32 protein-coding genes and 7 pseudogenes are annotated in these 41,799 nt (G+C 68.1%); 24 read left to right on the forward strand and 15 right to left on the reverse strand.

The features are described from left to right. Nucleotides 1–575: 575 nt before the first annotated feature. The gene (locus ACF1CT_RS36690) at nt 576–1,562 is read right to left on the reverse strand and encodes a phosphotransferase family protein (protein WP_391788378.1); all 987 of its coding nucleotides are present in this window, start codon (nt 1,560–1,562) and stop codon (nt 576–578) included. Nucleotides 1,563–1,628: 66 nt separating this feature from the next. On the opposite strand from ACF1CT_RS36690, the gene ACF1CT_RS36695 reads away from it, so the two are divergent. Beyond that, nucleotides 1,629–2,321 carry a Tn3 family transposase gene (locus tag ACF1CT_RS36695; protein ID WP_391788379.1) on the forward strand — a complete coding sequence of 231 codons (693 nt, stop codon included), beginning with the start codon at nt 1,629–1,631 and terminating at the stop codon, nt 2,319–2,321. 10 nt (nt 2,322–2,331) lie between these two features. On the opposite strand, the gene ACF1CT_RS36700 is transcribed toward ACF1CT_RS36695, so the two are convergent. The 5 genes and pseudogenes from ACF1CT_RS36700 to ACF1CT_RS36720 all read right to left on the reverse strand — a co-directional run bounded on the left by ACF1CT_RS36700 (nt 2,332) and on the right by ACF1CT_RS36720 (nt 7,686). Next, on the reverse strand, nt 2,332–2,880 hold the full coding sequence (locus tag ACF1CT_RS36700) for an SMI1/KNR4 family protein (protein WP_391788380.1): 549 nt from the start codon (nt 2,878–2,880) through the stop codon (nt 2,332–2,334). A 90-nt stretch (nt 2,881–2,970) separates the two neighbouring features. After that, nucleotides 2,971–5,454: a tyrosine-type recombinase/integrase gene (locus ACF1CT_RS36705; RefSeq protein WP_391788381.1), complete on the reverse strand. Its 2,484-nt coding sequence runs from the start codon at nt 5,452–5,454 to the stop codon at nt 2,971–2,973. After that, a complete protein-coding gene (locus ACF1CT_RS36710) occupies nt 5,451–6,611 on the reverse strand; it encodes a tyrosine-type recombinase/integrase (RefSeq protein WP_391788382.1) in 1,161 nt (386 codons plus the stop codon). Before ACF1CT_RS36710 ends, ACF1CT_RS36705 begins: the two co-directional genes overlap by 4 nt. Beyond that, nucleotides 6,586–7,333: pseudogene (locus ACF1CT_RS36715) on the reverse strand (Tn3 family transposase). Before ACF1CT_RS36715 ends, ACF1CT_RS36710 begins: the two are co-directional and overlap by 26 nt. 29 nt (nt 7,334–7,362) lie before the next feature. Next, nucleotides 7,363–7,686 (reverse strand): Tn3 family transposase, encoded by a 324-nt coding sequence (locus tag ACF1CT_RS36720; protein WP_391788408.1) that lies wholly within the window; start codon nt 7,684–7,686, stop codon nt 7,363–7,365. A gap of 2 nt (nt 7,687–7,688) precedes the next feature. Here ACF1CT_RS36720 and ACF1CT_RS36725 point away from each other — a divergent pair, with 2 nt between their 5' ends. From ACF1CT_RS36725 to ACF1CT_RS36750, 6 genes and pseudogenes are all read left to right on the forward strand, one after another. After that, nucleotides 7,689–7,883, forward strand: coding sequence for a hypothetical protein (locus ACF1CT_RS36725; RefSeq protein WP_391788383.1), 195 nt, complete (start codon nt 7,689–7,691; stop codon nt 7,881–7,883). Between the two features lie 138 nt (nt 7,884–8,021). After that, nucleotides 8,022–10,254 (forward strand): annotated as a pseudogene (tap, locus tag ACF1CT_RS36730) (telomere-associated protein Tap). Nucleotides 10,255–10,399: 145 nt separating this feature from the next. Next, nucleotides 10,400–11,182, forward strand: coding sequence for a TnsA-like heteromeric transposase endonuclease subunit (locus ACF1CT_RS36735; protein WP_391788384.1), 783 nt, complete (start codon nt 10,400–10,402; stop codon nt 11,180–11,182). After that, nucleotides 11,179–13,308 carry a Mu transposase C-terminal domain-containing protein gene (locus ACF1CT_RS36740; protein ID WP_391788385.1) on the forward strand — a complete coding sequence of 710 codons (2,130 nt, stop codon included), beginning with the start codon at nt 11,179–11,181 and terminating at the stop codon, nt 13,306–13,308. Before ACF1CT_RS36735 ends, ACF1CT_RS36740 begins: the two co-directional genes overlap by 4 nt. After that, nucleotides 13,305–14,435 (forward strand): AAA family ATPase, encoded by a 1,131-nt coding sequence (locus ACF1CT_RS36745; RefSeq protein WP_391788386.1) that lies wholly within the window; start codon nt 13,305–13,307, stop codon nt 14,433–14,435. The genes ACF1CT_RS36740 and ACF1CT_RS36745 overlap by 4 nt, the downstream gene beginning before the upstream one ends. Further along, complete coding sequence (locus tag ACF1CT_RS36750; RefSeq protein ID WP_391788387.1) at nt 14,432–16,759, forward strand: TniQ family protein; 2,328 nt, start codon at nt 14,432–14,434, stop codon at nt 16,757–16,759. The genes ACF1CT_RS36745 and ACF1CT_RS36750 overlap by 4 nt, the downstream gene beginning before the upstream one ends. Nucleotides 16,760–17,088: 329 nt before the next feature. On the opposite strand, the gene ACF1CT_RS36755 is transcribed toward ACF1CT_RS36750, so the two are convergent. From ACF1CT_RS36755 to ACF1CT_RS36770, 4 genes are read right to left on the reverse strand one after another with little or no spacing between them, the layout of a single operon-like run. Then, entirely contained in the window at nt 17,089–18,291 is a 1,203-nt protein-coding gene (locus tag ACF1CT_RS36755) for a hypothetical protein (RefSeq protein WP_391788388.1), read from the reverse strand. A gap of 4 nt (nt 18,292–18,295) precedes the next feature. Then, the gene (locus tag ACF1CT_RS36760) at nt 18,296–19,459 is read right to left on the reverse strand and encodes a serine/threonine-protein kinase (RefSeq protein ID WP_391788389.1); all 1,164 of its coding nucleotides are present in this window, start codon (nt 19,457–19,459) and stop codon (nt 18,296–18,298) included. 17 nt (nt 19,460–19,476) lie between these two features. Beyond that, nucleotides 19,477–20,418, reverse strand: a complete 942-nt coding sequence (locus ACF1CT_RS36765) for a trypsin-like peptidase domain-containing protein (RefSeq protein ID WP_391788390.1) — start codon at nt 20,416–20,418, stop codon at nt 19,477–19,479. 9 nt (nt 20,419–20,427) lie between these two features. Continuing rightward, on the reverse strand, nt 20,428–20,898 hold the full coding sequence (locus tag ACF1CT_RS36770) for a hypothetical protein (protein WP_391788391.1): 471 nt from the start codon (nt 20,896–20,898) through the stop codon (nt 20,428–20,430). Between the two features lie 427 nt (nt 20,899–21,325). Between ACF1CT_RS36770 and ACF1CT_RS36775 the strand changes: the two genes are divergently transcribed. From ACF1CT_RS36775 to ACF1CT_RS36785, 3 genes and pseudogenes are all read left to right on the forward strand, one after another. Continuing rightward, a complete protein-coding gene (locus tag ACF1CT_RS36775) occupies nt 21,326–21,862 on the forward strand; it encodes a hypothetical protein (RefSeq protein WP_391788392.1) in 537 nt (178 codons plus the stop codon). Between the two features lie 157 nt (nt 21,863–22,019). Next, nucleotides 22,020–22,576, forward strand: a pseudogene (tpg, locus tag ACF1CT_RS36780) (telomere-protecting terminal protein Tpg). Nucleotides 22,577–22,674: 98 nt separating this feature from the next. Then, nucleotides 22,675–22,944, forward strand: a complete 270-nt coding sequence (locus ACF1CT_RS36785) for a hypothetical protein (RefSeq protein WP_391788393.1) — start codon at nt 22,675–22,677, stop codon at nt 22,942–22,944. 305 nt (nt 22,945–23,249) lie between these two features. Here the strand turns inward: ACF1CT_RS36785 and ACF1CT_RS36790 are convergent, their stop codons facing one another. Then, entirely contained in the window at nt 23,250–23,753 is a 504-nt protein-coding gene (locus tag ACF1CT_RS36790) for a hypothetical protein (RefSeq protein ID WP_391788394.1), read from the reverse strand. Nucleotides 23,754–24,303: 550 nt separating this feature from the next. Between ACF1CT_RS36790 and ACF1CT_RS36795 the strand changes: the two genes are divergently transcribed. Both ACF1CT_RS36795 and ACF1CT_RS36800 read left to right on the forward strand, forming a co-directional pair. Beyond that, a complete protein-coding gene (locus ACF1CT_RS36795; RefSeq protein ID WP_391788395.1) occupies nt 24,304–24,531 on the forward strand; it encodes a hypothetical protein in 228 nt (75 codons plus the stop codon). Nucleotides 24,532–24,538: 7 nt separating this feature from the next. Continuing rightward, entirely contained in the window at nt 24,539–25,636 is a 1,098-nt protein-coding gene (locus ACF1CT_RS36800) for a helix-turn-helix domain-containing protein (RefSeq protein ID WP_391788396.1), read from the forward strand. Nucleotides 25,637–26,121: 485 nt separating this feature from the next. Here the strand turns inward: ACF1CT_RS36800 and ACF1CT_RS36805 are convergent. Beyond that, nucleotides 26,122–26,316, reverse strand: a pseudogene (locus tag ACF1CT_RS36805) (transposase); the annotation flags it as partial. A gap of 146 nt (nt 26,317–26,462) precedes the next feature. Between ACF1CT_RS36805 and ACF1CT_RS36810 the strand changes: the two are divergent. The 6 genes from ACF1CT_RS36810 (at nt 26,463) to ACF1CT_RS36835 (ending at nt 34,547) form a co-directional block, all read left to right on the forward strand. Next, nucleotides 26,463–26,996, forward strand: a complete 534-nt coding sequence (locus ACF1CT_RS36810) for a pyridoxamine 5'-phosphate oxidase family protein (RefSeq protein ID WP_391788397.1) — start codon at nt 26,463–26,465, stop codon at nt 26,994–26,996. Nucleotides 26,997–27,019: 23 nt separating this feature from the next. Beyond that, nucleotides 27,020–29,542 (forward strand): excinuclease ABC subunit UvrA, encoded by a 2,523-nt coding sequence (locus ACF1CT_RS36815; protein WP_391788398.1) that lies wholly within the window; start codon nt 27,020–27,022, stop codon nt 29,540–29,542. A 256-nt stretch (nt 29,543–29,798) separates the two neighbouring features. Next, nucleotides 29,799–30,317, forward strand: a complete 519-nt coding sequence (gene tpg / locus ACF1CT_RS36820) for a telomere-protecting terminal protein Tpg (protein WP_391788399.1) — start codon at nt 29,799–29,801, stop codon at nt 30,315–30,317. 740 nt (nt 30,318–31,057) lie between these two features. After that, on the forward strand, nt 31,058–32,308 hold the full coding sequence (locus ACF1CT_RS36825; RefSeq protein ID WP_391788400.1) for a serine/threonine-protein kinase: 1,251 nt from the start codon (nt 31,058–31,060) through the stop codon (nt 32,306–32,308). Between the two features lie 10 nt (nt 32,309–32,318). Then, nucleotides 32,319–33,127 (forward strand): IS5 family transposase gene (locus ACF1CT_RS36830; RefSeq protein WP_391788401.1). Its coding sequence is split into 2 segments (ribosomal slippage): nt 32,319–32,667 and nt 32,667–33,127, totalling 810 coding nucleotides; the frame shifts between segments, so codons are not numbered across the junction. Nucleotides 33,128–33,737: 610 nt separating this feature from the next. Further along, nucleotides 33,738–34,547: a phosphotransferase gene (locus ACF1CT_RS36835; protein ID WP_391788402.1), complete on the forward strand. Its 810-nt coding sequence runs from the start codon at nt 33,738–33,740 to the stop codon at nt 34,545–34,547. A 186-nt stretch (nt 34,548–34,733) separates the two neighbouring features. Here the strand turns inward: ACF1CT_RS36835 and ACF1CT_RS36840 are convergent, their stop codons facing one another. Further along, nucleotides 34,734–35,477: an AraC family transcriptional regulator gene (locus tag ACF1CT_RS36840; protein WP_391788409.1), complete on the reverse strand. Its 744-nt coding sequence runs from the start codon at nt 35,475–35,477 to the stop codon at nt 34,734–34,736. A gap of 55 nt (nt 35,478–35,532) precedes the next feature. Here ACF1CT_RS36840 and ACF1CT_RS36845 point away from each other — a divergent pair, with 55 nt between their 5' ends. The 5 genes and pseudogenes from ACF1CT_RS36845 to ACF1CT_RS36865 form a co-directional block, all read left to right on the forward strand. Next, the gene (locus ACF1CT_RS36845; protein WP_391788403.1) at nt 35,533–36,720 is read left to right on the forward strand and encodes an MFS transporter; all 1,188 of its coding nucleotides are present in this window, start codon (nt 35,533–35,535) and stop codon (nt 36,718–36,720) included. A 133-nt stretch (nt 36,721–36,853) separates the two neighbouring features. Next, nucleotides 36,854–37,201: pseudogene (locus tag ACF1CT_RS36850) on the forward strand (ATP-binding protein); the annotation flags it as partial. Between the two features lie 607 nt (nt 37,202–37,808). After that, nucleotides 37,809–38,129 carry a hypothetical protein gene (locus tag ACF1CT_RS36855; RefSeq protein WP_391788404.1) on the forward strand — a complete coding sequence of 107 codons (321 nt, stop codon included), beginning with the start codon at nt 37,809–37,811 and terminating at the stop codon, nt 38,127–38,129. 3 nt (nt 38,130–38,132) lie between these two features. Further along, on the forward strand, nt 38,133–39,332 hold the full coding sequence (gene ltrA, locus ACF1CT_RS36860; RefSeq protein WP_391788405.1) for a group II intron reverse transcriptase/maturase: 1,200 nt from the start codon (nt 38,133–38,135) through the stop codon (nt 39,330–39,332). 115 nt (nt 39,333–39,447) lie between these two features. Beyond that, nucleotides 39,448–39,699, forward strand: a pseudogene (locus tag ACF1CT_RS36865) (ATP-binding protein); the annotation flags it as partial. 66 nt (nt 39,700–39,765) lie between these two features. On the opposite strand, the gene ACF1CT_RS36870 reads toward ACF1CT_RS36865, so the two are convergent. After that, nucleotides 39,766–40,311, reverse strand: a complete 546-nt coding sequence (locus tag ACF1CT_RS36870) for a GNAT family N-acetyltransferase (protein ID WP_391788406.1) — start codon at nt 40,309–40,311, stop codon at nt 39,766–39,768. A 226-nt stretch (nt 40,312–40,537) separates the two neighbouring features. Here ACF1CT_RS36870 and ACF1CT_RS36875 point away from each other — a divergent pair, with 226 nt between their 5' ends. Next, a complete protein-coding gene (locus ACF1CT_RS36875; RefSeq protein ID WP_391788407.1) occupies nt 40,538–41,701 on the forward strand; it encodes a CHAT domain-containing protein in 1,164 nt (387 codons plus the stop codon). 8 nt (nt 41,702–41,709) lie between these two features. Here the strand turns inward: ACF1CT_RS36875 and ACF1CT_RS36880 are convergent. Next, nucleotides 41,710–41,799: pseudogene (locus ACF1CT_RS36880) on the reverse strand (IS5/IS1182 family transposase); the annotation flags it as partial.

Consider the following 41,799-nt stretch of genomic DNA (forward strand, 5'->3'; position numbering starts at 1 on the left):
GTGGGGCGTGTGGGCGCGGGGGGGCCCCCCCCCCGGGGGGGGGGGGGGGGGGGGCCGGGGGGTGGTTGGGGGGGGGGGGGGGGGGGGGGCCCCCCCCCCCCCCCCCCCCCCGACCAGTGCCGCCCGCCGGGCGGCAGCCGAAATGGCCGCCCGTATCTCGGCGAGGGGCGGTGATGTTTCCCGCATCGCCACCAGCGGACACCTGATCTGCCTCTCCAGCGCGCCCGAGGCAGCCCGCCGGGCAATCTTCCAACAGTCCATGATCCTGCTCGCTCTGGAGCATGCCACCCCAGCCGACGCACTGACCGCCTGGAGCCTGGCGGCATACCTCCTCTGTCAGGCCCCTCGCAAGAAACGAGGCGCCGACGCGACGATCCGCACCTTCCTCGTCGCAGTAGGCACTCATCTGCTGCCCAGACCGCCCGTGCTCCTGCACGACATCGACCTGCGCGCCTACACCCAGACCTACGATTCGTTCGTCACCGAGCTACCGGCCGCCCAGAACATCGCCGAAACCACTGCCGGACGGCATGCCTGGTCCACCCGCTCGATTGACTCAGGCAGCAGACAGCCAGTCAGGCCAGGCCGGAGAGCACCTCGGCCAGCGCGCCGTAGCTCTCACGGACCGCGTCGGCCTTCCCCAGCCGGTGTCGCTCAAGCCGGATCGCGCCCAGGTGCCGGGCCTCATAGACCCTCGCTCGCCACATTCCGGCGGGCGAGCGGTCCAGAGCGCCGTAGGACTGCCAGAACGCGGTCCGCTCGTCCTCCTTGGCCGTCGCCATACGGATGGTCCAGTCAGCGGCCGGGTCACCGAACCACGTGCGGTCGAAGTCCAGCACCCCGGTGATCAACGGCTCAGGGGCCTTCGGAGCCAGCAGCGCGTTGACCGTCCACAGGTCTCCAGCCAGCAGCCTCGGCACGGTGACCTCGTCGAGCACCGCCCGGCCACGCGCGGCGACCTCGGCGGCCTTGCACACATCGCCCGCGTCCAGACCGACACCTTCCAGATCTGCGGCGATCTCCTCCAGCGACACGATCACCGCCTCACTCCACGACCCGTACCCCGGACCGCCGACGGGCCCGAAGTGCGGACCGCGCACATCGTGCACGGAGCGGGCAATGGCACCCATCTGCCGGAAGAACACCGGCCACGCCGTACGCGGATACGCGCCCAGGTGCTCCGGGGCCGGGACGCCGTCCAGGTGGGTCTGGATCATCCAGTCCCGGCCGATCACCTCGTGCGACCAGTCCGCGGCGAGCACCTGCGGCATCAGCGGCGCGATGACCGCCAGCCACGGCAGGCTCGCGAACTCGTTCCGCATCATGTGCCGTTCGCTGCGGAACTGCCGTTCCTCCTCCGGCGCGATCCGCAAGACCACCGGCTGTTCCCGACCGGCCAGATCCACGCGGTAGACGTTGCTGTACATACCCGTGCCCAACTCGACCGCGGACACCGGCGTGGCGGCGCCTCCGAAGGCCCGCTGGCAGATCTCCCCGATCTCCTTCTCGGTCAGTGACTGCTGGAACGCCTCCGAAGCGCGCTCAACCGGCTGGAAGCCCATGCGGATCAGGATGCCCCCTCGGCCAGCGACACACCTAACGAATGTGCCACAACCCCCTCCTCACGCTTGGCCAGACCCTCCCCGAGCCCGGCGCCTCACCCCGGTCAACGATCCACCGCCGCGGCACCCGCAGATGTCCGGTGGCAGCCCCGTTCGGGCGACCTGCTGCCCCGCATCAAGCAGATCAACAAGGTCAAGCTGTACCGCCCCGGCCGCGAGGACGAGGACACCTACGAGCGCCTGGCCGACGCGATGACCCGCCCGATCCGCTGGGACGTCAGCAAGAACAACTACGACCAGCTCATCAAGTACGCCACCGCGATCCGGGTCGGCACCGCCTCCACCGAGGCCATCCTGCGCCGGTTCACCCGCACCGCCTCCCACCCCGTCTACCAGGCCATGCTTGAAGTCGGCAAAGCCCCAAAGACCATCTTCGTCGCCCGCTACCTGCGCGACCGCGACCTCCAGCGCGAGATCCAGGAGGGCCTCAACGTCGTCGAAGGCTGGAACGGCGCCAACGACATCATCTTCTCCGGCAAGAGCGGCGAGCTCAGCAGCAACCGCTGTGACCAGCAGGAACTGTCCGCTCTCGCGCTCCATCTCCTGCAAACGGCGCTCGTCTTCGTATTCTCTGAACTTCCCCGGACTGGCATGCCTCCGCCCTGCGGAACCTGTTCAACCGGATGCTCGGCCAGCTTCACCACTGCCTGCGACACCGCGTCTCACTTCGACGAGGAACAGGCCTTCGCGCGCCTGTGAAGAGGACCGGCTACAACCGCGAGGAAGCGTCGGTCCACAGGGCCATGTCGAAGTCTCCGTCCACGGCGTTCTCTTCGTACCAGCCCTGGCCCGCCAGCCAGGTCTCGAGCCACTCGGCGAGGCTGCCCGCATCCACGAACCATGCGCGGGAGAGGTCCTGGCCGCTGATCGCGTTCGGGTCGAAGAGGAGGACTGTTCCGTCCTCGCTGCGGCAGTCGACGCACGCGAACATGGCGCAGCCCCAGTCCAGGATCGGTAGGACCCCCTTGGGCCACGACCACCAGGTGTCTGTTCCCTCGGGCGGGATCCTCCCCAGATAGCTCTGAACCACGGAGTCCTCATCGTCCGGGTGCGGGTCGAGGAGAGAAAGCAAGGAGTCCATGGGGCCGAAGCCGCCGTTGCCCACGTTCCGGTAGAGCGCGGCCAGAAGAGGGTGCAGGTGAAAACCGAGCAGCTGCTCGGCCTTCTCCAGTTCCTCCTCGGAGATCGGGGGCTGGATTCGATCACTCTGGGCCGCCTCGGCGACGACCCGTCCGAGCAGCTGGTCGAAGTTCTTCACGCTCGCATCTTCACCGACAGGTCCGACAGACTCTCAGCCGGGTGGGCGGACCGCCGCTCAGAGCCGGTTGGGGCCGGTCGGCGGAGGGTGTCATGAAATATCCCTGGCTGCGGTGACGGTTCGGCCCGCGATGTCGCAGAAGGTGGGCATGCCGAGGTTGACGGTGGTGCCCCGGCGGTCCCGCTCGTCGAGCTGGGCGAGTTTCTGCACGGCTCCGGCAAGGCTGACCTTGAGCCCTTCGACCTCACCGGGCCAGCCCTCCTTCTCGGCCTCTGCGATCCGGTCGACCAGGTTGTCGCGGATGGCCACGATGCGCTGGCGTTGGTCGGGATCGGGCCGCAGCAGGCTGCATCTGAGGCAGCTGTGCTCATGGACGCAACCGGTCCCGTAGGCTCGGCCGTAGTCGCCCAAGGCTACCCGGCGGCGTTCGAAGTGGCCGAGGAACTCCTCCCACTCCTCGTCGGTCGGGGTTCGGTATTCCTCGCTGGGGCGGGTGGTGCGGCGGCGGGCGATGAAGGCCCGGTGGCCGTTGATGACCTCCTCGGGATAGACCGCCTTGTAGCCCATGGTGGTGTTGATGTCGCCGTGGCCTACCACGAGTTGGGCGATTTGGGGCGGCATTCCGTTCATGATCGTGTCCGTGATGAACAGCCTCCGGAAGTCATGGGGGCTGAAGGTCAGCGGTCGGCTGGTGGCGTCGGTAAGACCGGTGCGGGCGAGCGCGTCGTTGAGCATGTCCCTGATCCCGGCAGCCGGGATCGGCCGGTTCTCCACGCCGATGTGGCGCTGGAACAACAGCGGCATCGGCGGGTTCCAGACGCGTTCGTGGTTGTCGTAGGAGACAACGAGCGGGACGGCGCTGTTCGCGTCGCGGACGCGGCTGATGATCGTGCTGAGAACGTCCGCGAGCTCCGGGGAGATGACGAGCAGGCGCTCGGTATCGGTCTTGGACGGGGCGATGTGCAGGAGCGGGATGAGCTCGCCCGTGCTGGGCAGCCGGTATTGGACAAGGCTGTGGTGGGAGAGCTCGGTCAGCTCCTCGACGCGGATCCCGGTGTGCCGCAGGACTTCGACGATCGCCCAGGACCAGAACGCCCGATGCTCCTCCAGCGTGAGGTCGATGCGTTTCCCGGTCTCGGGGTCCTTGGCCCAGACCTTGGCCGTGGGGTTCTTGGTGACCGGCCGGTGCCAGCGCTGACCGGCTGCGGTGAAGTCAGCTCCCGGAGTGGTGGTCTGTGCGGCTTCCAGCCGTTCAGCGGCCCGGCGGCGTTCAGTGTCGACTGTCTGCGTCAGGAGCGGGAGGACGGGTAGCCGCTCGCGTGTCCGCTGATCCATGCGCGATTTGCGGCCGGACCGTTCTTTCTTGCGCGACATCTCCTCCTCGCGGATGGGGCAGGGGGCCGCCCAGATGCCCCAGCGCGCGGGATCGTCCATGGCCCACTGGGCGAGGTCGAGGTAGAAGGCTCGTACCATGGCGAGGTAGTTGATGCCGCGGTCGGCGCGTGGAACCTGCGTCTCGACGACGTCGCCGGCGGCGGTCTTGCTGCGGATCGTCTTCATCGCGACCCGCTGTTTCCATCCCGCGGCGGCATCCGGCGCCAGGCGCAGGGAGTCGATCCCCGGGTGGTGGTCCTCCAGGTCTCTCCAGAACAGCTTGCCCAGGCCGAAGGCCACCGCCCGCAGCGAGGTGTAGTCGAGCGAGAGAGAGCGTTCTCGCAGGTAGTCCACCAACAGGTCCCGAATCGGTCGACAGGCGATGCCGTAACGGTCGATCATCTGCTCGATGCTGATCTGCCCCTGGTTCTTGGGGTTGAAGACCCGCACCGTCGCCGGGGCCGCGGCCGGGAAGGCGCCCGTGGCGTGCAGCATCTGGTAGAAGTACACGCTCGTGTCGACGTTGCGGCTGCCCATGCTGAGCAGGAGGTCCGCCAGCTCCAGGCAGTCCCCGACCGTGATGTCTCGGACTTGGCCGCCCTTCGCGGCCATGACGGTGGCGATCCGCCGCAGTGCACCGTCCTTGGTGTGGGTGTTGGCGGGGTCACTCCGGCAGACGGCCGTCAGGGCGGCGAACCCTTCCGGGTCGCGGCTGCGTGCCATCTCAGCGGTCAGAATCTGCACCGTCCCCGGAGTCAGCAGCCACGACAGGCTGGGCCGGATGACATCGCCGCTGATCAGCGTCAGGATGCCGCTGCCCAAGGCGTCGAAGTCCTTCTTCGGGTTCTGGTAGGACCAGCCGGTGGACTGGAGCCAGGAGACGGCCATGCGCCGCCAGGCGATGTTGCCGGCCGCGTCCGCGCCGCTGGCGTTCCAGCGGCCCTGCCAGGTCTTCCCGGGAAACCGCTCCAACCACGCCAACGTCTTGGTCAGACCGGTCCTGCGGCGGGACTGGGAGGCCGAGGACGCCAGCACGAACGGCGGCGCGAGCAGTCGTTCCACCACCTGTTCACGTGACTGCTCGGTGGCCTCCCAGCGCTGTTCGGGACCGCGGGGCGGGAAGCTCTTCAGCATCGCTGCCATCTCAGGGCTGAGCTGCCGCGATGCGGAGCGTGCCCTGGTCGGCACCTGCGTGGTCACGCGGTTCCCTCCCCGAACAGGATGTTCAGCGCTTCCGGCCGATACGACAGCGCCGACGGCCCGTCGTTCTGTACGGTTGTCGCTGTGGAAACGGCTGCTGACCTGCGGGCGTGGTGCGCGAGCACTTCCGCAATCACGTCCTCGGTGAGTGGCGTCAGGTATAGCTGAGTGGTACTCAGATGAGCGTGGCCAAGGACCCACTGCACATCGGTGAGCGACATGTCGGGGTCACGAGCCATTCGGTAGGCCGCGGTGTGCCGCAGATCATGCAACGACCAGTTGGCCCCGAGGGCTGCGTTCGCTCGGCTGAGCATCCGGTAGGCGGCGTGATAGCCGAGTTCACGGAAGGGCCTCCGTAGGGTCCACCACAGCGGATCGTCGATACCCGCGGGCGCCAGGCCGTGCATCTGTGCCTGGTAGAGCCGGAGCCAGACGAAGGCGTCCGGCGAGGCCGGCAGCTGTTGGATGGCCCGCGTGCCCTTGCGGACCACGGTGATCAGCTGCTGGCCGGGGTCGGCATCGCCGTAGCGGGCGCCCAGCAGCTCCGAAGCCCGCGCACCGGTGGACACCCAGAAGGCCACCAGGGCGCGGTCCCTGTGCGAGCCGAGCTGAGCGAACAGTTCGTTGAACTTCTCGTCCGGGATACTGCGCGGCACCCGCTGAACATGACGAGGGCGATACAGACCTGACCGCTCGTTGCGGTAGAGGTCCATCGGGTTGTGGTGGGCATGGGCCCTGCCTCCGCGTCGGGCCAGCGGGAACGGATTGACCATCGGCCCCGACCCGGCATCGCTGTGGAAGTCGTAGAAGCCACGCAGCACGCTCTCGCTGTGGCCACGGGTGGTCGGCGCGTACTTGCGGCCCGGTCCCGCCTTCCCCGTCACCGGATTCGGAATCGCCGACGCGGCGGTGGCGCCGGGCCGTCTCGGCTTGTCGCTGAGCTGGATCCAGCGGGAGAAGTCCCGTGCCTCCTCCCGGGTCGCCTGATCCCAGCGCATCCGGATCGCCCACAGAAACCGGAACCAGCGCAGCAGATCCATCCCGTACGAACGCTGCGTCGTCGCGGGCCGTCCGATGCCCTGCAGGTCCTTCAGGTACACCGCGACCGGCTCGACGACCGTCCCGGCGGGATCAAGCAGCCGGTACGGCTCCCACACATCGCCGGTCTCCAGGAGCGACCCGACCCGCGGTACCACCAACGAGCGCAGATCTCGGCCCTGCCCATCTCTCTCGACCATGGGGCGGGACCATAGTCACCCGCTTCACGGGCTGTCCGCTGAACTGGGCAAACTCTCCCGGTAGTTCAGTCAACACGTACACCAGGGCGGACTGGAGGATGCGCAGGCACAACACGAACATCTCCTGCTCGTCGCGCCGGTTGGAGGCGATCTCTCCGCCCTTGCCGTAGGCGATCACGGAGTTGGCGCCGTTGGAGGACTCCATGACGTTCAAGCCTTCCTCGATCTCCCGTTGGAGGTCCCGCAGCCGCAGATAGCGGGCCACGAAGATGGTCTTCTGGGCGCGGCCGACCTCCAGCATCGCCGCGTAGGTGGGGGTGGGAGGCGTTGCGGGTGAATCGCCGCAGGATCGCCTCGGTGGACGCGCTGCGGGTCCGGATCGCCGTGGCGTACTTGATCACCTGGTCGTACTGCTGGGCGATGAGTTCCCAGCGGATCGGGCGGGTCAGCTGCGGGTAGGCGTCCGGCTCGCCGACCACCGGCCGGTACAGCTTGACCTTGTTGATCCGCTTGATCCTGGGCAGTAGGTCGAAGTTCAGCGGTCTCGTGATACCGAACCCGATTTCCGACTGGCCATGCGAGTTCGTGTAGTTCGCTTCCACGTCCATGGTGGTGCCGTGTCGCATCGCGCCCTCGATCATCGCGGCGACCTCGGAGGCCGTGCAGTTGATCAACTGGGGTGGATGGTCAGGGACTTCTTCTCCACGTGCCAGTAGATAAGCACCCCGCGCCCGCCGTAGCGCGAGTGCCACTCAGTGAATAGGTTCTGGTCGTAGGCGCGCACGTGCGTGGAGTCGGAGGCGACGGCGGTTGAGCCCTGGCCCCACAACCCGGTGCTGCGGGCGGCGAAGGTGGCCTTCGCAATCTCGATGGCGATCTGCCGGGCCGTCTCCGGGGTCAGATACCGGCGTATGTGGCGCAGTTCGTCCTCAGCGTGACCGTGGCCACCGGAGGCGACGGCCTTGACCCCGGTGTTCGTGCCGTAGGCGTAGATCGATGAACCTGGTCCTGGAGCTCGCCGCCGACGAGAACGCGGCCCACCCGCGGACCAAGGGCGAAGCCGTCGGCTGCCTGCTGACCCAGCACTGCCCGCCCCACACCGACCCGGTGTACGAAGACGCCCTGGAGCCGCTGCTCCGGCTGGCGGAGGAGGTGCCCTTCGACATCACCCGGATCATCTCGAAGGCCTGAGGCCCTGCGGCTCACGCCGAGATCCCCATCGTCTTGTGCCCCGTCCTGCCTCCCCCGAACACGTTCGTACGGTGTTTGTACGGTAGAAGTGCGCGAACTTTACGGTTCACGAGGTAGGTGTGGGTCAGGAAGTGTTCCATGCCCGAGATGTTCGACGCGGTCGACGCGCTGGTCGCGTCCCGCGCCCCGCTGCCGTCGGCGGAGGAGCGCAAGCGGCTGCGCACCGCGTACGGCCTGACGCTGGACGACGTCGCCGGTGCACTGAAGGTGCGCCGGGCCACGGTGTCCGCCTGGGAGTCGACGAAGAAGCTGACCGAGCCGCGCGGCCCCGAGCGCGAGGCGTACGCGCGGCTGCTCAAGCAGCTCGCGGAGCTCTACCCGGCCCCGGTGCCCGGCACATTCACCGGCGCCCCCGCCCCGGCCGAAGTGCCGACTCTGTCCACAGGCCCAGCCCCCGAGGCTGCGGTCAAGACTGCAACCGAGAACACCCAGACCCCCGCCCCGGCCCCCGTCGCCCCGGCCGCCGCTCGCCGTCCGGTGAGCACCACCAGGAGCACGTCGACATCACGCCGTCCGGGCGCGAAGAAGGCGGCCCCCGGCGAACACCGCGGCAGGCGGCACCGGCCCGAGGTTCGAGAACGGGCCGCTGGCGGTGCTGGACGTCAAGGACGGGAAGGTGCTGGCGTACTGTACCGGCGGCCTGGTCCTGGACGTGCCCGCCAAGAGCATCCCGGCCCTGGCGGACTGGACACTGCGCGAGGCCAAGCTCGGTCAGCCGAAGCTGTCCGGGCCGGGCAAGGACGCCGACCCGCTGATCGTCCTCACTCCGTCCGCGCTGGAGCGCTACGGCCTGCCCGTCACGCTCACGGAGGAGGAGCGCCTCGCCGGGCGCCTGCCCGAGGGCCACAAGGTCATCAAGCAGCTGGCCAGGGCGGAGTGGAAGCTGACCAAGCGCGGCTTCGGCCCGTGGACGAGGATCTACCGGCCCGCGACCGGCTCGGAGCGGGCCTGCGTGCAGCTGTGCATCCCGTCGTGGAACGCGCTGGACACCCGGCACCGGGGCGAGGCCGGGCAGCTCCCGCCAGCCGAACTCGCCCGCGTCCTGGGCGTGTACGCCTCCCGCGTGATGACGCCGCGCGGCTCCACCGCCGTGACCGGCCTGGAGCTGATGACCGCCCTGCACCCGCCGACCCGCGCTTCCGAGCCGGACGCCGACGGCAAGCGGCACTCCGAGCACAGCCCCGGCTCGCTCGGCAAGGACGCCATCGACCCGATGAACTGGCCGCCGTGCGAAGTCCCCGACGGCCACCCCGTCCTCAAGGACCTGCCCCGCTTCCACGTCCGCGGACCGGCGGAGAAGCTGTTCGAGGAGGCGTACGACTGGGCGCGGCCGATGACCGACGCCGAGTGCACCCTGCGCCACCTCGTCGGCATCGACGTCAACATGGCTTTCGCGGCCGGCGTCAACGGCTTGAACGTCGGCCTCGGTGAGGCGACGCACATGAAGTCCCCGGTGCTCGACCCGAAGCTGCCCGGCTCCTGGCTGGTCGACCTCAGCCACGTCGACCTGTCGAAGGTGAAGGTCGGCAAGGACAAGTGGGTGGAGCTGGACAGCTCGCTGCCCTCCCCGTTCACGCCGAAGGGTGAGCGGCCCGAGGGCCCGGCCTGGTACGCGACACCGACCGTGGCGTACGCGGTGGAGCTGGGCTACGAGGTGCGCCCGGTGGAGGCGTGGGTGCGCTACGAGAACGGCCGCTACCTGGACGGCTGGTAGAACCGGCTGCGCGACGCCTACCTCGCCGCGATGGCCGACCTCGCCACGATGGCCGACCTCGCCCCGGCCGACTTCCTCGCGGCGATGGACGGCTACAAGGGCTGCGACCCGGAGCTGGGACTCGTCGTCTCCGTGGTCAAGGCCACGGTGAAGGGCGGCCTGGGCAAGCTCCGCGAACGCCCGCGCGGCGAGGGCTGGCGGCCCGGCGAGCCGTGGCGCGCCCTGTCGCGGCCGACGTGGCGGCCGGACATCCGGGCGGCGGTCATCTCCCGGGCCCGGATCAACCTGCACCGCAAGATCGTGCGCCACGCCGCCTTCACCGGGCAGTACCCCATCGCGATCCTGTCCGACTGCGTCGTCTACGCGGCCGACGGGCCCTCGCCGCTGGACTTCCTGCCCTACCGCGAGGGCAAGCCGCTCCCGGGCGGCTTCAAGCTCGGGGTCAACCCGGGCCTCGTGAAGTGGGAAGGCACCCAGTCGGTGCTGTGGGGCGAGGAAGTCCGGGAGCGGTTCAAGGCGCCGGAACTCAACTTGGCCCGGTACATCAATGTAGGTACTCAGAATCTGCGTCACGTTCTCGCGAGTGATGACCTCTGAATAGCACTTATGACGCGGCGCTGAGATTCCCGGTCCGGAATGATCACCCTTTCGAGTGATCGAAAGGGTGTGTGTCCGTTCGTACTCCAGTGCCCGTGTAACTGTCCTGCGGATCAAGGTCAGTTACACGGGCACTGGGGGGCGGATGGTGGATGTAGAGGTGTGCGTTCGGCTCGCCGAGGACGAGGTGCGCGAGGGCCTCGCCTGGGAGTCGGCGCCGTTGGAGATGCTGTACGCGGCCGAGCCGTGGCGGACGTTCCGCTGGTACATGGGGCAGAGGCACTACTCGGGTTCGTACTGGTCGAGTACGCAGTCGGACCACGTGATCTACGAGTCGCGGCTGGAGCTCGCGCGACTGCTCTACGCCGACTTCGACCAGGACGTGACGGCGATCGTGGCCCAGCCCTTCTTGCTGCGAGCCGAGGTGGACGGTGTGCTGCGCCGGCACGTCCCGGACTACCTGCTGGCCACCGCGGCAGGTCCGCTCGTGGTGGACGTCAAGCCGCAGCACCGGGTGGCCCGGCCGGAGCACGCGTTCACCTTCGGTTGGACGCGGGAGGCGGTTGAGTCCCGAGGCTGGCGCTACGAGGTGTGGAGCGAGCCGCCCGAGGCGGAGCTGGCCAACATCCGGTTCCTCGCGGGCTACCGCCGCGACTGGCTGTTCGAGCCGGACCTGCTCGATGAGGAACGCGACGAGGCGGTGGACGAGGAGCCGCCGCCGGACCGGTTGTTTGATCCGGTCATCCTCGACGAGGTACGTGACCTGGTGGGGGACGGGGACACGCTGGGTGAGGCGTTCGCCTGCCTGCCGGAGCGTCCGGCACCGCTGGTGCGGGCGGCGGTCCTACATCTGTTGTGGAAGCAGCAGTGGTTGACCGATCTGAGCGTTCCGCTGAGCGCTCGCAGCGTGCTGAGGGCGGCGTCGTGAGCCGGGCTGCGGTGCGCGTGGGAGTGGGGAGTCGCTTCTCCTATGACGGCGAGGTCGTCAAGGTGGTGGAGCTTGCCAGCACGCAGGCGGGCGGCGAAGTGGTCCTCAAGGACGGCCGGGGTCGGCTGCTGCGCCTGGCCGTCAAGGAACTGCTGCTGTCCGACCGCGCCCGCATCATCCCGGACGGGCCAGGTCCTGCTGCCGACGACCCGCAGGAGACGGCAGCGGTGGTACTGGCCCGCCTGGACGCCGGCGAGCGGGAACAGGTGCTGCAGCGGGCGGCGCACGTGAGGGAGGTACTGACCGGGTTCCGCAGCGGCAGCGAGGAGTTGGCGGGCGAGGGGGAGCCCCGTGCCGCCTACACGGTGGGCGAGCCGTTGGAGAGCCGGTATGCGGCGAAGGCGGCCGAGCTGGGGGTGGCCGTGCGTACGGTCAAGCGGTGGGTGTCGGCCTTCCGCCGGGACGGTGAGGCGGGACTGGTGGCGGCCCGCAGCGGGCCGCGTTCGGGGCACCGGAACGCGGAGGTGTGGTCGGAGTCGGCGCTGGAGGTGATGGTCGAGCACACGGGCCAGTCCAAGCCGTCGCGCAAGATGGTCATCGAGCGGACCCGGGCCCGCATGCTGGCCCGGGGGTTCGTGGAGGAGGACCTGCCCAGCCGGGCGACGGCCTACCGTCTCCTGGAGGACTTGGAGCGGCGTCATCCGACGTTCCGGTTGTCCACGAAGCGGAACCGGGACATCGCCGCGAGGCCCGGCGGGGTCTACGGGAAGCTGCGGCCGACCCGGCCGGGCGAGTACCTACTGATGGACACCAACCGTCTGGACGTGTTCGCGCTGGACCGGGTCACGCTGCAGTGGCTGCAGGCGGAGCTGACGGTCGCGATGGACTGGTATACCCGCTGCGTGTGCGGGATCAGGATCACGCCGGTGTCGACGAAGGCGGTGGACGCCAGCGTCGCCCTCTACCAGGCGTTCAGGCCCCGGCCCGCGGGGGAGGACTGGCCGACGCACGCGGTCTGGCCCGAGCACGGCATCCCGCGGTCGGTGCTGGTGGAGGCCACGGCGCTGGAGGGGCCGATGCGCTCGGCGGCGTCGCCCGCGCTGGTGCCGGAGACGGTGCTGGTCGACCACGGCAAGGTGTTCGTCTCGGAGCATCTGACCAGCTTCTGCCGCCGGTTGGGGATCTCGGTGCAGCCGGCCCGGCTGCGGACGGGCCGGGACAAGGGCCCGCTGGAGAGATTTTTTCTGACCCTGCGCGAGGACCTGCTGCAGGGCCTGCCCGGCTACAAGGGGCCCGATCTGCACTCGCGCGGCGAGTGCCCGGAAGGGGAGGCGTTCTTCTTCCTCCACGAACTTGAGGCGATCATTCGCGAGTGGGTGGCCTGCGTGTATCACGTGAGGCCACACACCTCTCTGGTCGACCCGGGGGTGCCGGGGCTGCGGATGTCGCCGGCGGCGATGTTCGAGCACGGCCTGAACAGGGCTGGATACATCGAGGTCCCGAGGGATCCGGACCTGGCGTTCGAGTTCTTGCGGGTGGAACGCAGGAAGATCCAGCACTATGGCATCGATCTCGACGCGCGCCGCTACAACGGCCCGGCCCTGGACCCCTACCGCGGGCTGCTCAGCGATGAGCGGGACGGCAAGTGGCCGATCGCGGTGAACCCGGACGACATCAACACGGTCTACTTCCGCGATCCCACCGATCGCCGGTGGCACGCGCTGGGCTGGGAACACGCGCCGGGCCGGGACATGCCGGTGAGCGAGGAAGCGCTGCAGTTCGCGCGCCGCCTGGCCGCGGCCCGGGACCGCTTCCCGGACGACAAGGCCGCGGTCCGGGACCTGTTCCAGCGGTGGAACCTCGGCCTGGGCACCTCGCTGGTCGAACGCAGGATGGCGCTGCGGCTCGCCCGGGAACAGGCCGCCCTGGACCTGCCAGAAGCCGAGGAGAGCGTCGCCACGCTGCCGAGCGTGCGGCGCCTGATGGAACTGACCGACGCGGCAGAGCCACAGTCCGTGACCGAGGCCGCACCCGAGGCGGGCGACGACGACGTGGACGACGACGCCGAGCCGGTCGAGCTGAAAGACGACAGCGACTTCTACACCGATGCCCTGGAGGACGCGTGAACAGCGAGAGCACCTGGACGCCGGGCGATACCCACCGCCTGGATGCGCTGACGCTGTCCCGCAAGGAGGGCTGGGCGGCGTTCGCGAACGCCGCCCAGCGCATCCAGCCGGAACTGCTGCCGCGCGGCGACTACGTGGCGCTGGGCGAGCGGGCGCGGGCCGAGTACGACAAGGCCCGGCGGCTGTGGCACGCGAACCTCGGTCCGTTGCGCACCCCGCAGCTGGCCGAACTGCACGAGGACTTGTGGGACATCGTCGACAGCAACCAGCAGGACGGCGACATGGCCAAGGGCGCCGTCGCGGTGGACGCCTTCCCCGGGCTCGGCAAGACCACCGCGGTGCTGGCCTTCGCCCGGGACTTCCACCGCCGGGAGATCGCCGAGGGCGGCGCGTTCACCGAGGGCGGGCACGAACGGCTCCCCGTCTGCCGGGTGGGCCTGACCGGCAACACCGGGATGAAGGACTTCAACCGGGCGATGCTGGAGTTCTTCGGCCACCCCGGCCGCACCACCGGCACCACCGCGGAGTTCGCCCAGCGCGCCCTGGACTGCGTGCTCTCCTGTGATGTGAAGCTCTTGATCGTCGACGATCTGCACTTCCTTCGCTGGCGGGCGGCCGGCGGTGTCGAGGTGAGCAACCACTTCAAGTACATCGCGAACGAGTTCCCGGTCACCTTGCTGTTCGTCGGCGTCGGCCTGGCCGCGCGTGGCCTGTTCTCCGAGGGCGAGACCTACGACAACGCGGTCCTGGCCCAGACGGGCCGGCGCACGACCCGCCTGGACATGCGCTCCTTCGAGCTCAAGACCGACCAGGGCGGCGCCGAGTGGCGGCGGTTGCTGCTGGCCCTGGAGAAGCGCCTGGTGCTCAGGGAGAAGTACCGGGGAATGCTCGCCGACGACCTGTTCGACTACCTCTTCATCCGCTCCAGCGGCCACATCGGCTCGCTGATGACCCTCATCAACCGCGGCTGCCAGCGCGCCGTCCGCACCGGCGCCGAGCGTCTCGACGAGGAACTGCTCAGTCGCGTCAAGATCGACCAGGCGGCTCACCTGGCCCAGGACGACGTACGCAACCTCCTGAAGGGCCAGCGCTCCCGACGGCCTCGTCGCAAGGCGGTTCACCGGTGACGCACGCGCGGACCCTGCCGATCCGCCTGGCCCCGCACCCGGGCGAGGCCCTCGACTCCTGGTGGGAGGCGATCGCCCACCGGCTGGGCACCAACACCGGCGACGTTCTGTCGGCGATGGGCCTGCTGCCGCGCAGCCCGTCCAGGCCGGTGAGCTCGGGCATCCTGGGCCACCTCGTCACCCTCCTCGATCAGGACCAGGCGGCGAGAGCCGCCTGGTCGGCCGGCGTCACCCCGGCGCAGATGCACGCGATGACCCTGGCCCACTACGACCGGCGGGTCCACGTGATCGATCCTGGGCGGCGCCGGGTAGCGGCACGGCATGTCTGGGGACGGGCACGAGGTTCCCGCTACTGCCCGGCCTGCCTGGCCGAGAACGGCGGCAGATGGCTGCTGAGCTGGAGACTCGGCTGGTCCTTCGCCTGCCTCGACCACTACCTGCTGCTGGTCGACACCTGCCCGCTCTGCAGCCGTACGCCACGGCACTTCCCCACGACCACCCGGCACCCGCTTGTTCCGGGGCAGTGCCACAGCCCGGTGCAGGGCGACTCCTCGCGGGCAGCGCGTTGCGGTCAGCCGCTCGAGGAGGCCAACGCCATCGAGCTCACCGCGCGGGGACCGGTGATCGCGGCCCAGCAGCTCATCGAGAACGCGATCGCCTCCGGGCAGGCCGACTTCGGCGTCTACCAGGACAAGCCCCAGCCCAGTCTTGCGCTGTTCGGTGACCTCCGGGCCCTGGCCTGCATCCTCCTTCGCCGCGTCCCCGAGCGGCTGGTGGACTTCGTCCCGCCTGAGGTCCTGTCGGCGCATCAGCACCCCGGGCCCGAGACACCGCGGGCCTTCGACCTCGCCGAGGAGACCCGTCCGGCACGTCTGGCCCCACGGCCGGCCGCGACCGCCGCCCTCGCGGTCAGCGCGGCCCTGCACATCCTCGGGCACGACAATGCCCATGCGGCCGGAGCCGCCCTGCGCCACCTGATCCGCGACGCCGACGGCACCATGCCCCTCAAGGTCGTACACCGGTGGAACCACACCAGCGAGGTCTTCGACGCGGTCCACATCGCGACGCTGGTGCCCCGGCTCAAACACAGTGACCAGCTGCGCTACCGCACCGCGGACCGGCTGCCTCGCAGGCCCGGCGCTGCGGCGGCCGCCCGGACCGCTCAGCGGGCCCGCTGGATCCCGACGCAGCTCTGGCCGGCGTGGTCTGTGCGGCTGAGCCCTGTGAGCGGGTCCCTGTCGCGCACCCTCCGTCTGGCCCTGTCGTGCTACCTGCTGCTCGTCGGCGGCGCGCGAGGGGACTTCACCACGGCGACCCGGATCCTCCGGTCCCCGGCGGAGGACAGGCTCGGTCCCCACATGGCGCAACGGCTCACGAAGCGGGGGCACTTCAAGGCGATCAGCCTCGGTCTGTATGCGCTGGCGGACTACCTCGACCAGGAGGGATCACCGATCGACTACGACCGCCGCCGCGCGTTGGACTACCGCGATCTGCTGCCTCTGGACATCTGGACACGGCTCTGCCGCGATGTCGAATTCGAGGCCGGCGGTGTGCGGCGGCACCTCTTCGCCCGAGCGCTGCTGTTCGAGCGGATCAGCGGACTTCCGGCAACCGCTGCTCCGGCCGCCTACGCGCCCACCACCACGGAACTGCGGACCATGCTGCGAACCTTCGAAACGGATCTCTCCCTCGCGCTGGTGAGCCAACTCGAAGAACACGCACGCGAGTTCCTCGCCGGGCAGGGCATCCACGACGAGCCGCTGACCTGGCAGCCGCCGACGGACGTCATCGACGGTCTCGACCTGCCCGGGTGCGACCTCGGGGACATCGATCTGGGCCTCCTGCACCGCCTCATCCGGGAGGAATCCCTGACGACAGCAGGGGCGGCCCGCCGCTTGGGCGTCAGCCATGACGCGGTCCGCTTCGTCCTGCAGGAACAGCCGGCACCCCCCAAGAGATCCGCGATGTGGGTGAGAGGAGCGACCATTCGCCGTGCTCGGGCCGCGCTCCCCAGGGACAGGTTCGCCCGCCTCTACCTTGAGGAGTACCGCCCGCTCAAGTGGATCGCGAAGCACGTCGACGTGAACGAGGAGGCCATCAAGGTCCTGGTCCGCGAGTACGGCATGAGCCGAGAGGGCAAAGCGACCCGTTGGCGCCAGATCGATCTCGACTGGCTCCGCGATCAACGGGCCGCCGGACGCACCTGCCGTGAGCTTGCCGAGGAGACCGGCTTCTCGCTCGGAATGGTCAGCTACCTGGGGCGACGACATGACCTGCCCGGCCGCCGGACGAGGGCCGATCTGGCCGACAACAGTCGGCCCTGAACCCTGATGGACGACAGGCCAGGGCAGCTATGCGCCCGGTCGCGCTCACCGACGTTGAGACAACGCAAGCGACCAATACGAGGGGACCTGGTGACCATCGCTTGGGGCTCGGGCGGAGCGTGACCACTCCGCCCGAGCCCCAAGCCTTTGTAGACCGTACGAAAGAGGCCAGCTCGTTCGAGCGTCGCATGTATACACCTCCGGGATCCTCCGGATCTGCGAGTGCCGCCCGGATGAGCATCGGCTCCGAACCCGCAGTGGCCAACTCGAGCACAGCTAGGTTGTGTTGTTGAGACCCCGGGAAGAGCTGGTGAACCCTCCCGTATGACTCATTCTGCCCCCTCGGAGTACGGCGAAAGGGATGCGCTGCCTTCCGTGACGATGCCGTACACGTCGTCCGTGGTGAGCCTCTGCTCCTGCGTGCAGTCGCCCTCGAAGAACATGACGCGACGCGACTGCCCCATGCGTTCGAAGCGCTTGATGATTTCCTGTGCGATGCCGGGGAGCGATTCGGCCGTCGCCGAGAGGGCGCCGAAAGTGCCCTCGTGGAAGTCTCCGGTGCGCGGGTCGCGCAGCGTGGCCCAGCTCCCCCGAAGGGGCAGGATCTGCAGGAGGTAGGTGTACGTGCCCGGGCCGGACGCGGCGTGCGGAGCGGCCGGTGACAGGCGCCGGAGACTCCTCTGGACCGGCACGATCAGGTAGTCGCCGTCCCCCTCGGGACCGGCCAGGATGTGCATGCGCCTGGAGCGCCCCCAGGAGTCGGGGGCCAGCACGCCTTCGCGTTCCAGGTCGAGCAGCAGGGACCGGGCGAGCGCGTCGCGGGCCGCGTTGTCGCTCATGGCGCCGGGGCGGGCCTCGCGGATGTGGAGGAGGGGCGCGTCTTCGGGGAGGAGGGGGAGGAACCGGGTGACCACGGCGAGGGCGTCGTCCGTCGTCGGACGGATGGGGCCGTCCCGTACGACGAGTACGCCCTCGATCGCGTCCGGATCCATGGGTGTTGCGCCGGGACGGCCGGTGGGGAGGACCGGCACGGTCAGCCGCCGGCCGTCGCAGGCGGTGTTCGCACAGGAGCCCGCGACGATCTCAGGCGCATCGACGTCAGCTGTGTACGAGGTCGGTCTTCTTGCATTCAAACAGTCCCTGCACAGCGTGTACCGGCACTTCTGGCATTGGATGCCAACGGGGTTCATCGGCAGGGAGTACTTGTCGTTGTTGGCGAACAGGATCGCGTGCGTCGAGTACCAGCGGGTGTCGCAGGCCGAGCACGCCGTCGTGACCGGCGCCAGCAACGCACTCCACTGCTGCATCTCGGTCAGGGGCTCGGGGGACGTCAGCCGCGCCGTACGGCTTGTGGTCAGCACCGAGAGCGCCACGTACAGCCCGTCGAGGTTCTCCGGATCACGGCGCAGACCGCGCAGGACTTCGTCCAACGCCGTACGGTGTCGTCCCTCCATCAGCAGATCTCCCACCGTGCGCCGCAGGTCCGTCAGGCGCGGGCTCCGTTTCCATTCCGCCAGTTCGAATCGCTGCACGGGGTCACCGCCAATCTGCTAGTTCGGTTGCTTCGGCATGCCGCCCGGCCCTGGTCAGCGCCTGCACCGCCGTCTGCCGTGCGGTCTCGAAGAGAGCCGGGGGCAAGGGCGCCGCCAGCAACCGGTTGAGCCGGCTGATGGCCTCGTCGAGCCGGTCGAGCCGGATCAGCACCTGGGCCAGTGAGAGTGACCGGCGCTGCTGGTCGATCTGGGGCAGCGGAGTCTCCGGGGCTTCGATCGGCGGTCTTTGGACCGCTCGGGCCAGCATCTCGGCGACCATGGTGAACGACTGCGGGCGCTCCGACAGGTGTTGCTGCAGGCAGCTCGACAGAAGGATGCTGACGCCCTCGCCGGGCGGGGTGACGGGCACCTGGGTCAGCTCGGACTGCCCCCAGTAGTAGAGCTCGCTCTGCCGTTCACCCGGGCCCGGGGACGCGTAGTAGTCCAGCAGTTGCGCCCGCTGGGCGACCGGGTCGGGTGCCAGGGCGAAGGGGTAGGGGAGCCTGCCCGTGCACGCCTCGTACAGGAGCACGCCGAAGGAGAAGATGTCGGCGCGGGTGTCGCAGGGCTCCCGCCGCAGCACCTCGGGCGCGGCGTACGCCCAGGTGCCGCCCCGCGCGCCCGCGAAGCGTCCGTCCTGGATACGCACCCGCTGGGCCAGGCCGAAGTCGGCGACCTTGGCGTGACCGTTCTCGTCGATGAGTACGTTCGATGGTTTGAGGTCGAGGTGGGCTACCTCGACGATGTCGGACAGATGCGCCATTCCGGCGCACACCTGCTGCAGGATTCCGGCGAGCGAAAGGCCGGGGCCCAGCCGGATCAGGTCGGTCAGGGTCGAGGGCGCGTAGTCGAAGACGATGGCCGGCTGCCCGCGTACATCGATGACGCCGAGCGTGGTGACGGTGTGCCGGTGCGGTTCGAGCCTGAGTAGCATCTCGAGTTCGTCGTCGCCGACGAGCACGCCGGACAGCGGGATCTTGATCGCGCGGCGGCCGCCGCGCTCGAGGTCATCGACGATGAGGACCCATGCCTGTCCGCCGCGGCGGATCTCCGCCACCGACCAGCGGTCGGACAGCACCTCGCCAATGGCAGCCGGCGCGCCTGAGGGTGGTGGAGGCGGCTCGTACGGTCCGGCGGCCGTCAGGTCGGTGTTGGTATTGGCGTCCAACTGATTTGATCTCCCTTTCACTCAGGCGCCTCCGGCGTCACGTTCGCATTCGGGTCGAACAGATCCGGCGCGGAGAACTCCACCAGCATCGTTCCGCTCGCGACGCTCAGCCGGTCCTTGTCCCCGACCGGGCAGGAGTCCCCCTTGGCGAGCTTCAACTGGCGTGTGGCGCCTGCCAGGAATGCAGGGTGGGAGCCCAGATGCCGGTAGGTCAAGGTGGTACCGATCAGGGTGAGATGACCGTGGAAGCGACTATCACGGTGGTCCGGCAGGTACACACGGTTGTGTGCGTTACGGCCGAGTGAGACGGTGAAGTCATCGGATTCCAGGATGAGTTCCATCGAATCACCGCGCAACCAAGACAACCGAAGTATGCCGTCGGTGAAACGGTGGGCGGGTGCGGCCAGATGCAGGCGCTCGGGGGCGAGCGCGACGAGTTGGTCGGCCGGGGCGAGCAGCACGGTGTCGCGGTTCCAGCGACCTGAGTTGAGACGGGCCGACACAATGCCGATGAGGCTGCCCGTACCGGTGAGCAGCACCGGTGCGCCGCTCATGCCCGGCTGGGCGTGCTGGCAGCTCACCTTCACCCAGGCCTGGCCGTTTTGCGCTGTGGTGCCGACGTAGTGGCCGACGCCGGAGTCGTAGTCGCGGGACGCGGCGAATCCGCGTAGGTGGACCGGGTCACCGGGGGTGGCGCTCGTATGCGAGGTGAGCGTCATCGGGTTCCAGTCATCGGCTTCGCGTACGTGGATAAGTGCCACATCGGTTGCACTGTTCGAGGACAGCGAGCAGTCGACGGGGAACGAGAATCCGGGCGCGGCGATCGGCTCGAAGGTCCATTGCGCGGCTTGGTGAGACGCAAGGACATGAGCAGCGGTCGCGGCGAGTCCGTCGGTGGTGAGAACGACCGCTGTCGCAACGGGCTCACCGTCGCGCACCAGCCTTCCGATGGTGTCCACAGCGACGCCTCAGTCCGGGAACAGCCGGTTGGCCAGTTCGAGTAGGGGATCCTGGCCGGATCGGCGCTCAGCCGACAGCTGTTCCGTGTCTGACCCGCTGCTGGGGGCGCGGGATGCCTGGACCGCCGCCGCTAGTCTGTGACCATTGAGGGCCGCTGTCTCGTTGGCATTCGCACGGGACTCGGCGGCCTCGGTCCGGGCTGCCAGATCTGCCACCCGCTGCCTCTGCACCGTAGTACCGAACAAGGCGCCAATAGCCGCGAACGCGACGGCTTCCACAGAGCCGAGGACAACGAGCAGACGTGACCAGGCGACTTCGCTCGCGTCGGTATTGAACGCCAACCAGGCGAGAAGCCCGAGCCACAGCGTAATAACCGTGACCGCGACGACGAGCGCGGTCCCGACAAGCGGCGTGCCCGCCGCTGCTGCATCCGTCGTCCCGGCGCCCGCCTCGACAGCTGCATTCTCCGTTTCAGACACATGTCCCCCTACATGCCGCAGCCGCCCGAACCGCTTCCCAGTCGGCTGTACGACCCCTGGCTACTCTCTGTTGTCCTTTGTATCCCCCGGACCTTCCTTGGTCCCTGGGGCGCCCACTGATGCCTGATCGTCACTATGGTGCGCGAAATAGAGCTGGGGCGCCGGGCATTCCAGTGACTTGCTGAACAGTGGTGCGTAGCAGACCGCCACCGCACTCGAGCTGGCGGCCCGCACCACAGGCTTCAAGGTGTCCAAGCGCAAAGGTCGTCGACGAGGCTGTCAATGCCCTGGCTGCCCGAGGCATCTCAGCACAGCACTGACGTGGAAGGATGGTTAGACCCCGGTTCAAGGGAGATTGATGGTCTAGGCTCCTCTCCGCTACCATAGACTTATGGACCCCGTTAAAGGGGGGTTTCAGGGAGGCGCGTTGATCCAGATCACGCTGGGCAGGCGCAGGCCGATCGACCCGAGCGAGGACGCCTTCGCGCGGTCACAGATCGGTTGGACCGAAGGGCTCTCCGACCAGCAGCTTCACGACATCGCCCGGGGAACCTGGGTGATGCCCGGCGAACGTGTCGAACGGGAGCGGTTCGCCGTCGTCAGCGGGGACGTCATCATCAGGCAGGCCATGGAGATCGGCCGGATCGTCGACACCCCCGACGGCCGACGGGCCTTCGAAGGGCGCATCCTCGGCCCCGGGCATCCGGTGTACGACCGCTACGTCGGCAAACCCGCACCGAACGGCGCCCAACAGAACCTCATCACCTACTTCAAGTCCCCACTGGACAACCGGAAGTGCAGCTGCGGCTGCGGCAAACCGATCGAGCGCGGCGATTTCCTCCCCGGACACGACCAGCGGGCCATCCACGAGCGCATCGCCCGCGTCGGCACCGTGATGGACTTCATCACCTGGTTCGACGAGACCTGGAAGACCAACGAAGGCCAGCAGGATGATGTGGCATGAAGAAATGCCACCGAGCTGAGACGGAAGCCGCGGGACATCTGATGAGACAGCTGTACAAGCAGCAGGTCACGGCGGTCCGTAATGACACTGGGGGAGCGAACCTACAATCAAGGACGGCAGCGTCACCGACGTCGACAACGGAGAGTAGGAGTAGGCGATGAGCCTGTTCGGGGACGGCCTGGACGCCGCCGTACAGAAGGCGTTCACGCGCCCGGCGCCCAAGAGCGCGGGCCCGCAGATGCGGTACCTGGTCAAGCAGCTCGGCGGCACGAAGGCGGTCGCACAGATGCTGCGGTCTCCCAGCGCACCGTCGAGCGGTACGTGAAGGACCAGATCAAAAAGCCCCGCACCGACCTCGCCGCGCGCCTGGAGCGCGAGGTGAAGAGACGGTGGCAGCCGCAGATCAGGGCCAAGGCCAGGGCGAAGGCCGCATCCACGGGCGGCATCGTCATCGATGCCCGTGCCCGCATGGGCTACACCGCCCCGATCGGGTCGACCGACCAGGACCGCATCCGGCACCTCACCGTCGCCCTGCCCCCGCTCTACGCCGCCCGCCTCTTCAATGCCCAGGAGGCCGGCGCCAACGACACTCAACTCCACGAGATCGCGGCCGAAGCCCTCAAGGAGGTCTACTTCCAGGACGGCGGCCGCCGCGCCGGCTCCCTGGAGGAGGTCCGGTTCACCGACGTCGAACACCTGGAGTTCGAGCTGTAGCAGCTGCGCCCCGAACAGCTCGTGGGCCCCGGTGTGACTGAGCACTTCACTTGGCCAGTTGAGCGATACGGCTGTTGGCCATGTTGGAGACTGTCACCATGACTGAGGTGCCCCGTGAGGAATGCTGCCCGTACTCCAAGTGCACCATTTGCGGATTGATCGGGGAACCGGACTCCGCCGACTACCGACTCACGTTTGATCGTCAGCACGTCGACTGGGCCGTGCCCATGGTCGTGAGGTGCGGCTCCTGCCGCACCACCTCCCAGCTCGGCCTCGCCGACGTTCTCCAGCGCGAAGCCGAACACACCTGTTCCCGCTGCAACCACCGCACCGCGTGTCCTGCCGACGCCGACCGGGTCATCTGCTAGGGGTGTGGCCTCAACTCGCCCGGCCCCGCGTCGCTCGGTGCCCGAGCGACCTATCGGCGCGATGTCGAGAGCAGCGCCAACCAGTGGGCCGCTGCCCAGGTCCGCATCGCCAAAGACGACGCTCGCGAACGCGGCCAACTGCCCGGTTGGGCATCCTGACCACCTCGAACGCTCAACCGGCCAACCCGATTTCTCACCGGCCAAGTGAAGCGCTCAGTCACACCCGGACCGCATCGGTCCGGGACCCACGAGCCTTATCCGTACGCGGCCCGGCCCAAGGGGCGGCCGCCGTGCTCTTCCGCGTCTCAGGCGGCCTGGCCGACACGGCCGAGCCGTTCCTGCGTGTAGGTGAAGAGGAGGCCGACATACTGGCGAAACAGCTCGGGGTCCGCGCAGCACACCTTGGCCAGCGAGAGAGCACCGCCCTTGGTGGTCGCGTAGCGCCCCTCGTCGCCGCCCGGGTCGCGGGCGTACAGGTCCCGGACGAACTCGACGACCAGGTGCTGCTCCTCACCCGCGGTGAAGAGATCGTCGCCGCTCTCCTGCAGATGCTTCAACAGCTTGCCCAGGTCATGGTTGAACTTCTCCGGCCGGGGTCCGACGAACGCCTTCAATGAGAGCTCGGCCAGTTGGCGGGCGAGGAAGAAGGCCGGCTGCGGGATCCCGGCCCCGATCAACGTGACGGTGCCCTCGTAGAATTCGCCGATCGTCTCCTCGGGCGCGTTCACGCAATGCGCGCGGGACAGGCACAGGGCGTCCGGCCAGTCGTGGTTCGTGTCCATGTCGCCGAACGGGCTCACATAGGTCATGCCGGGCATTCTGTCGGCCACGCGGGCAAAACGCGAAGGGGTAACCCGTTCGGATTACCCCAGACCGGCCGTAGTGGCCGGGAGCGGTGGAGAGGGGCGCGTCCGGCAGGGACGCGCCCCTCTCTCGTGGGCGCCGCGCTGGAACGCGGTGGGCCCGGTCCCTGTTTCATGGTGCAGCCACGATGCCAGGGGGCCCCGGCAGCGAGTGCCGGAGGCCGTGTTGTAGGGACGATGGTATCCAGTGCCCCGCTTCGGCAATGGTGTCTGGACGAAAACGAATGAAAATATCGGTTTCGTTACCCTGACCTGCAGTTCTCGAGTATTTCGGATTCTGTTCGGCAACCCGTTCGCCATCCCTTGGCGGTGAATCTCTGGACGCGCAGGCATCAACCCCTTCGGGGTGGAGGCAACGCATTGTGATGGTCGGGTCACTGATGAGAGGATCAATGCCGTTGGCGGGTCGATCTGGAAATCGCCGCCATCGGTTCACGGTGCAGCCAACTCGTCACGTCGGCATGAGGCGTGATTTCTCGTCAGGTAGGTAACAGGTATGCGTTCATTTTCTTCCCCGCCGACGCCCCGCGGTCCGTCGCAGGGCGCCCTCACGACGACGGAGATGATCGTGGTCGTCGTGGTCATCCTGGTGGCGGCGGGCCTTGCCGCTCTCGGGATGCCCGTAATCGGTGCCCTTGAGTTCATCGCTGGCGCCTTCTGCGTCGCCTGCCGGTCCGTCAAGGCCATACGCGCGGCCGACGCGCCGCAGGCCGGGGCCGTCTGACGGTCCCATGGGACGGCGTGAGAACGCCGTTGCCGCCGGCACCCGGCAGTCCGAGGCGCTCGCGCTGTGGCTACGTGCCCAGCGCGAGCGCCGAGGCATCACCTACGCGGCAATGGCCAAACTGACCAATCACCAGTTCACCGCCTCCGCACTGTCGCGCGGCGCCAACGGCAAGGTGCCCTCCCGCCGCCTGGTACTGGCGTACGCGACCGTGTGCGACGCGGACACCGCAGAGGCGATACGCCTCTGGAAGGCCGCGCGCAGGGCCGAGGAAGAACGTCGGCGGCGCGCGGGAATCTCCCCCGAGTTCCGGGACCTGGCCGCGTCGCTCCGCTCGGTGATGACCCACCCCGACCTCATCGACAGCTTCGCGAAACTGCGCGACGTCATGGTCGAGATGCGCGCCAGGGAAGGCCAGCCGTCCCTGAGCGACCTGCAACGAGCCGCCGGACGAACCAACGACGGCCAACGCCACCGCCTGCCCAAGAGCAGCCTCAGCGTCATCCTCAGAGGAGAGGCCGTCCCCTCACGAGCCCACCTCACAGCGTTCATGGAAGCCCTGAACGTCTCCCCGAACAACGTACGACGCTGGCAACAGGTATGGGACCGGCTCGCGAGCACCACCCGGAAACCGTCCGTGACCCTCACCATCAAGGTCGTGGACACCCCGCCCGACGAAAACCTCCCAGGACACCCCCCACCATCCGACTCCAACCCCGTGGACCTCGACTTCCTCCGCGACCAGATCCTCCTGGAAACCGTCATCCTCACCGGACCCGGCCTACTACAAGGCCCCCAGCCCCCGAGCCCCCCAGCCGGAACGACCCGATCCGGCCTGCCCATCAGAACACCACGCCGCTACACCCTCACCCCCCGGTCCCACACACCGCGCGCCCGCCTGGCCGAACCGACCACGCTGCTCCCCCGAGAAGCGCCTCCCGGACGCCCAGCACCCGCCGCCAGGAGTCCGTACCCGGCCTTCACCGAACACCGCCCGTTGGAAACCGCCTCCCCAGCGGTTCCCCGCGGACGGATAGGGCGCACGGTCGAACGTCTACTCCGTAAGAAGACACGGCCGGACCACGCCCATTGGCCAAACTTCTGACACCCACGCGACAGGGCCCCGCCCCGTTCCGATACGGGCACATGCCCGGCCAGGCGGCGGGGACGTCGTCACGCCTTACACCGCACGGACGGCCGCCCGAGCCATCGGCTCAGCGCGCGAGAGGATGCCACGGATGACGAGCTGCCGCCCGTAGAGGGCGGGCACTTGATAGAGCCGCGGCAGATGGGCCCGAGCGGCGTGGGAATGCCGGTGCCGTCGGGGGAGAGGGCGAAGCCGAGTCCGGCGTAGAAGGCCGTCAGCTCCGGCTCGTGCGTGACGCACAGGATGGCCGCGCCAACCTTCCCTCCTCCTGGGCACCGGCCGCGTGCCCCGCGTCGGCGGCCAGGACGCGGGTGATGCCCTTGTGACTTGGATCGACAGATGACGAGGCTGGGCTCCCGAGGCACAAGGTGGGAGCGTTTCGTTGATTCCTTGTTGGCGGGTCTGTGGAATGTTAGTTGGCGAGTCCGGGCGTGAGACGGTCCCCGCCAGGCACAGCCACTGACCAGCACGTAGATGATCGCCGCGAACAGCGTCTCATCAGGCGTGTCCTGCCTCCCGCCGCCCTGTGGCCGCACCTTCGACGACGGGATCAACAGCTTGGCGGTCTCCCACAACCCGTCCGGAACAATCCAGCACCACCAAGCCGCGGGCGCGGCGCAGGGTCGCGGTGTCCGCAGCCGTACGCCTGCCCACACCCCGATGGCAGGGTGCAGAGGACACCGCAAAAAATACGACAGAAGATGTCTAGTTTTGTGGAGACAGTGGGGGCGCCGGTCGGTGCCGTGGTGGCGCGGGCCGGGACGACGGACAGACAAGGACCCTCATGCGTGAGACACCCGACGATCTCCACCGGCTCCAAGCCCTCCTCGACGCCTCGCTCGCCCGCTCCACGGCGCACCTGCGGTCGATCATCAGCAGCGAGCGCACGCTCACCGCCGAGCAGCTCACCGGTGTGCTCACGGGCATGTGCACGCTTGCGCTGTCCACCGTGACGGCAAAGGGCGAGCCGCGGGTCAGCGGCGTGGACGGGCACTTCTTGCACGGCAAATGGCACTTCGGCACCGCGCGCGGCGCCGCCAAGGCCCGGCACCTCGCCGCCCGGCCCGCCGTCAGCGCCGCGCACATGCGCGGGGAGGACCTGGGCGTGTTCACACACGGCACCGCGGAGGCCCTCAACCCCCAGGACGGCGAGCCGGCCGCCGACTGGCCGGACCTGCTCGCGTACTTCCGGGACTTCTACGGCGACGACGCCTTCGACTGGGACAACGACGTGGTCTTCTACCGACTGCACCCGCAGTGGATGGCCGTGTTCGCCCCCGACCTCGCCAAGCTCGGCGGGAAGGCGGACGAGGCGTGACCCCGCCCGTACCGGACACGCGCATGCCGACCCCACACGCTGCCGGGGCCGGCAAGACGCGCGACACCATCGACGTCGTGGGCGCCCGTACCAACAACCTGCGCGACGTGTCCGTCAGCATCCCCAAAGGCCGGCTCGTCGCCTTTACCGGCGTCAGCGGCAGCGGCAAAACCTCGCTCGCCATCGACACCCTGCACAGCGAGGCCCAACTGCGGTACCTGGAGGGCCTTTCGCCGTTCGTACGCCAGTACATCACCCAGCGCAACCGCCCCAAGGTCGACCGCATCCTCGGCCTCGGCGCCACGCTCGCGGTCGACCAGCGCCGCCTGAACCGCAACCCCCGCTCCACTGTCGCCACCATCACAGGGATCGACGGGCACCTCGGCCTGCTCTACTCGCGCCTCCCGCGGATCGGCCCGGACACGGACCCGGCCGTGGACACCGGCGCCGATCCCCTGACCACCGCGCACTTCGACCGCCACACCCCCGAAGGCAACTGCCCGGACTGCCACGGCGCCGGTGGACGCTGGCAGACCCAGGAAGACCTCGTCATCACCCGCCCGGACCTCCCCCTCTTCGAAGGCGCCTCCCCCTGGTACGCCAAATGGCGGTCCGGAGAGCACATGTTCGTCCCCGCACTCGCCGCCAGACGCGGCGTGGACCTCGGCCGGCCCTGGCAGTCGCTGCCCGCGGCGTTCCGGCACGACGTCCTGCACGGCACCGGCGACGAGGCGGTCGAGGCCACCGTCGACATCCCGAACAAGAATGAGACAGCTCGTATGACCTACACCTCCAGCCAACCGCTGCGCGGCGCGCTTGCCGAGGTGGAACGGGTGTTCGTCAATGCCCGGACGGCCGACGCCAAGCAGCGCTACCTGCCGTACATGCGCAAGCAGCCCTGCGGCACCTGCCACGGCAGCGGATTCGATCGGGTCGCCCGGTCCGTACGTCTCGGCGGCCTGACCTACCCCGATCTGCTGGACGTGGATGTACGCGAGGTCCGCCGCTGGGCCGGGCACGTCGCCGACTCCCTCGACACCCGGCAACGCACCGTCGGCGAGCCCCTGCTGCAGGACCTCGGACGTCGGCTCCGCCTCCTGGACCGGCTCGGCCTGGCCCACCTGCAGCTGTCCCGCAGCGCCGCCACACTGTCCGGTGGCGAGTTGCAGCGCACCCGGCTCGTCGCTCAGCTCGGCACCGAGCTGAGCGACGTCATCTTCGTCCTGGACGAACCCGGCGTCGGGCTGCACCCGGCGGACAAGAAGCACCTTCTCGACATCGCCCTGGAGTTGCGCGAAGCCGGCAACACCGTCCTCCTCGTCGAACACGACCCCGAACTGATCGCCCGCGCCGACTGGATCGTTGATATGGGACCCGGCGCGGGCCGCCTCGGCGGCGAGGTCCTGGTCTCCGGCTCACCCGCCCTGGCCGCCGCCGCCCCCGCCTCGGCCACTGGCCGCTACCTGGCCGGCAACGGGCCGCGGCTGCGCCGCATCCTCCGCCCGGTCAGCGATGACGCCGACTGGGTGGAACTGCACGGCCTGCGCGCCCACAACGCGGCCGCGGAGCTGCTGCGCCTCCCTGCCGGGCGGCTCACCTGCCTGACCGGGGTCAGCGGCAGCGGCAAGAGCAGCGTCCTGGGCGCACTCGCCGCAGGCGCGGCGACCGCCCTCAAAGGCACGGCTGCCGACACCGTGCGCGAGGTGACCGGACTCGACGGATTTGGCTGGGTCGCCGTGGTCGACCAGGAACCTCTCGGGCGCACGCCACGGTCCAACCCGGCCACGTACAGCAAGGCGTTCGACATCGTCCGCAAACTGTTCGCCGCCACCGATACGGCACGCGCGCGCGGCGTCGACGCCTCCTGGTTCAGCTTCAACACCACCGGCGGCCGCTGCGAGACCTGCACCGGCTACGGCCGCAGGCTCGTCGACATGCACTTCCTCCCCGACATGTGGGTGGTGTGCGACACGTGCGACGGCCGACGCTACGGACCCGAGGCCTGCGAGGTCACCTACCGGGGGCTGTCCGTCGACCAGGTGCTGGACCTGACCGTCGCCGAGGCCGGGGAGGTCTTCACCGAACCCCGGCAGCTCGCGGAGACCCTCACTGCGCTCGACCGGGTCGGGCTCGGCTACCTCCGACTCGGCCAGAGCGCCACCGAGCTGTCCGGCGGCGAGGCCCAGCGCCTCAAACTCGCGTCCGCGATCCAGCGCGGCGCGGCGAGCCGCAAGGCTGGCCTCGTCATCCTCGATGAACCCGTCTCGGGCCTGCACCCGTCCGACATCCAGCGGGTCGTCGACGCGCTCGACATGCTGCTCGACTCCGGCAACACCGTCGTCGTGGCCGAACACGACATCCCCGTCGCCGCGTCCGCGGACTGGGTGATCGACCTCGGACCGGGAGCCGGCCCCAACGGAGGCGCAGTGGTCGCGCAGGGCACCCCCGACACCGTCGCCGGCGCGGACACTCCCACCGCGGGATACCTGCGCCGGTACGCGGCCGGCCTGCCACTCCTGGACGCCTCGGAGGACGCACGGCGCTGACGTACGGCGTGCCGGCGCGACCGGCAGGGTCGCATGCGTGGTCCGCGGCGGCAGTCCGCTCGCCCCGGGCCACGCATGGCTTGCACCGGGACCGGGGCAAGCCCGAGCCGCCGCGTATCTCCGTACACGACCACAACTCACAGTCGCCAGACCATGGCCCGCCAACTACCGATCAACGTCACATTGGTCCGGGCCCGCTCGCGTACGACGCGGCAGTCCGGCCGCTGTCCACAGACGGACCGTGGCCCCTGGAGGTATGACCGATCACGAGCAGCAGCAGGCCCCGGGCCGCGGCAAGATCCTGGAGGCCCTCGCGCGGGCGGAGCGGAAGGTCTTCACCCGGCCCGCACCGAAATCCGCGAAGGCTCAGATGAAATTCCTTCTCACGCGGGCGAAGGGGTCGGCCAAGGCCCTGGCGGAGCGCCTGGGCGTCTCACGCCACACGGTGGAGCGCTACTGGGCCGGGACGCTGACGACCCCGCAGAAGCGTCTGAGGGCCGCCCTGGTGGAGGAGACCGAATCCGAGTGGCGACCCCAGGTCAGGGCACAGGCGCGCGCGGCGGCCATCTCCAGGGGCATGATGGTGGAGGTGACGGCGTACTTCGGATTCACCTGCACGGGCAGCTCGGACGACGGCCGCGAGCGCCAGATCACCACGGATCTCTCGCCTACCTACGTGAAGCAGATCCTGGAGTTCCAGGAGGCCGGGGCGACAGAGAAAGATCTCCATCCCATCATTGCGGAGGCCATCACGGAGTCGTGTTTCACGGAATAGGGCACATTCGCATGGGCTGATGGGCTGCGCGCGAATTTCACAGCGGTATCGAAAATAGAAGCCCGGTTCTGACCCGCCCGAATTCAGAGCCTGCTATAAAAGGCGCTGTGGTCGTCACACGCAGCCGTTGACCGGGGCCAGGCCGTCCCAGACAGCGAAGCCAGCCCCGGCGATCAAGGCAGCGCGTGCAGGTCCGCATGCCGGGGTCTGTTCGCGGAGCATGGCGATGAGGTCGTCGCGAGTCACACTGCCATCCGGTGATGGCCGGCGATCGGCCCGGCTCCTGAGCAGCCTATGCGGCGCGGTCGGTGACACCTATCGTGCTTCGGCTCAGTATCGGCGGGCCGCCGTACAGCGCTCTGGCGGCGGCCGAAGATGACCACCCAGGCCAGGACGGTCGAGCTAACCGTGCGCAAAGACCGCATGCGGCGAACCAGCACCTGCCTCCAGCGCGCGGCGCGGAGCCGGTTCTGGAGCACGGAGCCGTCGGGCCGCCGTCTCGTCGGCTCGTTCTCGGGGTGCTGACCTGCACGGTCATTCTTCGATGACATATACCGTCGTCTGTCGGTCTTTGGCGGCAATCGGTCGGGGTCCGATGGCGCGGGACAGGATCAGGCTGCGGCGGGCGCTGCGGCTGTCGCCCAGGCCATCGTTGCTTCCACCTGCTCAAGCAGTCCTGGCGGCCGTGCGATGGGCCGTACCCTGTGGGCTGGTACGGCCTTTGTCATCGGGGGTGGCGGATGGAACGCGGGGAACTGGTCGCGGGTCGTTACGAGTTGATGAAACGGCTCGGGCGTGGCGGGATGGGCGAAGTATGGGCGGGGCGGGACCGGATGTTGCACCGGGACGTGGCGGTCAAGGTGCTGGTCCTGGACACGGCAATACACGCGGATCTGCTGCGCCGGTTCGAACGAGAGGCGGTGGCCGCCGCACAGATCAACCATCCGAACGTGGTTGCCCTGCACGACCGGGGGATCCACGAGGATCTGTGGTTCCTGGTGATGGAGCGGGTCGAGGGCGCCAATCTCGCCGAGCACATCCGCGACGGGGAACCCATGGATCAGACTCGCGCGCTCGGGATCGCACGGGAGATCTGTGCGGCGCTGGTCGCCGCGCATCGGGCCGGGGTCGTCCACTACGACATCAAGCCGCACAACGTGATGATCACCCCCGGTGGTGGGGTCAAGGTCGTCGACTTTGGCATCGCCGGGTTCCTCCAGACGGCCTTCACCCTCGCCGCATCTTCCCAACTCGCCCCTGCGGGCACGCCGCAGTACGGTGCGCCCGAGCAGTTTCTCACCGAACGCGGCGACGCCCGTTCGGATCTGTACGCCCTGGGCGGTGTCCTGTTCGCCCTGCTCACCGGTAGGCCGCCGTTCGTCGGTCACACCAGCTTCGCGATCATGCAACGCAAGCTTTCCGAGGACGCCCCGCGCGTGGACACGCTCCGCCCGGACCTGTCGCCCGCGCTGACGGACCTGGTCGCCGAGCTGCTGGAACGCGAACCCGAGCGGCGCCCCCAGACCGCAGAAGAGGTCCACGAACACCTGAACCGACTCTGGTCTGCCCTCAGCGCTCCCGGCATGTCCGCCGCGACCACCATCACCGCCACGCCTCCGCGGCGCGTGGCCCAACCGCCCACCGAACGGGAGTCCGCTCGCGACGATGCCTTCGAGATCTCCTGGACCGGGCAAGAACCGATCACCGACTACGCGCCCCGATCTTCTTGGCGCAACTCTCTGCTTGTGCTCTTCGTGGTGGGTCTCTTAGCGGTGACAGCGGTCAGCCTCTACTTCCCGTTGACCACCGGTGTCTTCCAGCGGGCAATCGCGAAGGAGGACGGTGACCCCTCGCTGATGGTGGTCCTGGTGTGGTTCTTGGGCCCTGCATGGGCCATCGTGGGCCTCGTCGAGCTGGGGAAGAACGCAACCCGGAGCAGTCGCCACCTGCGTGCGCTCCTAAGAAGTCATCTCATTTGGTGGAGTCGGTAGGCTGTCGGTCATGGTGGGGATCGTTGAGCGGCTGGTGCCGGATGAGTTGTGGGAGTTGTTTCAGCGGGTGGTGCCGGAGGCGCCCTCGCGTCCTCAGGGTGGTGGACGACGTCGGCATGGTGATCGTGAGGTGCTGGCCGCGATCGTGTTCGTGGCCACGTCAGGCTGTACGTGGCAGCAGTTGCCCGCTGCATCGTTCGGGCCGTCGGGGGCGACGGCCCATCGACGCTTCTCCGAGTGGTCGAAGGCCAGGGTGTGGGCCAAGCTCCACCGAGTGGTGCTCGACGAACTCGGTTCCCGCGGCGAGTTGGACTGGTCTCGCTGCGCGATCGACTCGGTGAACATGCGGGCCCTGAATAGGGGGACCTGACGGGTCCGAATCCTGTCGGCCGGGGCAAGTACGGGTCGGAGATCCATTTGATCACCGAGCGGACGGGGCTGCCCCTCTCTGTCGCCATCTCGGGGGCGAACCCGCACGACAGCCAGGCCCTCATCCCCCTCGTGCAGGGGATACCACCGATCCGCTCCCGCCCTGGACCACGACGCCGCAAGCCCGCAAAGCTTCACGCCGACAAGAGCTACGACTACTCCCACCTGCGACGATGGTTACGCGGACGCGGCATCCAGCAGCGCATCGCCCGTAAGGGAATCGAGTCCTCACAGCGACTGGGCCGCCACCGCTGGACCGTCGAACGCACCATGTCCTGGCTTGTCGGCTGCCGTCGACTCCACCGACGCTACGAGCGCAAAGCCGACCACTTCCTCGCCTTCACAAGCATCGCCTGCACCCTCATCTGCTACCGAAGACTCACCAATTGAGATGACTTCTAAGTAGTGTTGCCCGCGGACCACGCACTGGTCCGCAGAGAGCAAGCAGTCCTCGGCGTCGGCGCGACTGGCGCGACAACCGCCACTTCGACCACTACCAGACACACCCCTGCGCCCTGTGCGGCACACCCACACCCATGCGCTCCCACTCCGGAGAACCTGCGCACAAAACCTGCGCTTCCCTGATCATCTGATGTGTTCAAGCGCATCAGGAGGGCTTGAGTGGGAGAGTGGCACGTGGTGTGGGTACCCGATTCAGGGCGGTGGGGATCGCTGCCCGCGGAGGGTGTCCTTGGGGTACAGGACCTGCCAGCGGCCGTGGCAGGGATGGGGCTGGTGCCGGGCGATCCGGTGTACATAGGACCGGACGGCATGGTGGACCGGGAATTCCTCGGGTTCGTAGGGTCAAGAATCTCGGTTCGCGCGGCCCGTAGCTCCGCCCTCGCCGCCGACCTCCCCAGTCCCATCCTTGCGACCTGACCGGCATGCACCGCCACATGGCGATCCGCTGGGTCGCCTATGCCCGGCGTGACTGGGCTGAGTACCTCGCAGCCCGGGCCGTCGATACTCGTCAACCCGGGCGGAATCAGAAGGAGTCTTCATGACAGCATCAAGGCAGATGGACGAAGAAGCGCTGGCTGGAGGCGGCGTCAACCACGTCGTGCGGATCGGCTCGAATGTTCGACGACCGGTAGGACCGTGGACCCACACGGTGCACGCTCTGCTTGATCACCTGAAGGCGGCGGGGTTCGCCGGTGCCCCACGAGTTCACGGCTTCGATACTGAGGGCCGGGAGATCCTCGATTTCCTCCCTGGCGACGTTGCCAACTACCCGCTGCCGGAATACGTGCGATCAGACGCAACCCTGCAGGCCGTGGCGGTGATGCTGCGCGACTACCACGACGCCACCGTCAGCTTCGCTCCCGCGGCGGACGCCAGTTGGTATTTGCCCAGCCGCGAGCCGGTCGAGGTGATCTGCCACGGCGATGTCGCTCCCTACAACTGTGTCTTCCGCGACGGGAGGCCGGTCGCGTTCATCGACTTCGACACGGCCCACCCCGGCCCTCGAATCTGGGACCTCGCCTACGCCGCCTATCGGTTCGTGCCCCTGACCGATCCAGGCAACGCCGACTTCACCCTGCCCGTCGAGGAGCAGGCCCGTCGACTCCGACTCTTCGCAGACGCCTACCGGCTTGATGACATCGGTCGAGCGATACTGGCCGAGACAGCCCGGGACCGCTTGGGACACCTGGTCCGCCACATGCAACAACAAGCCGACGACGGCACTGCCGCGTTCGCCGAGCAGATCGCGGCGGGACATGACTCCCTCTACCGCACCGACGCGGCGCACATCGCCCGCCACGCAGCACTCTTCACGACAGCGTTGAGGCGAAGCCTCCCACAGCTATGAGCCTCGGCCTTCAAGGGGGAATAGTGCATGGTTGGAATAACCCCCTCCCGCCAGTACCGCTACGCACCCAGGGCGTCTGCGACCCTTGCGACAAGGGCTACGAGCCCACCCCCGGCACCTACACCGCTCCCCCGGCCAAGCACCTCCCGGCCGCTTGATGGCTCGTGTGCTGGCCGGGTCGTTCGGTCAGGTGGTGGGGCGGCTGCCGGGGGTGTGGCCGAAGGTACGGCGGAAGACGTCGATGAAGGTGCTGGCGGATGACCAGCCGCAGTGGTGGGCGACCGCAGTGACGAGGGTGCCGTCGGCGAGGAGGATCAGGGCGTGGTGGAGCCTGATCTGGGTGCGCCACTGCGGGTAGGTGAGGCCAAGGTCGTCGCGGAGGCGGCGGGACAGGGTGCGGGCGCCGGCACCGATCTGACGTCCCAGGACGTCGAGGGAACGGTTGTCGGCCGGGTCTGCGCACAGGATGTCGTGCAGTTCACGGAGCAGAGGGTCAGTGGGGGCCGGCAGGTGCAGGGGCCGTTCGGGGGAGATGGTGAGCTGGTCGAGCATGACCGCGCGCAGGCGTAGGCGGGGTGGGCTGTCGTTGTCGGGGTCGCGGGTGTAGGCGACTATGAGCTCGCGCAGGAGGGGGCTGACGGCGAGTACTGCGGGTTTGTCGAGGCCGAGGGGGTTCTCGGTGGCAGGCAGGCCGATGAAGTGGAGGTCGAGCCCGCCGTGGGCCTGGTGCTGGTGGACTGTGCCAGCGGGGATCCAGAGCGCGCGGGTGGCGGGGGCGATCCAGGAGCCGGCGTCGGTGGTCACCGCGATGGTGCCTTTGCTTGCGTAGGCGATCTGGTGGTCGTCGTGACGGTGCGCGTCGATCTCGCCGCCGGACGCAAGGCGCTGGGTCCTGGTCGGCGCAACAGGAGTGTGGCGGATTTTCTGCATCATCTGTCAACCTATCGAAAGCGCGACACATGGTGGTCCTCCCAGCATGGGAGGCATGCAAAGGAATACATCGATCTTGCTGCTGGCCGTGGGACACGCCTGCGTCGACATCTACCAGGGCGCCGTAGCGGCGCTGATCCCGTTCTTCGTGGCCGAACGGGACTACACCTACGCGGTCGCCTCCGGCATCGTGCTGGCCGCGTCCCTGCTGTCGTCGGTGGCCCAGCCGGTGTTCGGCGCGCTCACCGACCGGTGGGCTATGCCGTGGATGCTGCCGGTCAGCACCCTGCTGGGCGGGGTGGGCATCGCGCTCAGCGGACTGAGCGGCTCCTACGGCCTCACCCTGTTCTTCGTCGCCGTCTCCGGCATCGGCGTGGCCGCCTACCACCCGGAGTCCGCCCGCGTGGCCCGGCTGGCCAGCAAAGGCAGTCACAAGGCGATGAGCTGGTTCTCCCTCGGCGGCAACCTCGGCTTCGCGCTCGCCCCGCTCATGGTGTCGGCCGCGATCGGACACGGCTCCCTGCACTGGACACCCGTCCTCGTCCTCCCGGCGCTCGCCGGCACCGCCCTGTGCGTACCCGTCCTGCGGATGCTCGCCCGGCCTCGGACCGGCACGGCCAAAACACAGGAGCCCCGCAGCGCGGACGACGTGGCCTCGTTCGTGAAGCTGTCCATAGCAGTCGTCTTCCGCTCCATCGTCTTCACCGGCCTGAGCACCTTCATCTCCCTCTACGCCCAGCAGCGCATGCACGGCAGCGCCACCGCGGGGACCGTCGCCCTGTTCCTACTGTTTCTGGGCGGCGCCGTCGGCTCTGTCCTGGGCGGATCCCTGGCCAGCCGCTACGACCGCGTCCGCGTCTCCCGCTGGTCCTACCTGCTCTCCATCGCCGCCGTCATCGGAGTGATCTACGCCCCCGGCCCGGCCATATTCCTCTTCGTGGCCCTCACCTCCACTGGCCTGTACGTCCCCTTCTCCCTCCAGGTCACCCTCGGCCAGGACTACCTGCCCTCCCGCATCGGCACCGCCAGCGGCGTCACCCTCGGTCTCACCGTCAGCATCGGCGGCCTCGTCAGCCCCTTGCTGGGACACCTCGCCGACACCACCAACCTCCAGGCCGCCCTCACCCCTCTCATCGCCATGCCCGCCCTGAGCTGGCTCCTCTTCCGCGCCCTGCCCGAACCTACCGCCCCCGGCACCCTGACCATCACACCAACGCCCGCATCCGCACCGCAAGACGCGTAGGCCCACACGGAGAGAGCGCGCGTATGGCCCGCCGGACGGACGAGGACGTACCCGAACATGGAGCCTGCCATCCACCGGGGCGAGCTGATCCAACCGGCATGGAGCGCATAGCGCCTCTGCTGTCGAGAACTGACGGGCGGAGAGGCGGATCAAGGCAGCCGACTTCCCGCGGGAGAAGTCCCTGCGGGCCTTCGACTTCGATGCCAACCCGAACATCGACGCGGCCACCGTCCACACCCTCGCCAGTTGTGAATGGATCAAGAAGAGTCAGCCGCTCTGCCTGATCGGCGACTCCGGCACCGGCAAGTCCCAGATGCTCATCGCTCTGGGCACCGAGGCCGCCATGAAGGGCTACCGGGTCCGCTACACGCTGGCGACGAAGCTGGTCAACGAGCTGGTCGAGGCCGCCGACGAGAAGCAGCTGAACAAGACCATGGCCCGTTACGGCCGCGTCGATCTTCTTTGCATTGACGAGCTCGGCTGTGCGCCACGAGGCGCTGATGGATCTCGCGGGATGAGAGGCCCGCCGCCGGTCCTCGCAGGGACCGGTTGAAGCTGGAGGCAGGCTGAACCCCGGGTTGGGGGTGAGGCCGGAAAGCAGCCTCGACAACGTAGGGGCGGACCGACACCACCAGACGGTTCGTGCCCGCAAGCGAAGACGGAATGGGTGCAAGGAAACTGAACCAGTGGTTGACGTCCCGTGAGTCGTCAGCGGCCTGCCGAACCTGGTGGATGGGCCGCTTTGCAGTGCTGGAGAGTGCTCTATCCGATGGCCTCTCCTCTCCCGCCGCCTTTATCCCATGGGTTTCGGGAGGCCCGGACCAAGACTGCGATGTGCGGTCCGTGGCGATGCTGCCGGGGTATAGCTGGGCACCGAAGCCGTCACAGAGATTCTCAGTGAACGTGGGAAGCGATCTGGCATCGCCCTTCCCGTCCGGCAGCCGGCCGGGCGGCGGGCAGGCGCAATGCCCGCTGATGACGCCAGATCGTGGCGGAGTCGCCGTAGTACTCGGAGGCCGGGAAAGCCGGTCACACGGGAAATGGCGACAGCGTGATAGCAGCAGGATTGCTCTCGGGGAGGAACGTTGTTGAATAACGACGCGCCGTCGACCATGTGGCCGGGCAGTATGACGGCCGCGCGACGGGTACTCGATCATCAGATCAAGCTGCACCGATGGGCAAGGAACGAACCGGATCGCCGGTTCGATGATGTATTCAACTTGATCTGTGACCGGGCCACTTTGGTGGTGGCCTGGGAGCGGGTGTCGGGCAACCGGGGTGCCAGGACAGCAGGTGTGGATGCGGTCACCCGCTTCCACATCGAGGAGCGTCGTGGAGTGATTCCGTTCCTGGAGGAGCTTCGCTCCTCGCTCAAGGATGGGTCTTTCACTGCGTTTCCGGTTAAGTAGGCGGTGATTCCCAAGAAGAACGGCAAGGTCCGTTATCTGGGAATTCCGACTCCGCGGGACCGCGTTGCGCAGATGGCGCTCAAGCTGGTCCTGGAGCCGATTTTCGAGGCTGATTTCTATCCGTCCAGTTACGGGTATCGGCCTGGGCGTCGGGCTCAGGATGCCATCGCCGAGATCCACCGCTTCACCCGCAAGCCGTCGACTTACGACTGGGTCATCGAGGGCGACATCAAGGCTTGCTTCGACAACGTCGACCATCACGTCCTGATGGATCTGGTGGCCGAGCGTATTAAGGACCGCAAGGTCCTGCGGCTGGTCAGCGCGTTTCTGCGGGCCGGAGTTGTCGAGTTGCACGGTGGATTCGCGGAGACCCTCACGGGCACTCCGCAAGGAGGAGTCGCCTCACCATTGCTGGCCAACATCTATCTCTCGGTACTGGACCGGCATTTCTCGCGGATCTGGGACCAGGAGATGACTCCGCCATGGCGTCGGCAGTATCGACGCCGAATGGGGCGGCCGAACTTTCGGCTGGTGCGTTACGCCGACGACTTTGTCGTGCTTGTGCACGGCACCAAGCCCGAGGCCGAAACGCTCAAGGCGGAGATCGGTGAACTGCTGGCCCGCAGGCTGAAGATGACCCTCTCGGTAGAGAAGACCCACATCACCCATATCAACGACGGCTTCGTCTTCCTGGGCTTCCACATCCAGCGAAGGCCCCTCGGCGACGGCCGCCGTGTCGTGCTCACCATCCCGTCCAAGCCTGCCTTGGCATCGGTGATGCATAAGATCAAGAAACTGACGGGGCGAAGTACGACGTCGCTCTCGTTGGAGGAGGTGCTGCAGTCGGTCAACCCGGTTCTTCGGGGCTGGGCTTCCTATTTCCGCTACGGCGCATCGAAGAGAACGTTCTCCTACCTCGGTTGGTACGCGTGGTGGAGACTACTTCTCTGGATTCGCTACAAGCACCCCCGTCTGACCTGGAAACAGTTGCGCCGCCGCTATTACGGGGCGGACCGCATCACCGAGGGCGGAGTGGTCCTCTACAACCCGGCGAAGATGCGGGTCCAGCGATACACGTTTCGTGGAGCGCAGATCAGCACGCCTTACAACATCGACGAGGTCGATCCCGACGGAGCACGTTTCCGCCGGACGAACCATGACGATGTGGCCTTCGTCGGCCAGGTCAGCGAATACCTCGCCTGATCCAGCGGATCACGTGGAGAGCCGGATGCTCGGCCAACGGGCACGTCCGGTTCGGCGGGCGGGGACGGGAAAACCGGTACCGGAAACGGTGCACGGCGTCTCGTCCCCGACCCAACACATGGAACTCGACCGTCACGGCGCCGAGCTGCTGTTTCAGGTGCCGACCGAGCGGGAGGAGAAGAACAGCGTCGCCATCGCCTCCAACGAGTCGTTCGGCGGCTGGACGAAGACCTTCACCGATCCCCGCCCCTGCGCGGCCATCGTCGACCGGCTCACCTTCAACGGCACCATCATCGAGACCGGTACTGACTCCTACCGCCTCGCCTCCACACGAGCCCGAGCCGAAGAACCCGCCAAAGCCAGCTGACACCGGCACTCACGCGATGGCCCGTTGCCCCTCATGAGCAGCGGGCCCCGTCCCCGCGGTGCCCTTTCACGACGACACAGGCTCCGCATCCGTTGCCAGACGTGCATGGAGTTCCACGTCGAAGCGCACACCGTCGTACTCGAGCTTCTGTCGCTGTCGGCCTTCCACCGCGAAGCCGGCAGCGCGAGCCACACCGCATGAGGCGGGATTGTTCACCCGGTGCCCAAGCTCCAGCCGGAAGAGCCCGGCATCGTCGAAGGCCCAACGGGCCACAGCACGACAGGCACGGGAAGCCGTGCCCTGGCCACGAGCCGTTGCCGTCGTCCAGTAGGACACCCAACCAACGGCATGACGCCGATCTACCGAGCCGACACACACCTGACCGAGAACGAGGCCACCGCCATCGACGACGGCGAAAGAGTAGGCGGAATCCGCAGCCCATTGGTCACCACGAGCCGTTATCCACCGCTCAGCAGCCTGGATTGAGCCAACCGGCTCGGCGGACTGACCGCGCATGAGCGGATCCGCGAACGCGGTCATCACCGCCCCGGCATCGTCGGCCGTCCATCTCCGCAACACCAGGTCAGAGAAAGCATCTACACGATCACGCACGCCGCAAGTCTTCCTCAGCAGACATCGCCTGTCAGGTTCGTTTCGCAGTGACCTCGTCAGGGAGCCGGGCGACTGTCAGAAACCTCAGCCAGTCTCCACCACGGTCAGCGCCGTCATTTCCCATCGACATCCAGGCGACGGGAAATCACCAACCGATGTTCCTCCCGGCCGGGACTCGCACTGGCTGCAGTTCGGCCTGCGCACTATGAGACCTGGGCTGCATACCGTGACCATACGGGCCTTCCACAAGGGCACCTCTCTTGGCGAACTGCGCGCCCAGGTCTCCGTACAGCCCGGCGCACCGGCCAGGGATGGCCCGCCGCGCACTGCACCGCTCACCACCCTCGCGTTCGATCCGGGGGAGGTGACCTTGCAGGTCCTCAAAGGTGCGGACGGCGCCTACAGTTTCCAGCTGCTCAGCGAAACCACCTACGCTCCCGAGTTCTTCCGCCTTGTAGCGGGCGGCTCCCACGGTGCGAGGGAGCGGATCTACGACGAGCTTCGGCGTACCGCAGCCGCGGCCGGGCAAGACGGAGGCAGAGACCAGCGCCAGGCCCGTCGGCGGCTGATCAACCTCGGCGTGCAGTTGTGGGCGACGGCAGTGCCTGACGCAGTGCGCCAACAGTTCTGGGAGGAGGTCGGGAACGTCACAGCTTTGACCGTGCTCGGTGAGCACGATGTCGTACCGTGGGAGCTGCTGTATCCCCTGGACGGCCAGCAGGAGGGCGACGGATTCCTCGCCGAATGGCTTCCCATGGTCCGTCGGGTCTTCGGGCAGGACCGAGTACGCGAACTATCCCTGGCTCGCGCTGCGTTTGTGGTGCCGCCTGGCTCGCCTCCCGAAGCGGAGCGTGAAGTGGTCACGCTTCGGACCAGGTTGGGAGAGGCTGTGACCGACGGCGGGATCCTGACCCATCGCGCCGCCGTCAGCGACCTCATCGACGAGGGGCTCAACGGACTGCTGCACTTTGCCTGCCACAACTCTTTCACGAGTGCTGGCTCTCACGTCACGATGGCGGATGGCCCATTCGATCCGATCGATCTCGCCTACGCCACCCAGTCTGGAGCCCTGCGTACTACCCACCCGCTGGTGTTCTTCAACGCCTGTCGCAGTGCCGGGCAGATCAACTGGTTTTCCACCAGCCTGGGCTGGGCGCCGCAGTTCCTGCGGGCTGGCGCAGGGGCATTCATCGGCACCTTGTGGCCGGTACGGTCCGATTCCGCGCTGCTCTTTGCCGACACCTTCTACGAGCATCTGGTCACTGAGGGCCAGAGTCTGGGGCAGGCGTCCCTGAACGCACGGAGGGCGATCCGCGATCAAAGTGGGGATCCCACCTGGCTGGTGTACGCCGTATACGGCAGTCCCGCAGCCTGCGCCGCCATCCCTTAGAAATCATCTCAATTGGTGAGTCTTCGGTAGCAGATGAGGGTGCAGGCGATGCTTGTGAAGGCGAGGAAGTGGTCGGCTTTGCGCTCGTAGCGTCGGTG

The organism is Streptomyces sp. NPDC014734, assembly GCF_043083325.1.
Taxonomy (GTDB): domain Bacteria; phylum Actinomycetota; class Actinomycetes; order Streptomycetales; family Streptomycetaceae; genus Streptomyces.

Bases quoted from the DNA above. Each gene is read 5' to 3' on its own strand.
- ACF1CT_RS36690 (WP_391788378.1), bottom strand. From the start codon at position 1,562: ATGGGCTTCCAGCCGGTTGAGCGCGCTTCGGAGGCGTTCCAGCAGTCA.
- ACF1CT_RS36845 (WP_391788403.1), top strand. From the start codon at position 35,533: ATGCAAAGGAATACATCGATCTTGCTGCTGGCCGTGGGACACGCCTGC.
- ACF1CT_RS36840 (WP_391788409.1), bottom strand. From the start codon at position 35,477: ATGCAGAAAATCCGCCACACTCCTGTTGCGCCGACCAGGACCCAGCGC.
- ACF1CT_RS36790 (WP_391788394.1), bottom strand. From the start codon at position 23,753: ATGACCTATGTGAGCCCGTTCGGCGACATGGACACGAACCACGACTGG.
- ACF1CT_RS36825 (WP_391788400.1), top strand. From the start codon at position 31,058: ATGGAACGCGGGGAACTGGTCGCGGGTCGTTACGAGTTGATGAAACGG.
- ACF1CT_RS36735 (WP_391788384.1), top strand. From the start codon at position 10,400: ATGGTGGATGTAGAGGTGTGCGTTCGGCTCGCCGAGGACGAGGTGCGC.
- ACF1CT_RS36725 (WP_391788383.1), top strand. From the start codon at position 7,689: ATGAACCTGGTCCTGGAGCTCGCCGCCGACGAGAACGCGGCCCACCCG.
- ACF1CT_RS36800 (WP_391788396.1), top strand. From the start codon at position 24,539: ATGGGACGGCGTGAGAACGCCGTTGCCGCCGGCACCCGGCAGTCCGAG.
- ACF1CT_RS36835 (WP_391788402.1), top strand. From the start codon at position 33,738: ATGACAGCATCAAGGCAGATGGACGAAGAAGCGCTGGCTGGAGGCGGC.
- tpg (WP_391788399.1), top strand. From the start codon at position 29,799: ATGACCGATCACGAGCAGCAGCAGGCCCCGGGCCGCGGCAAGATCCTG.
- ACF1CT_RS36795 (WP_391788395.1), top strand. From the start codon at position 24,304: ATGCGTTCATTTTCTTCCCCGCCGACGCCCCGCGGTCCGTCGCAGGGC.
- ACF1CT_RS36815 (WP_391788398.1), top strand. From the start codon at position 27,020: ATGCCGACCCCACACGCTGCCGGGGCCGGCAAGACGCGCGACACCATC.
- ACF1CT_RS36810 (WP_391788397.1), top strand. From the start codon at position 26,463: ATGCGTGAGACACCCGACGATCTCCACCGGCTCCAAGCCCTCCTCGAC.
- ACF1CT_RS36785 (WP_391788393.1), top strand. From the start codon at position 22,675: ATGACTGAGGTGCCCCGTGAGGAATGCTGCCCGTACTCCAAGTGCACC.